Raw genomic sequence first — 56,805 nt, forward strand, 5'->3', positions numbered from 1 at the left:
CTCGAGCTTTAACGGGCGGGCTTGGCTCACCATATCTGCGAAAGCTTGATATGAGATGCGTGTGGGTTGCAAGCCACTTCGGAGACATGGATTCGTTGACGCTCACCGAGGAGTTCTCAGCTAGCGGTCATCTATGGGGAGCAGAGGTCGAGACGCAATCCTATGGTCAGGGGCAATTATGGGAATAGTGTTAGTAAAGCTCTGGGCTACAGGCCCAAACCTGCCGGATGCCGAGGTCAATTTTGATTCTAAGCGGCAACTGATACTTGGTCCCAGCGACACAGGTAAGTCTTATATTCGTGAGTGTTTGTGGTACATGGTGGGCGGCGACAAACCGCCGAAGTGGTTCCCGCTTGCACAGGGCTATGACGAGCTCCACCTAAGGTTTGCCTCTGATGGTCAGGATTACGAGATACTCCGTGGCATCAAAGGAGGCTTGCCGACCATATTTCGTCGCAACCAGGATGCTGAGGGCGATGATTCGCTTGAGCCCGTTGACCAAAAGTTGGGGGAATTTCTGGTTGAGTTAGCCGGTGCTAGCGGACGGGTGATCCTACATTCGGCAAGTAAGAAGGGCCGTGTGACTGGCGACGACCTACGCCATTGGGCGCTAGTGTCGCAGACCTCGATTATGGGCGAGGGCCATACCGCGGGGACAAACTATGCTCAAGTACCTCAGCGCATAGCATCATTTAATCTGTTCCTAACAGGACAAGACGATGCTGCCATAACGATCAAAAAGTCAAATTCTGAGGTTGATCGCATCAGAGGTCAGTTGACTTCCGCTGAGGAGTCGCTGAGTCGGGTCAAGGCAGATATTGACTCAGACGTCCTTCGCGAGGACGTCGAGAAGGCACTGGCGAGTGTCGATAAAAATCTAAATGAACTGAATCTTCAGTATGAGGCCAGGGCATCAAAGCTCCGGTCGGTCAGGAAGGAGATCGCGCACGCTGCATCGGAACTAAGGAGTTGGACCGCTCGGCGCGACCAATCGGGCTCGATGATTTCTAGGTTTGAGATCTTAGAGCAGAAGTACAACAATGATTTGGAACGTTTAGGCGCGGCTGGAGAGGGCGTAGAGTTTTTTCTGGAGCTCTCTGAAATTCCATGTCCGCTATGTGGCACTCCCCCTCTTGCACAGGAACACGTTCCTGCACAGTTGGAAAAACCTGATAGCTATCGCAAAGCTATCGCCGCGGAAGCCGGGAAGATCTCCAATCTGCGGGCGGGATTGGTTTCTGCCCTGAAAACTGAGAGGGATCGCTTTCAGAGATTTCATGATCAAGTGATCCTAAAGCGAACCGATCTGGATCGCTTGGAGCAACGGGAGGCTGCGGCCTTGACCGGTGTTCGTATCGAGTTTTCGACCGATCCCAAAACCCTCGCGGAACGAAGAGGCGAATTGTCGGCCCAGCTTGGGACTCTTGATGAAATTGCGCGGCTCGAGGCGGAGATCACTCGTTTGAAGGGGCTAAAGGCCAGACCGAAAGTTACTGTGACTCGAGACGGGGGAACAGATGGAAGAGCTGTGGCCGACCGGTCAAAGGCCATGCTGGAGGCGTGGGGATTCAGTGACATCAAGAATATTGCTCTGGATGCAGCAGCGTGTGATTTAGTACTTAATGATCGGCCCAGGCTTAGCTACGGTGCGGGTAAGCGAGCGCTCTATCTTTCTGCGTTGACTATTGCTCTTATGGAACATGCGCTTCAAGAAGGGCATCCCCACCTAGGTGCCGTGGTAATCGACTCTCCGCTGAGGGCGTACGGCGATCCTAAGCTGGCTGATGAAGGAGAAGTTCCTGCCGCGACTGTGGGTGAGAAGTTCTATGGGTGGTTGGCGGCGTTCCAAGGTAAAGGTCAAATCATCGTGATGGAGAACACTAACGTTCCTGCAATCGTTGCGAAGTCCCTACCCACGGAGGAGTTTGTCGGGCTGGGAGGAGATGGTCGGATAGGGTTTTATCCTTACCGAGACCTCCCTGAAGGAGCGAGCGAGACGACTCCACTGGATTCCAATGATGAGGAGGCTTAGCCAACAGGGTCTCTTCTTATGCTGTGATGTGCGCCCAACAACCATCAGGTGTGGACACCGTTCGGTCGGAATAAGTTCTTCTAATTCAGTCGGTTAGGTCGTGTCCATACCCGTGTGACTTAGGGGTGTCTCGGCAACGTCTGACGGATTTTGCTGGATCTCGGTGGCGCTCAGTAGCGCTTGGTGGATAGGTTGACCCATTTAAAATCAATGGGTTGCGTAAACAATACGGTCTACTGAGCGTTCCTATTGTTCATCGAGGTCTGAAAAATTCGGGGGTAGCGTTGGGGGTACTCGTGTTCAACCGTGGGGGTACTGTTCCCCGCAGTGGAGTCCAACGATGCCCGAAAACCTACTCACCGACCTCAAGGTCAGGTCGGCCAAATCGACTGATCGAGATTGGAAACTTTCAGACGGCAGGGGCCTGTTCCTGCTGGTCAAGCCCACCGGCGGCAAGCTCTGGCGGTGGAAGTACCGCCTGCAAGGCAAGGAGAACCTCTTTGCCATTGGCGGCTTTCCTCAAGTAAGCCTTGCTGAGGCGCGTGCGGTTCGAGAGAAGGCCCGCGCCTTGGTCAAGCAAGGCATTCATCCTGCACATGAACGGCAGCAGGTCAAGCAGCGCAACCTCGAAGCGCTGGAGGAACGCAAGCGCGCCCGTGAAAGCTCGTTCGCCAAGGTGGCGCAGGCGTACCTGGCCGAGATCAAACCAGTCTTTGCGCTCAGTTCCTACCGGACGAAAGAATCGCGGATCAGGAAGTACCTGTCGCCCAAGTTTGATGGGATGCCGATGAGTGACATTGGCGTGAAGCAGATTCGCCCATTGCTGGAGGAGTGCAAGGCCCATGGTGCGTGGGCGGCCATCCATGTCAAAGGCGATCTTTCGGCAATCTTCGAGTTTGCGGTGGTGCGGGGGCTGGTCGAGGCAAATCCAATTCCCAGCCTGCGTGGGCTGCTGCGCGTGCCGTTCAGCGAGAGCAAGGCGGCGATGACGCGAGAGCAAATCCAGAAGTTCTATCAGGAGTTGCGCGGCTACCGGGGCTATCCGGAAACTTCGTTGTGCCTGCGGCTGATTGCGCTGACCGCCTGCCGTCCAGGGGAAGCGGCGGATGCCGAGTGGGATGAGTTCGACTTTGAGGATGCACTGTGGCGTCGGCCTGCGGCGAAGATGAAAGCGCGGCGCGACCATGTAAGCCCGTTGTCTGTGCAAGCCATAGCGGTGCTGAAAGACTTGCAGTACATCACGGGTGGTGGGCGCTATCTGTTTCCACACCGGAGCGGCAAGGGCTTCACCACTCCCAATCGGCTCACCTACGCGATGCGAGACATGAACCTGGGGCGGGGTACGACGCCGCATTGCGGGCGCACGACATTTTCTACCTGGGCCAATGAGAACGGATACCGGCCTGATGCAATTGAGCGGCAGCTTGCCCACGTGGAAAGCAACAAAGTGCGGGCGACGTACAACAAGGCGTTGTTGCTGGATCAGAGAAGGGCTTTGTTGCAGGACTGGGCGGACTATCTGGGTGCGGCGGAGGGCAGCGGCACGGCATAGGGGTGATTTGGCCGGTGGTTGCAGCAGCGACTGGGCAGGGGTGGCCTTTTTCCTTTTTCTGGGTAGGGCTGTTGCCCCTTGAATGCCATTCCTTTGCCATTTGCCTTTGGCCCAAGGCTGAACACTAAAAATGGGGTAAATAATGGAATAAATGGGGTAATTTCGAGCTGATTGCCTATTTTCTTCAGGTTCGAGTCACCCATTTCCCTCCCTGCGGCCATGCTCGATCCTCATGGCCAGCCCTGTGTTCAGGAAATGGGGTAGTCAAACACCATTAATGGGGTATTTTTGTAGAAAATACCCCATTTAAAGGATATGATTACCCCATTTAGATAGCCTGGGCTTACATTTACATGCACTCGCTCACACCCGAGTACCTCGCTGCGCTTCGTTTCGATGGCACCCAGGCAGCCACGTTGCGCTCACTGGGCGAGTATCAGGGCAAACAACAACTCTATGCCGCGCAGTCGCCAGAAACCCTGAAAGGCCTACGTCAGATCGCGGTGATCGAATCTACCGAGTCGTCCAACCGCCTGGAAGGTGTTGTCGTGGCTCCTTCACGGTTGAAGTCTCTGGTCATGCGCAACGCAGCGCCAAAGAGTCGTTCTGAACAGGAGGTGGCCGGCTATCGTGATGCGCTGGCGCTGATCCATGAATCCGCCGCGCACATGCCTTTCAATGAAGGTGTGGTACTGCAATTGCATACCATGTTGTACCGCTACATGCCGCAGGCGGGCGGGCGCTGGAAAGCCACCAACAACGACATCATCGAGCGTCACCCGGACGGCACCTCGCGTCTGCGTTTCCAGCCGGTCGCGGCGCACCTGACGCCGATGGCTATGGCCGATCTGAGCCGGTATTACGCCACCGCGCTGGATCAGCACCTGGCCGACCCCCTGGTACTGGTGCCGCTGGCGATGCTTGATTTCCTATGCATCCACCCATTCCCGGACGGTAACGGCCGCATGTCTCGCTTGCTGACCTTGTTGTTGCTCTACTACTTCGACTATGCCGTGGGCCGCTACATCAGCTTGGAACGCATCTTCGAGGAAACCAAGGAAGGCTATTACGAGACACTCGAAGCCAGCTCGCAGGGATGGCACCAGGGGCAGCACGACGTCAAGCCCTGGCTTGATTATTTCTGGGGTGCCTTGCTGCGAGCCTACCGTGAGTTCGAGGAGCGTGTCGGCACCATCGAGCGGGGACGTGGCAGCAAAGGTGACCGGGTGCGCGCGGAAGTCCTGGGGCGCACTCTGCCGTTTTCGATTTCCGAGATTGAAGAAGCTTGCCCAGGCGTGAGCCGGGACATGGTGCGGCTGGTGCTTCGGGCGATCAAATCAGAAGGTTTGATCGAATCGAACGGTAAAGGGCGTGGTGCGAAATGGCGTCGCACGATTTAAAAAACAAGGGCTTAGCATGAAGTTCAACGAAGACACCCGAGTAAAAATCCCGACCATTCTCCACCTGATGAGGCTGGGCTATCAGTATCTCTCGCTCAAGGGTCAGAGTTGGGATCTGGACACCAACTTATTCCCTGAGCTGTTCTCATCAGCGATCACCCGAATCAACCCCGGCATCGAGGCGGACGATGTTTCTCGACTCCTGGAAGACGTCAAACTGCTGCTCGACAACGAAGACCTGGGGCGCGCCTTCTTTGAACGGCTAAGCGACCGCTCCAACACCAAGCTGATCGACTTCGAAAACTTCGACAACAACAGCTTCCATGTCGTTACCGAACTGACCTGCCAGAATGGCGATGAAGAGTTTCGGCCAGACGTCACCCTGCTGATCAACGGCATGCCGTTGGTCTTTATTGAAGTGAAGAAACCGAACAACCGTGAAGGCATATTGGCGGAGCGGGATCGCATCAACAAGCGCTTCCAGAACCCCAAGTTCAAGCGCTTTGCCAACATCACGCAGTTCATGATTTTCTCTAACAATATGGAGTATGACGACGGCGACCCGGAACCTGTTCAGGGCGCGTTTTACGCCAGCAGCTCCTACCATAAGCCGGCCTTCAATTACTTTCGTGAGGAAGAGATTCTGAACCTTACGGCCCTGCTCAAGCCGCTATCGGATGATGACGAACTCAAGGTGTTGAAGGACAACAACCTGGAAGTCATTCGCAGCAATCCCGAATTCATTGTCAATAAAGACCCGAACCGGCCAACCAATCGTATTTGCACCTCTCTGGTCAACAGAGACCGGCTTGCGTTTATCTTGCGCTATGCGCTCGCCTATGTGTCAGAGACTGACGGGCTGCAAAAGCACATCATGCGCTATCCACAGCTCTTCGCCACCAAGGCTATCGAGAATAAGCTGAATGAAGAGGTAAAGAAAGGCATTATCTGGCATACCCAGGGCAGTGGCAAAACCGCGCTGACTTTCTACAACGTCCGCTTTCTGACTGACTACTTCCAGAGACAGCAGATCATTCCCAAGTTCTACTTTATTGTCGACCGGCTGGACTTGCTGGATCAGGCAAAACGGGAGTTCACCGCTCGCGGTCTGACGGTCCACATCATCAACTCCCGTGAAGCCTTTACCCGCAACATCAAGTTAACGCAAGTCATCCATAACCACTCCGGCAAGGCTGAAATTACTGTCGTCAATATTCAAAAGTTCAAGGATGACCCGGATGTCGTTTCGACCCGAGACTATAACGTGGATATTCAGCGCATCTACTTCCTGGATGAAGTGCACCGTAGCTACAACCCCAAAGGCAGCTTCCTGGCCAACCTGAGCCAGTCGGACACCAACGCCATCAAGATTGGCCTGACAGGGACGCCACTATTGGGGGATGACTATAATTCGCGCGCGCTGTTCGGCGATTACATCCACAAATACTATTACAACGCCTCCATTGCCGATGGCTACACCCTGCGCCTGATCCGGGAAGAAATCGCTACCAATTACAAAATGGCGTTGCAACAGGCCCTGGAAGAGGTGGAAGTGAAAATGGGGGGTGTGGACCGCAAACAGATCTACGCGCATCCCAGCTTTGTTGAACCCATGCTCGACTACATCATCACCGACTTTGAAAAAAGTCGAGGTGCGCTGAACGATGCCACCATTGGTGGCATGGTGATCTGCGATAGCTCCGATCAGGCCAAGGCAATGTTTGAGCTATTTGAAAGTAGGGGAGGCAATACTTATCAAATCGAAGAAGCTACCGATATTATCTATGATTTGCCTAAAGTCGCTGAACCTCCAGCTGAATACAAGAAATCAAGAAAAGAGCAGAACAGAGTCAACAGCGCAGCACTGATCCTGCATGACATAGGTACCAAGGAAGAACGCAAAGAGAAAGTAGAAGACTTCAAGTCGGGAAAAATCGATGTCCTGTTTGTCTACAACATGCTGCTGACCGGCTTTGACGCCAAACGTCTGAAAAAACTCTATTTGGGGCGGGTGATCCGCAAACACAACTTGCTTCAGGCGCTAACCCGAGTCAATCGCACCTATAAAGACTTCAGGTACGGCTATGTCGTTGATTTCGCCGATATCCGTAAAGAATTTGATGAAACCAATAAAGCCTATTTTGACGAGCTGCAGTCTGAGCTGGGCGATGAGATGGAGAACTACTCCAACCTGTTCAAATCTCAGGAGGAGATCAGACAGGAAATCGAACACATCAAGGATGTGCTATTCCGCTTCGACATCGAAAATGCCGAGGTCTTCACCGACCAGATAAGCCAGATTCAGGACAGGGAAACCATCCTGGCCCTGAAGAAAGCACTGGGCGATGCGAAAAGCCTCTACAACCTCATCCGCCTGCAAGGTGAGTACAGCATCCTGGGTGAGCTGGACTTCGCCAAACTGAACATCCTCTATCGGGAAACCTGTAGCCACCTGGATATGCTCAATCTTAAGGAGAGTATCGAGCAAGGCACGGATACTGCCAATTTACTGAATGTGGCCCTTGAGGATGTCATCTTTAAATTCATCAAGGTGGGTGAAGAAGAGCTGGTGTTGGCCGACAAGCTGAAAAACACCCTGCGCCAAACCCGCGAAGCCCTGGCTAGTAATTTTGACCAGCAAGATCCCAAGTTCGTCAGCCTGAAGGAAGAGCTGGAAAGGCTCTTCAAGAAAAAGAACCTCAGTGAAGTCACCCAGGATGAAATGGTGGCCAACATCGATGCGCTTAACAAGATCCACGAGCGCGTCAAGGAGCTGAACCGCGAGAACAACCAGCTTCGCCAGAAGTACCATGGAGATGCCAAATACACCCGCATTCACAAGCGCCTGCAAGAACGTGGAGGCATCAGTGAGTCAGAGCGCAAGATCTTTGAAGCCCTCACCGGGGTCAAGCAGGACGCCGATGAGCAGGTATTGAATAACAGCCAGATACTGGACAACGAAAGCTACTTTGAACGCCAGATGATGCCTTTAGTGATCAGGCGCTTCAAAGGAGAGCAAAACATACAACTCAACGCCGACGCCTCACGCTATATCAATCATCTGGTTGTCGCTGAATACCTGAAAGAATTTAATACCGGAGCACGTACGTGGTAGAACTTGAATTTAGAGATAAAACAAAGGCGCTGATCGATAGCCTGAAGAACATATGCGCCCACTATGGCTTGGGTAACGATGGTAATGAATTCAAAATCATCACCCAAACTTTTCTGTACAAGTTCCTGAACGACAAATTCGCCTACGAGGCGAAGAAGATCGACGAGAAGGTCGCCAACGCCGGAAAGTGGGAAGAAGCCCTGGTCGCCATGAGCGAAGGCGAGCTGGAAATGCTCCAGTTGCAAATGGGCGGCGACACCGCACGATTAAAGCCGCACCATTTCATCAGCTACCTGTTTGGTCAGCAGAACGCGCCGGACTTCGCCAAGCTGTTTGACGATACCTTGCGCGATATTGCCCTGACCAATAATGACGTGTTCGCAGTAAAAACCGACGGCGGCGCCAAGGTGGTGCTGTTTGATAGGGTGAGTGAGTACATTGCCGATGAGTCCAAGCGCGATGCTTTCTGCCGCGCCATCATCAACAAGTTGGTGGAGTTCAGCTTCGAGCGAATCTTTACCCAGAAATTCGACTTCTACGCCACCATCTTTGAATACCTGATCAAGGACTATAACAGCAACTCCGGCGGCAAATACGCCGAGTACTACACGCCCCATGCCGTGGCCCGCATTATGGCGGCTATTCTGGTACCGACGGAGCAACAGGGCAAAGTCAAGAATGTTAGTTGCTACGACCCTTCCGCAGGATCAGGCACCCTGCTAATGAACGTAGCCCATGCCATTGGTGAGAACCGTTGCAGCATCTACACCCAGGACATCTCGCAAAAGTCCTCGAACCTGCTGCGCCTTAACCTGATCCTGAATAACCTGGTGCACTCCATCCCCAATGTGATCCAGGGCAATACCGTGCTGCACCCCTATCACCGGGACGGAAAAGACCTGAAGCGTTTTGACTATATCGTTTCCAATCCACCGTTCAAAATGGACTTCAGCGATTTCCGCGATGAGCTGGACAGCAAAGAAAATAAAGAGCGTTTCTTTGTGGGCATTCCCAAGATCAAGGCCAAAGCCAAGGACAAGATGGAAATCTACCAGTTGTTCTTGCAGCACATCATCCACTCACTCAAACCCGGCGGCAAAGCGGCCGTGGTGGTGCCTACCGGCTTTATCACCGCACAATCGGGCATCGACAAAGGCATACGCGAATACCTGGTGAAGCATAAAATGCTGGCAGGCGTGGTTTCCATGCCATCGAATATTTTTGCCACCACCGGCACCAACGTCTCCATCCTGTTTATGGATGGCAGCAATAAGGACAAAGTGGTACTGATTGACGCTTCCAATCTTGGCGAAAAAATCAAGGATGGCAAAAATCAGAAGACGGTGCTCACTCAAGAAGAAGAGCAACGCATTATTGATACCTTTAATGCCAAAGAGGCGGCGGAAGACTTTTCCGTTGCGGTCAGCTATGACGAAATCGAGGCGAAGAACTATAGCCTGAGTGCAGGCCAGTATTTTGATGTCAAAATCCAGTATGTGGATATTACCCCGGAGCAGTTTGCTGGGAAGATGCAAGATTTTACCAGTAACCTTGATAATCTTTTTAATCAATCCCGAGAACTGGAAGCTAAGATTAAAAAGCAATTGGCAGGGATTAAATTGTCATGAGTAACAAGGCTTCATTTATAAAATATAGCGACATTGCTGACTTCAGAAATGGACTAAATTTCAGTAACGAAAGCCATGGAAAAGGCTGCCTTTTAATCGGTGTATCTGATTTTAAGGACAACTTCGCCCCGCAATGGAAAGAGCTTGAGGAAATAAACCCTGAAGGGATTGCAAAAGACGATGACTATTTACAAAAAGGCGATATAATTTTTGTTCGATCAAACGGAAATAAAGCACTAGTAGGAAGAAGCCTTTATATAGACAGAGAAGTTCCTTCTCTCTATTCAGGATTTTGTATCCGAGCAAGACCTATTTCTGAAAAGATAGATCCGTTATTTATCGCGTATTTCTCCAAGACAGACTTCTTCAAAACCTCTATATCCTCTGCGGCTGGCACAAATATAAATAATTTAAATCAAGGAATCCTTGGTGAGGTAAGGATTCCCAATTACTCGAAAAATGTTCAGAGTGCAATAATTCGTGTTTTATCAGCTATCGACAAAAAAATCGAACTCAACAACCGCATCAACGCCGAGCTGGAAGCCATGGCCAAAATCCTGTACGACTACTGGTTTGTACAGTTCGACTTCCCCGACGCCAACGGCAAACCCTACAAAACTTCCGGCGGCAAAATGGTTTACAACCCAACATTGAAGCGGGAAATACCGGAGGAGTGGAGCGACAAAACGCTATCCCAAATCGCCAACATTACTATGGGTCAATCTCCAGAGGGGAGCTCCTATAACGAAGAAGGTGTTGGAACTATTTTTTATCAAGGTTCCACAGACTTTGGATGGTTGTTTCCCTCCACCCGTCAATACACAACAGTACCAAGCCGCATGGCAAAGAAAGGCGACATTCTTTTGAGTGTCCGCGCTCCTGTTGGTGACATGAATATTGCTAACACTGATTGTTGTATTGGCCGAGGGCTGGCTGCATTGAATAGCAAAACCGGATCGGATGGATTTCTGTTTTATGTGATGAAGTACTTCAAGAAAATTTTTGATCGTCGAAATTCTGAAGGAACAACATTCGGCTCCATCACAAAAAACGATCTTCACTCTCTCACATTGGCATACCCGACAGCGGATCTTCTGAAAAAATATGATTATGTGGTCACGAACTACAACAAGATGATCTTTGAAAGAAGCCTTGAAAATCGTGAGCTTATAAATCTTCGAGATTGGCTCCTCCCCATGCTAATGAACGGACAGGTCACAGTAAGATGATCAATATCGCGTTCCGGCTGCTGCTGACCTTTAATGCCACATCGCTGCTGGTCATTATTTTTCTGGTGCAGAAAGGCTATACCCTGGGCCATTTTTTGGCGGATGTGGGTTGCCTGGGCTGGCTGAATACCTTGCCGAACGCGGTCTCGTATGTGCTGTATCTGCTCGTTCCATTGCTCTCCACTGGCCTGAGCATTCTATTAAGCTCACGACTTGGCCGGGATGCCTTTAAGCAGGGGGAAGTCGCCAGCATAGAGCATGCAAACAATAGCTTCTTGCCCAGTTATTTGGGCTACTTCTTTGTTGCACTCAGCATCGGCAACTGGGAAACCTTGACCTTTGTGTATGCCGTACTGTTTGCGTTTACTTTCTTGTCGCAAGCACTGTATTTCAACCCGCTGTTCCTACTCTTTGGCTACGAGTTCTACAACATTACCACCAAAAACGGCACAGCGATCTTTCTGATCAGTCGCCATAAATATAAAAACCCGGACGAAGTACTCATTTCTACGGCTTTCCGAATCAACAACTATACATTTATTGAACGGGGATAATGGTATGGACCATGTGCTGGCCAGGGTAAAACGGCTCACCAAGAAACCTTTCTTTAAGCTGGTGTCAGATCACACCTTGTATGAGAACACAAATGTCAACCTGACCACCTGTGTTCCTTACTCACCTGGTCATAATCTGGATGAAGACTCATGGTTTAAGGTCGAGCAGTTTAGCCAGCAATCATTTTGCATCGGTTTGCTGAAAAATGATTTTGACTCAAAAGACTACAGCGACTTAAAAAAAGAGCAATTCCCTAACATCGCTTACATCTTTGCTGTCCAGGGCGAGGATTTTTATTTTCAGAAAATAACCTCATCTCTTTTCATCAAGAAGAAAATCATCGGTTTCGGAGAAGCGGTAGAAATCGAGGGGAGCAGTAATCGCCTAGTGATAAATGATCAACCCGATGCCATTTATTTCAAGCAATCAGATGCACTGGTATTTCGCAATCTGGCCGCCATTTCCGGGATTTTTAAGGGTATTGATGCTCTTTACCGAGAAGCCACTCAGCAGGAAGCAGAAACCTTCTTACAGGCGGAGTTTGTTGATTTAAAAAATAATTACGACGCAAGCAAGGTTTCAAAACCAAACCGGAGGCGCATTGCTCTGGCCATGGATTCTTTGGGAAAACTGTCAGATCAGGAACGGGTGGATATTCTTGCTTATATAGGTGACTATTGCGACCAAAAAATCAAGTTCGATCAGACAATCAAAAAATTTGAAATATCAACGGATGAGGAGCTGAAGCTTCTGCTTTACGGAATTGAGCAGCGTTTCTACACCACACTATTTGGGCAGGAAAGACGGCTCGCAAACTCTGTGCAGCCAGTAGGTTAAAGGCCTCACTCGATTCGTCTGTGAAAGTTGACAGCCGATGGCTCGGTACCTGCCACTGGACAAGACGAATGAAAGAGTCAGGCACCAAGGTATATCGCCGTTACTTGCGCCCGCTCATGTCCGAGCTCACGGCTGATCTGCTGTCGAGCTCGCTGGTCAATTGCACGTTGAGTTGCGTCAAGCAGAGATTTGCTAGATCCACCAGCCGTCGGGGCTTTCCAACCCGTCAGAGCTTCATAGCGGCTTTGTGCATACTGATGCCGCAGCCCATGCATATTGCTCAGACCCGCCGCCTTACACTGTCCATCGTAGACGTGCCGCTGCTGGATGTAGGTCTTGTTTGCTGGGATCAATGATCCTGTGCCTGCCAGGTGGTGTGCTGCCTGGAGCACGTCGCGTTGCTCTGTCGTGGTGATGGGCACAGTTCGCTCCCGACCGCCCTTCGTCCATGATCCCTTGAGAGCGACGTGGTCACCCCGATCCGCGTAACTGGGCTGGAACTTGATTGCTTCCTCCCGACGCAATCCGAAGGCGGCCTGTAACTGAAGGCTCATGCGCACGTGGACATCGGTGATCTGTTCAAGACCTGTGCTTAGTTCCTGGGCCTTGCTGATATTGGTCACATAGCGGCGCTCTGCCACGCCAAGCTGCGTGTTGTCCGCCGGCAAGATGCCAGACTTGCCGATTTTCTCAGCCCACCAGCGCAGATGAGAGAGCCGATTCTTGATGGTGCCAGACGACAAGCCTTCGCCTTGCCAGCGTTCCAGCAGCGCCTGGACATGCCTGCCCTTGAGCGACGATGCCTTCATCTGCCGGAAACCGGCCTCGCGCAGTTGCCGCGCGGCCAGCGACAGCGAACGCATCCGGTCGGCTTGCGTGGTGTAGCTACCGTCACGGTTGCGCTGGCAAAGCTGCCGCAGGGTGTAGGTCAAGTCGTCCATATTCCGGCCTCCAAGCAAAGCGCCGTACTGCGTTGCCCTAAAACTCAATGGTTAGTGTTGGTGCCAACTCGCTGGGGCGAGATCCCGTCAGGGCAAGGGCATGGTGTTCAGGAGACACCAGAGCCTCGAATGAGGCGTCCGTCTTGCTCCCTGCTGGAAGCCCGGACGGAGGTACTACAAGACGAAAGTGATGCGAACGTGGACGAGTCCTCCTATGAAGTGAGTGGGATGAGAAATGCAGCGGCAGCCCTGTGCGTTGCGCACAGGCAATTGCCGCAAGGGGCAGTGCGCCAGGCGGTGCGATAGGGATGACTTCAAACAGACGAAGAAGGCTCCGCCCTGGGTAGGGCCGGTATGCGGTCGGAGCCTGGGCATACCTGGGGTGGCTCCACCCTGTCGGGCCAGCGCTTGCAGGAATCTGCGCTGTTGGGGTTGCCGATGTACGAAGCCCATCGGTCTTGGCAACTGCCCGGTCAGTGTAGGGCGGCCATCATCATGTCTGCCGCACGCAATAGGATTTGGCATTCGCCCGCATTGTTGCTGGCGTGGGCGGGGTCGTCACTGCGGCGTGCAGTGACGACCGCGTTTTGCGGCAGCATTTACTACGCAGGATGCGGCTGCCATCCCCTGGCCTGCATTGCCTGCGCTGCGATGTCCCCAGCGTTCGTCGAGGTGTTCATGATCTTGCGGATGTTGGCGATGTGCGCCAGGGCGGTTTCACGCGATGCCGGTTGCGCCGTCGGTTCAGGGCGGTTTTCGGTACGCGGCGGAGCTGCGGGCCGATTCTCGGCAGTCCTTGGGCTGGCAGACATCTCCTTACGTCCTGCCCACAGACCGAACTCGCCAGCAAAAACGCGCTTCACCAAGGCGAAGAAGTAGGCCACGACATTGCGCACGGTGCCGCTCTGGCTGCGTGCCTGCAACTCGTCGAGTACTTCCTGGCGATGCTGCGGCGGCAGCCGCCGCAAGGCGGCCTGCACGTCCTTTTGCTGATCTGCCTGGGCATTGCTCAGGCAAGGCGGCAAGCTCACCCACTGCGATGCCGAATGGCCGTCGCCTTCGCGCGCGCGGTACGTACGTTCTTTTTTATACATATACGTCTTATACGTACCGCCCTGCTCAGCCGTCATGTGGGGAGCGTGTCCAGTCTGTTGCGGAACAGCCGTACTGCCAGCGGAATCGCCAGACGAAGACAGTTGGCCTGCCGCCTGGTTCACTTGTGGCGGTGGAGTGGGGGGCGAATCATCGTCATCGTGATGCTGATCTTGGGCCGCGATGGAAGAGGCTTCAGGCGCCTGCGCCAGCGTTGCCTGGATGTGGATGGCAACACGATCCACCTGGTTGTTCTCATGCCCGATGGAGGCTTGCAGAAGCGCAGGCAGAGTGGCATCGAGCGCGCAGGCCTGCTGGAAGTCCAAGGCGCTTTCGTGAACCTGATACAGCTCGCTGAGCACATGGCCAGTCAGAGGATCGCGCTGCTGGCCCACCAGACTGATCCACCCCGTCAGCCGAAGCACGACGAGAACGCGCCGGGCCGTCTCGTACCCGGCCCGCTGCCCCAGCGGTGTAGTGGTGAGATAGCGGCGCAACTGCCCCAGATTCGCCAGCGGGCTGATGCCCTCGGCACAGCGCAGCATGCGCAGAACCTGCCAGCCATTGCGCTCCAATGGCGTGAGGCGGGCATCGAGCATGAGCGAGGCAGGCGTAGCGAACAGGGCGTCTTGCCCCAGCGGATTGTGGTGGATGTGGTGGTCTGCCATGAGAGTTCTCCGAGGTCTGGGCCACAGCGGCCCGTTCCCCTGCATCTCATCGCGTACCGTCCCAGGCGTCAGCCAACAATGCGGTCCGCGCCACCCCCGTTTTATCCGGCAGGTGCAACGCTGGCACCCGCATCCAGACTGATCTATCATCCCGACACCCCCCTTGGGGGTACAACTGGGGGTACTTCCAGCGATTCCCGCAAAGGCCGTGGCCCGATTTCCCCGCGAAACCTAGCATTCACGGCCCTTTGCCGACCGATCAACGTTTAAACGTGTGATCAACGTCTTTTTCATCCAGCGCCGAGTTCGCCGTAACTCAACGCCGGCATGATGCGAGGCCCCGAAAAGGAATCTCCTTTCCGGGGCCTCGTGTTATCTGCCGCGCGGCTCAGCCGGCCTGCACGTACCCCGTCACGCGGATCATCTCCTTGTACTTCGCAATCTCGCGGGCATAGGCCGCGGCCGCGTCCTCCAGGCTCATGCGCGCGGAGACGTTGCGGCCGTCCGCTTCCAGTTTGGCGATGACGGCCTTGTCTTCCAGGGCGTGGCCGATCGCCTTGTTCAACGCTTCCTTGACCGCGGCGGGCGTGCCTTTCTTCACGTAGTAGCCGGCGTAGCTGGCGTACTCGAAATCGGCCAGCGCGGGCGTGTCCGCGATGCTGGGCACGTGCGCCAGCACGGCGGGCTTGTTCTTGGACAGCACGGCGATCGCCTTGAATCGTCCGCCTTTGATCATCTCCAGCATGGATGCCTGGAAGGGCATGATGCTGAAATCGATCTGGCCGCCGGCCAGGTCCTGGATGACCGGCGCGGTGCCGCTGTAAGGCACGTGCGTGAACGGCACCTGCACGACCTTGCCCAGGTATTCCGTGATCAGGTGATAGAGCGATCCGACTCCCACCGTTCCGTAGGTCAAGGACGCGGACGCGTCGCGCTGGCCGGCCAGTTTCAGGAAGTCGTCTGTCGTGTTGACCGGCAAGCCGGCGCGCACCAGCAGCACCAGGTGCGTGACGGTAATGGGCTGGACGCTTTCGAAGGCGTCGGGCTGATAGCGCACGGCGCGGTTGGTCAGCGGCGGCAGGATCAATTCGTTCTGCGTGCCCTGGAAGAACACGCCGCCGTCCGCCTTGGCATTGAGCACCTTCGAGGCCGCGATCGTGCCCGTGGCGCCGCCCAGGTTTTCAACCACGACCTTCGCGCCGAGGCCGTCGCCGATGGGGCCGCTGAGGATGCGCGCGCTGAGGTCGCTGGGGCCGCCGGCGGGGTACGGAACCATCATGCTGACCGGCCCCGAGGGATAGGCCTGCGCCTGCGCGGCTTTCATCCAGAAGGCGGCGGGCGCGAACGCCAGCGCCGCGCTGGCTTTGAGTAGGGAACGGCGTGTCTGCAATGCGTGTGATGTCATGAAAATCACCTGGTGGGAATGCAGGGCGGGTGGTCGGCGTGCGGGACGCCGGCTACCACTGGGTGTGGGAAAGCCGCAGTATCGTGTTCAGCACCGCCTGTCCGCGGGGGACGATGGTGCCGACTTCGCAATATTCGTCCAGCGTGTGGAACTTTCCGCCGACGGGGCCAGTGCCGCACAGCGTGATGGCGCCCAGGCTGGACGTGACGCCCGAGTCCGCGCAGCCGCCGCTGAATTCCGCTTCCGCCTTGTGGCCGATCGCGCCCAGTTCGGCCTGGTAAAGCTCGAACAGCTTGCGCGATTGGGCGGTGGGCACGAAGGGTTTGAATTCGCCGGTGATGTCCAGCTTGGACAAGGTGCCTGTGATGAAGGATTTGTTGCAGATGCAGCGGATGCTGCCGACCAGGGACTCGCGCTGCTCCAGGTTGAAAATGCGCAGGTCGATCGCCGCGCTGGCCGACGGGGCGGAGGTGTTGACGGACAGCCCGCCGTTCACCAGGCCGACGTTGACGGTGACGCCCGCGTCGATGTCGGTCAGCGCGTCCAGCGCGACGACCTTGTGCGCCAGTTCGGAGATTGCGCTGATGCCTTCGGCGAAGTTCGCGCCGGAGTGCGCGGCCTTGCCTTCGATTTCCATGTTGAAGAACACGCCGCCCTTGCGGCCGGTGACGACGTTGCCGGACGGGCGCCCGGGTTCGGCGTTGAAGACGAAGCCCGCCTGCTTGCCGAACGCGGTGATCGCGTCCTTGCTGAGCGGGGAGCCGATCTCTTCATCGCAGGTGAACAGGCCGGTGACTTCGGGGGCGGCGTCGCCGCTGCGGGCGATGGCGGCCAGCAGGAAGGCGTTCATGACGATGCCCGATTTCATGTCGGCCACGCCCGGGCCGTAGGCCCGGCCGGCCTCGATGCGGAACGGCCGCCTGGCGGCTTCGCCGGCGGGGAAGACGGTGTCACAATGCCCCATCAGCAATACCGGCTTGCCCACGGCGCTGCCGCGATTCGCGGTGACGGAAATCGCGGCTTCGACGTTTCCCGCGTAGTGGGACGCGACAGTCAGCCCATGGGAAGAGAAGAATGATTCCAGCCGCCGGAAGACGCGCGCCACGCCAGGCTTGTCATAGCTGTTGGAATCGATATTGACGATATCGGCCAGCAGGGCAAGCATGTCCGGTTGTTGGCTTTCGAGCCATTGCGCCGCCGTGAGTCCGGTGTCGAGAGTCATTGTCTGTTCCTCAGGTATTGTTATTTAATACTTAGTATTATTATGCGCTACCAGGGCGCGGCTCCACCATTAGGTAAAACGATGACGACAAATGCGCTGTATGTAGGATCCGTGGGCAAGGCGTTCCGGGTGCTGGACTGTTTCAAGGGCGCCGCGGGCGACCTCAGCCTGACGGAGATCATGGACCGCAGCGGGCTGGACAAGAGCGCCGCCCAGCGCTACGCCTACACGCTGTGCGCCGAGGGATACCTGGAACAGAATCCGCAGACGCGGCGCTATCGGCTGGGCACCGGCATGCTCAACCTGACCTTCCATTTCCTGCGCACGCACGCGCTGGTGGAAGCGCTGAACCCGATCATGCTGGACCTGTCGAAAGCCACGGGCGAGAAGATCAGCCTGTCGCTGCGGGACGGCAATGAGCTTGTCCATGTCATGCGGCACCAGACTCACACCGAGCACTACCACGCGTCGCTGGTCGGTCGGCGGGTGCCGCTGTATTGCACGGCCGGCGGACGCGCGGTGCTGTCGAGGCTCGGCGAGGCTGAGCTGTCGGCGCAACTGGCCGGCATGGAACTGTCAGCCTATACGCCCAAGACCTTGACGACCGCCAAGGCGGTCAAGGCCGAGGTCAGGAAGGCGCGCGACCAGGGCTACGCGCTGGTCGTGGACGAGTTCATCGTGGGCGAGGTCAGCCTGGGCGCGGCGGTGACGAATGCGCAGGGCGAGGCCTATGGGGCGCTGCATGTGTCGGGCTCGTCCAGCGCATGGAGCGGCGAGGCCTATGCGGCGAAATTCGCGCCTTTTCTGCTGCAGGCCATTGCCCAGTTCCAGCGCCGCAATCCAGCGGATTGACGGGGAGGGCTCAGGCTGCCTTTTGTCCTTCGCCCGCCGTGCGCAGGAAATTCTCTTCCAGCACGCTCAGCACGCGGTTCAGCGTGTCGATGTCGGCGGCCGACAGGCCCTTGAGCGATTCTTCGAAGAAGGCTGCGCGCTTGGGCAGGGCCTGGTTGACCACGGCCTGTCCGGCCGGCGTCAGGCTGGCGTTGGTCAGCCGGTTATCCTGCGCGTCCACCGCCCGCGCGATCCACCCCAGTTTCTGCATCGCCTGCAACTGGCGCGTGAGCGATGCGGGATCGAGCCGGCAGCGTTCGGCCAGGTGTTTCTGCGAGCACTGCCCGCATTCATGCAGCGCCAGCAGGATGCGCCAGCGCGGCAGCGCGTGGCCGACCTTGCTGCTGAAGGCGCTTTGCATGACCCGATAGGTCTGGCCCATGTGCTGGATGACTTGCAGGCCTTGTTGTTGTTTGGGCAAAAGCTACTCTCCGACGCCGGCGGGCTCCGGCTTGGAAGGCCGGACCAATTGCACCAGGGGCACGCGCCGTACGCACCAGAGCGCGAAGACGGCGACGGCCAGGGCGATGAGCTGCCCTTCATGGATGGCGCCAACGAGCGCGACGCGCGCGATCTCGATCAGCGACGTTCCATCCTGGCCTTGATGCGCCAATTGTGCCAGGAACTCCGTCTGGGCCGCCGGATTGACCAGCATTTGCGGATCGTTCAGTTCCGGCAGCCATTGCGCGGACGCGCCCCGCAGGGTGGATTCCATGCCGCTGAAATAGCTGTGGCTGACCATGGTGCCGACGACGGCGGTGCCCAGCATGCCGCCGATCATGCGCAGGGACTGCAGCAGGGCGGTGGCGATGCCCAGGTGGCTGCGCCCCGCGGTCTGCTGCGCGAAGACCGTCAGGTTGGGCATGATGAAACCCATGCCCAGGCCGGCCATCAGCATGTAGGCGGCGATGAGCGCATGTGACGTATAGCTATGGGTCGTAACAATGCCAAGACAGGAGAACGCCATCAGGATGAAGCCGGCGTACAGCATGCGGTTGGGATTGCGGATGCGGGTGATGATGCGTCCGTTGAGAATGCTGCCCACCGTGATGAAGACAACCATGGGGGTGATCAGCAGCCCCGCGTCCTGGGGCGACAGGCCAAAGCCGCCCTGCAGCAGCAGCGGCGCGTAGAACAGCAGCGAATACATCGTCACGCCCACCAGCAGGGCCAGCGTGAAGAGCATGGCCAGCCCGCGGTTGCGGAACATGTCCAGCGGCAGGAGCGGATGCGGGCAGCGCTTTTCCCACCAGATCAGGGCGGCAAAGGCGGCGATGCTGCCCGCGCCCAGCAGCACGATGGGCGGGGTGAAGCCTTCCTTGGGCAGCAGTTCCACCAGCAGTTGCAGGCCGCCCAGCCCCAGGGCGATCAGCAGGGCGCCCTGCCAGTCCAGCCGCACCTTGCCCGAGGTGTGGTTGCGCAGGTGCGGCAGGTAGCGCGCCACGAACCAGAGGCCCAGGATGCCGATGGGCAGGTTGACGTAGAACACCGTGCGCCAGCCGTAATGCTCCGTCAGCGCGCCGCCCAGCGTGGGGCCCACGGCGTTGGCGATGCCGAAGGCGGAGCTGAGCATGACCTGCCAGCGCAGCCGCACGTGGGGGTCGGGGAACAGGTCGGGGATGGAGGCGAAGGCGGTGCCCACCAGCATTCCGCCGCCGATCCCCTGCAGGGCCCGCGCCAGCACCAGCCCGAGCATGGTGTCGGCCGCGCCGCACAGCGCCGAGGCCAGGGTGAACAGCACGATGGCCGCCACCACGAACGGCTTGCGCCCGTAGTAGTCGCCCAGCCGGCCGAAGATCGGCACCGTGATGACGGAGGTCAGCAAGTAAGACGTCGCTACCCATGCATACAGTTCGAAGCCCTTGAGTTCCGCCACAATGGTCGGCAGCGCGGTGCCCACCACCGTCTGGTCGATGGCGACCATCATCATCACGAAGCACATGCCCAGCATGGCAAGCAGGGTCTGTCGGAAAGGAAGCACCTGGCCGGGCGAGTGCTGAGTGGGGGAAGCGGGGGCGGGCATTGTTGGACACATCAATGATTGATAGATCAATCATTCTAGTCCTACAATCCGCCAGACAGAAAGTCGTCAGCTTCATGTGGCCGCCCGGCGGCATTCCCGCTGGACGGCCCGATTTGTTACGATAGCGATATCTGCGCGCCGGCTTGCCGGCGACTTCAGCAGGCCTTCCTCGTAGATCCTCCCCCTTGGCGCCATTGCCGCAGGTCCGGCAGGAGCGAGGACACCCCCTGAAGGCAGACCGCTATATGGCCAGGTGATTTCCGCCGGCAACGCACCATCCCCGCGCCTGGCGCGGCGGGCGGCATTCAAGGATTACCAGTCGAGGTACCGACGGGGCAGCAATGAAAACGTGGTTCAAGCGCATTTTGATAGGCCTGGTTGTGTTGGTTGTCGTGGCCGTCGTTGGCCTGGCCATCTTCTTGCTGACGTTCGACCCCAACGCGTACAAGTACAAGCTCGAAGAGCTTGTCCAGGAACGCTATCACCGCACGCTCACGATCGACGGCGAAATCGAGCTTTCGCTCTTCCCGCGGATCGGCCTGTCGGTGCAGGGCGTCTCGCTGTCGGAGCCCAATAGCACGGACACCTTCGCATCCATCGAGAGCACCCGCCTGGCGGTTGCGGTGTGGCCCCTGCTGTCCAACAGCTTCGTGGTGGACCACGTCGCCATCAGCGGCCTGAAGGCCCGCGTTGTCCGGGACAAGCAAGGCCAGTTCAATTTCAGCAATCTCGTGGGCGGCACGCAGCCGGTTACCGAGACGCCCTCCAATCCCGCCGAGGCGCTGGTGGGCGCGGCGCAGACCGCGGCGCAGGCCATCACCAGCGGCACCATGCCGCCGTCGCGCAACAATATGCAGATCGACATCGCCGGCCTGGACCTGAAGGACGGCGAAGTGCAGTTGCAGGACGCCATCACGGGGATGGCGGTGGCCGTGACCCGCATCAACGCCAACACCGGCCGCGTCACGTTCAACCAGCCGTTCGACGTGCGCCTGACGGCGCGCGTCGAGGGCGGCGATCCGCGCGTGGACGCCAACCTGACCGGCCAGGCCCTGCTGACGCTGGACCCTTCGGCCAAGCGCTACGCGGCGCAAAAGCTGGACCTGCGCATGGACGGCAAGCTGCCGGGTGCCGAGGCCAAGAGCCTGGCGGTGCGCGGCAACCTGGCCTTCAATGGCCAGAAGTCGTCGCTGGACGTGGCTGGCCTGGAAGTCGTGTTCCAGGGAGACATCACCGATCCCGCCGTCCGCGCCACGAATGTGGACGCCAGCGTGGCGATTCCCAAGCTGGCGATCGATCCGCACAAGAGCCAGTTGCAGATCGAGAAGCTCGCCGTGCGCGCCAAGGGCGGCGTCGCCGACGGCCCGTTCGAACTCGCGGTGGATGCGCCGGCGCTCAATATTTCTCCGGCCTCCGCCACCGGCGAGGCCCTGACCGGCCGCGTGCGCATCAGCGGCCTGGACGCCAGCTTCGGCCTGAACGGCATCAGCGGCAACGCCGGTGAACTGGACATCAAGGAAGCCAAGCTGGACAGCACGTCCAAGAATGGCGAGCGCGTGGTGAAGCTGAACTTCGCCTCGCCCCTGACGCTGAACCTCCTGCAGCGCAGTGGCGGCCTGTCCGGCCTGCGCGGCGACGTGAACATCACGGACCCTGGCCTGCCCAAGGGCAGCCTGCAGATTCCCGTCATCGGCAGCCTGGCGGTGGACCTGCTGAAAGACCAGGCCACCAGCAAGATCAACGCCGTGCTGGAAGGCGGCAAGTTCGATCTGAGCGCCGACATCACCAGGCTCTCCGATTCGCCGCTGGTGAAGTTTGCGCTGGCCGTGGACACGCTGGACCTGGACAAGCTCGTGCCGCCCGTGGCGGCCGCGCCGGCCAAGCCGCCCGCCGAAGGCAAGAAAGACGAGAGCAAGCCCGCGCAGCCCGCGCCGGCCGCGCCCCCGGACGATTCGATCAACCTGTCGGCGCTGGTCGGCCCCAGCGTCAACGGCACGCTGAAGGTCGGCAAGCTGGTCGTGCGCGGCCTGAAGGCCGACGATGTCGCCGCCGTGGTGAAGCTGGACAAGGGCAAGCTGGAAATCTCCAGCCTGACGGCGGGCCTCTACGGCGGCAAGCTGGCGGGCGCCCTGACCGTGGACGCCGCGCAAGGCAACCAGCTGGCCACCAAGATGTCGCTGGCCGGCATTGCGATCGAGCCGCTGCTGGTGGACCTGGCGCAAAAGAACGTGCTGAGCGGCACGGGCAGCCTGGCGCTGGACCTGAAGACCGCCGGCGCCAATGTCTATGCCATGAAGAGCGGCCTGGGCGGCACCCTGCAGTTGCGCCTGCGCGATGGCGCGGTCAAGGGTATCAACCTGACCCAGACGCTGCGCGATCTGAAGGCCGCGTTCACGCCGGAGTCTCAGAACCACACCGTGCCCGCCGACACCAGCAAGCAGACGGAATTCTCCGAGATGGACGCGGACCTGGCGTTCGCCAAGGGCGTGGCCACCGTCAAGCGCCTGAACGTCGTGTCGCCCCTGCTGCGCGTGACGCAGGGCGAGCCGGCCATCATCGACTTCGTCAAGAGCGAGCTGGACCTGGTGGCGCGCGCGCGCGTCGTCAATCCGGCCGCCGATCCCGAAGGCAAGGAACTGATAGACCTGAAGGACGTGACCATCCCCGTCCACGTCAAGGGGCCGTTCGACAAGCCCACCTACACGCTGCTCTGGAAGGACGCCATCGGCGCCATCCTCAAGCGCAGCCTGGAGAACAAGCTGCGCGAAGCGGTCTCCGGCAAGGGCAAGAACGGCGCCGCCGTGGACAAGGCCTTGAAAGGATTGCTGGGCAAATGAGCACTGACCAATTCCAGCCCATCGCGGAATGCGGCCTCACGCCGCAAGCCCATGCCGCCGGCTATCACCGCCAATGGCTGATCGCCAACGACTCCGGGCAATGGCTGAACCGCGGCCTGTGCCCCAAGCTTGCCGACGTGTCGGTCGAGCTGCGCCTGGGCTACCTGGTGCTGAAGGCGCCGGGCATGCTGCGCATGGATATCCCGCTGGACGTCATCGAAGACGACGACAGCGTGCGCTACAGCATGAAGGTGGGCGAACAGGTCATCGACGTGATCGACGAAGGAGAGCTGGCCGCGGCCTGGATCTCCAATTTCGTGCAGGTGCCTTGCCGCATCATGAAGGTGCACCCGGATACGCCCGTGGCCGCCTGGCCCGCGTGAACGCTGTCCGGGCGTGAGCCGGCCCGCCTGTCAGGCGCCGGCGCGGGCCCGCTTGTATTCGAATGCGGCGTGGGCCAGCAGGCCCGCCGCCAGGCCCCAGAAAGCCGATCCGATTCCCCAGAAACTGAATCCCGACGCCGTCGCCAGCAGCGTGATGAGCGCGGCTTCGCGCCGTTGCGGGTTGGCCATGGCGGCCGCCATGCCGCCCATGATGGTGCCCAGCAGCGCCAGGCCCGCCAGCGCGGCGAGCAGGGCGGCCGGCAGCGCCTGGAAGAAGACGGCGACCGCGCCCGCGACGATGCTGAGCGCGAAGTAGCCGATGCCGTAGGTGGCGGCGGCGATGTAGCGCTTGCCCGGATCGGGATGCGCTTCGGGGCCGGTGCAGATGGCCGCGCTGATGGCGCCCATCGTGACGCTGTGCGCGCCGAACGGGGCTGCCAAAAGGCCCAGGAAGCCCGTGGCGGCGACCAGGCGCGAGGCCGGGGGGCGATAGCCGGCGGCCTGCAGGATCGCCAGGCCGGGCAGGTTCTGGGACGCCATGGCCACGACGAACAGCGGGATGCCCAGGCTGACCGCCGCCTGCGCGCTGAAGGCGGGCGTGGTCCAGACGAATTCGGTCAGGCGCCAGTCCAACTGGTCCACCTGCATCAGGCCCAGCCCGGCCGCCATGGCGACGGCCACGGCCATCACCACCAGCACCGCATAGCGCGGCGCCCAGCGGCGGCACAGCAGGTAGGCGGCGCACATGGTCAGCACCAGCGCGGGCTGTTTGCTGATGTGGGTGAAGATGCCCATGCCGAAATTGAGCAGCACGCCGGCCAGCATGGCGGCGGCGATCTCGCCGGGAATGCGGCGCAGGATCGGGTCGATCCAGCCGAACAGGCCGCAGGCCAGGGTCAGCCCGGCCGCCAGCACAAAGGCGCCGATGGCTTCATTGAAGGGGACGCCGGCCAGCGCGGTGACCAGCAGCGCCGCGCCGGGGGTCGACCAGGCCATGACGATGGGCAGGCCGGTGCGCAGGCTGTAGAACGCGCCGCCCGCGCCCAGCACCAGGCTGAGCGATCCGATCCAGGAGCCGATGCGCGCGGCGTCCAGCCCCGCGGCATGGCCCGCCTGCACCATCAGCACGGCGGTGCCGCCAAAGCTGACCAGGACGGCGACAAGGCCCGCCGCGATCGCCGACGCGGAAATATCGCGGCGGGCTTGGCGGGGAGAGGGGGGAAGGTCGATGCTGGATTGCGCCGTGTCGCTCATGCGGCACCGGTCAGGCGGCGGTACTTGGCCATGAGTTGTTCCTGGCCTTCATTCCACTGAGGGTGCAGTTCGATGCACTCCACCGGACAGACTACCTTGCATTGCGGCTCGTCGTGATGGCCGACGCATTCCGTGCAGCGGTCGGGATCGATGACGTAGTAGTCCGCGCCCATGGAAATCGCGTCGTTCGGGCACTGGGGCTCGCAAACGTCGCAATTGATGCATTCTTCGGTGATGGTCAGGGCCATGATGGGCAGCGGAGTAAAGCCGGGGGCGCTGTCATTGTAGCGCCGGGCGCGCGCACCGGCCGGAAAGCGCAAGAAGGGCGCTATGCGCGCCCTTTGGGGATGATGCCATGGGAGGGGTTCAGCCCGGCCAGGATTGCTCGCGGCGTTCCTTGGCTTTTTCCTGGAGCCAGCGTTCGACCGACGGGAACACGAACTTGCTCACGTCGCCGCCAAGCTGGGCGATTTCGCGCACGATGGTGCCCGAGATGAACTGGTATTGGTCCGATGGCGTCATGAACAGGGTTTCGACGTCGGGCAGCAGATGGCGGTTCATGCCGGCCATCTGGAATTCATACTCGAAATCGGACACGGCGCGCAGACCGCGCACGATGACGCGGCCGCCCTGGTCGCGCACAAAGTCCTTCAACAGGCCGCCAAAGCTCTGCACTTCCACGTTGGGATAGTGGCCCAGCACTTCGCGCGCGATTTCCACGCGCTCGTCGATGCTGAAGAAGGGCTTTTTGTTGCGGCTAAGGGCGATCCCCACCACGACTTTGTCGAAAAGCGTGGCTGCACGGCGAACCAGGTCTTCGTGGCCCCTGGTCAGCGGGTCGAAAGTGCCGGGATATACAGCGATGATCATGCGAGCTCCGTACCGTTATTAGTGGTGTACACCATCCTCCGAAGCCCGGATTATTGATCTATTTCCGCAATGCAGCAAATTCCAGCAGGTGGTAGTGGACCGCGCCTGCCTTGTCCTGCCGCAATATCCGGAATCCTTCGGGCGCTTCGATGGCGGTTTCCGCCTCGACATAGACTAGCCCATGATCGGTCAAAATGCCCGGCAGAATCGGCCAGAGGCGCGGCAGCCAACCCTGTCCGAAGGGCGGGTCCAGCATGATCAGGTCAAACCGGGACGCATCCATGCGTTCGGCCACCTGCATGGCGTCGCCCACATGGATGCGTATCATGTCGGCTTTGAGCTTGTCGCGCAGTGTCCGCAGGGCGGACGCGGCGGTCTTGTCCCGCTCGACCATCTGCACATGCGCCACGCCGCGCGAGGCCGCCTCGAATCCCAGGGCGCCGCTGCCGGCAAACAGATCCAGCACCTGCTTGTCGGCGAACTCGCCGCCCCACAGGTGATTCAGCCAGTTGAACAGCGTCTCGCGAACCCGGTCGGGCGTGGGCCGCAGCGTCTCCACGTCGGGCACGGCAATGGGGGTGCGTCTGTATTGGCCCCCGACGATACGAATATACTTGTTACCCATGTTTAGCCGCTTCTTCAAGAAAAAATCCCCTCCGCCCGCCGCACCGGCCCAGCCCGCGCCGCCGCCGGAGGCCGTTGACGCCGCCGTCGCGCCCGCGGAGCCCGCCGTTGCGCCGGTTCCCGCGCCCGCGCCCGAGCTTCGCCAAGAGCCGTCGTTTACGCCGGCCCCGGCCCCGGCGCCTGTGGCCCCGCCTGCGGCGCCGCCGGTCCCCGCGCCCGTTGCCGCGCCGGCGCCAGAACCTGCGCCTGCCGCCGCGCCGGAGCCCGCTTCGATTCCGCCGGCAGCGCCCGTTGTCGAGCCGGTCCGCGAACCGGAGCCCGCGCCGGTTCCTACGCCTGCTCCGATCCCCGCGCCGGTTGCGGCGCCCGCCGCAATCGCCGCGCCTGCGCCCGCCCTGGAGCAGGCCGCCGCCGAGGCGCCCAGGAAGGCGTCGTGGCTGTCCCGCCTGAAGCAGGGCCTGTCGCGCACCGGCCAAAGCATTGGCGGCATCTTCATCGGCGTCAAGGTCGACGAGAACCTCTTCGAGGAGCTCGAATCGGCGCTCATTATGGCCGATGCGGGCCTGGAGGCCACCGAGCAGCTGCTGACCGCGCTGCGCGCGCGGGTCAAGAAAGAGCGCATCGAAGACCCGGCCAAGGTGAAGGTGGCCCTGCGCCAGCTGCTGGCCGATCACCTGCGGCCGCTGGAGCGCGCGTTCGACCTGAAGCGCACCCAGCCCCTGGTCGTCATGATCGCCGGCGTCAACGGCGCCGGCAAGACCACCTCCATCGGCAAGCTGGCGCATACCTTCCAGCGCCAGGGCGCCAGCGTGTTGCTGGCCGCCGGCGACACCTTCCGCGCCGCCGCCCGCGAGCAGCTCGTGGAATGGGGCAGCCGCAACAACGTCAGCGTGATCTCGCAGGATGGCGGAGATCCGGCTGCGGTGGCGTTTGACGCCGTCAATGCCGGCCGCGCGCGCGGCATGGGCGTGGTCATGGTGGATACCGCCGGACGCCTGCCCACGCAGCTGCACCTGATGGAAGAACTGAAGAAGATCCGCCGCGTCATCGGCAAGGCCGATGCCGCCGCGCCGCATGAAGTGCTGCTGGTGGTGGACGGCAACACCGGCCAGAACGCGCTGGCGCAGATCCGCGCCTTCGATGCGGCCATCAACCTGACCGGCCTGGTCGTGACCAAGCTGGACGGCACCGCCAAGGGCGGCACGCTGGCCGCCGTGGCCGCGGGCAGCCAGGGCGTGCGGCCGATCCCGGTGTACTGGATCGGCGTGGGCGAAAGCCTGGAGGATCTGCAGCCGTTCGTGGCGGATGAGTTCGCCGCGGCCCTGCTGGCCGACTGACGCCTGCGCCTCGGCGGTTCAATGCGGGACGGTGCGCAAGCCCCGTCCCGCAGTCGTTTCCGCGGCCCGAACCCGGCCGCAGGCGCTTACTTGACCTGGCCCATCGCAGGATCGCTGATCAGGTCCTTGCCCGTTTCCATGCGGCCCGCATAGCGGCGCTGGAACGCCGCGTAGCCTTCGCAGGCCACGGCAAAGTCATACCAGTGGCCGCTGTCGGTCACCGGCCAGCTCAGTTCGCCCACCTGGCCGGGCTCGACCGTTGCCGTCCAGGGACCGTCGCCCCGGTATGCCATCGCCTTGACCGCGAACGTGCACGCCTTGCCGCCGTTGTTATGCAGCTTGACCTGCACCTGCGGATCGTCGCAGGGCACGTAGCAGACCTGGATCTCCGGCCGCGCATCGGCGGCCTGCAGCAGGTCGCCCGAGAACGCGCGGTGAAAGCCGTTCGGCCCCAGCAGCCACAGGTCGTACTTGCCGGCGTCGCCGGACACGTCCCAGGCGTCCTCCAGCGACTTGCCGGCCTCGACCACATAACGGCGCGGAATGCGGTCCAGGTGCAGCTTGTCGTATACGTGGAAGACCGCGGCCGCCTGCCCGGCGCTCGCGTTGGCGAACAGCAGCCTGACCCGATTCTCGCGCACGTCTTCGCGGGCGCTGGCGTGCAGCTCATAGGGCAGGGCGCGCGACGGGCGCGTGCCCTGCGCCTGCCTGGCCAGGGTCTGCTGCGTGGGGATGGCGATGGCCGGCTGCGCTTCCTGCCAGCTCGTCAGGCCGTCGGCGTCCGTCCTGGTCGTGCGTCCGGACAGGGTGGGCAGGCCGGCGCCGTTGGGCGACACGAAATTCAGCGTGGACGTGAGGTCGCCGCATACGGCGCGGCGAAACGCGCTGATGTTGGGCTCGGCGACGCCGAAGCGCTGCTCCAGAAAGCGCAGCGCCGAGGTGTGGTCGAACACTTGCGAATTGACCCAGCCGCCGCGGCTCCAGGGCGAGATCACCCACATGGGCACCCGCATGCCCGGGCCATAGGGCTTGCCGTCCGCCGTCAGCTGCTTGGGCGTGGCCGGCGGGTAGGTGTAGTACTCGAATGCCATCTCGGCGTCCGTCAGCGTGGACTTGCCCGCCAGGGTGCCGTCGTCGTTGCGCGACGGCGCCGAGGGCGTGGGCATGTGGTCGAAGAAGCCGTCGTTCTCGTCATAGGTGACGAGGAACACGGTCTTGCTCCAGACCTCGGGCGACTGCGTCAGCGCGTCCAGCGCCGCCTGGATGTACCACGCGCCCTTGGCCGGGCTGGAGGGGCCGGGGTGTTCGCTGTAGGCGGCGGGCGGGATGATCCACGACACTTCGGGCAGCGTGCCGTTCATGACGTCGTCGCGCAGGCTTTGCAGAAATCCGCCGTCCGGCATGGTGTTGCCGAAGCCCTTGGCCAAGGGGCTGTACAGGTCGTCGATGGCAGGGTTGTAGGCGGGGCCGCCCTGGTTGGTGACCTGGCGGTCCGCCGGCATCTTCTCGATCTCGGCGCGCCAGTGCCGAAAGCTCATCATCTCGTTGCAGCCGAAGTTGTCGGGGATGTTCTGGTAGACCTTCCAGCTCACGCCGGCCTGCTGCAGGCGGTCGGCATAGGTGGTCCAGGTCCAGCCCTCGGTGGACGGGCCCACGTCGGCGCCGTCGTTCATCTCGTTCATCACGACCGACACGTTGTCGCCCGAGGGGCCGTTGGTGCCGGTCCAGAAGAACAGGCGGTTGGGGATCGTGCCCGCGTGCATGGCGCAGTGGTAGTTGTCGCACAGCGTGAAGGCATCGGCCAGGGCGCGGTGGAACGGGACTTCGGCGGTCTCGTAGTAGCCCATCGACAAGGGCTGCTTGGCGCTGGGCCACTGGTTCATGCGGCCGTGGTCCCACGCCGCCTGGCAGTTGGGCCAGGAGTGCGGCGTGCTGCCCGCGCGCTGCGCGTTGCCCAGCCTCGCGTCCAGGTGATAGGGCAACTCTTCGGCGCCGTCGCTGCGCGTCTGGTGGAACACGGACTTGCCGTTGGCCAGCGGGATCGGGAAGCGGTCGCCAAAGCCGCGCACGCCGGGGAAGGTGCCGAAGTAGCCGTCGAACGAGCGGTTCTCCAGCATCAGCATCACGACGTGCTTGACGTCCTGGATGGTGCCGGTGGGGCTGCTGGCTTCGATCGCGAGGGCGCGGCGGATGCTGGGCGGGAACATCGACAAGGCGCTCATGGCCGCCGTGGTTCCCAACGTGGTCTTGAAGAATTTTCTCTTGGATGCGTCGATCGTCATTGGCTTGTCTGTCGTGGGTTGCGGGGGAGGACCGGAGTGCCGCGGCTCAAGGCGCGCAGTGGGCCGCGCATGTCGCGGGCGCGGGCGTCGTGGGGGGAGGGGGCGGGGCGGGGTCGTCCTTATCGTCGTCGCCGCCGCAGGCGGACAGCGAGAACGCCAGCGATAGCGCGCAGAAGGCCATGAGGCCTCGCTTTGCAAGGACCAGCAAGTCGGGAGTGGTTGCCATGAGTCTGTGTGTGGAGGTGGCTGACGGCCCGCGCAGGGCCGTTGCGCCGTCACACAGGACGAATGTCGGGCGGTTGCTGCGGGCCACGAAAGCATCGGGACCATGAGGTCCGGACGACAGCCACCCAGTATTCGCACGCCGGATGTCGGCGAATTGACAGAGGCCTGACGTATAGCTGTCAGCGCGGCCTTTTTTGAAACGCCGTGCTAGATGCGTGTCGAGGTGAAAACGAATTCACTCGCTGACGCGTGGCTGCGGTAAACGCGCGCGGATGCGCGGTGCAACGCGGAACCGCGCGTTCCGCGTTGCGCGTCGAGAGTGGGGGAGGCTCGCCATGACCGGGGCCGGCCATGGCGCATGGAATTGCCGGACGGCTACTTCCAGAACGGCTTGCTGCGGGCCAGGTCGTCGAACGCCTTCTGCGCTTCAACCGCCAGCTCTTCGAGGCGGGCGCTGATCCAGCCCAGCGCGAACCAGGCTTGCGGATGCGTGGCCGTGCAGGACTCGTAGTAGTCCTTGGCGACCGCCAGGTCATTGATCTCGCCCAGCACGTCCTGCACCTTGGACAGCAGCTTGCGATAGCTTCGCAGCTTGCTGGCGGGCAGCAGCGATTCCGCAAACGCCAGGCTGTAGCGCAGCCGCTTGCCGCGCTTGCGCAGCTCGTGCCGGGTGGGGATGTCCAGCGTGGCGAATTGCGTGCCCTGGCCGGCCACCTTGCTGTGCCAGCGATGCAGGCGCCGCGCCAACTGCTTGTGCAGGCGCTGCGGGTCGGGTTCCGGCGCCAGCATGGGGATGATGGTGGGCTTCACGCTGGGGCCCGCCACGCCGCCTTCCAGCCTGATGGCGGGCTCGGGCGCGGCGTCGGTGGGCGTGCCGTTGGCGATCGTCTGGCCTTCCGCGGCGGGCTGGGCGGCCGGCACATCCAGGCTCCATTCCAGCAGCTCCAGCAGCCAGGCCTGGAAGGCCTTGCCGCCGGCGATGGTTTGCGCGTCCTGTTCCGGCGGGGCGGCTTCCATGGGAATGACCGGCATGCCGGCGCGCATCAGCGCCGGCGCCACGGTTTCGTTCAGCACGTCCTGGTCGCGGTTGGCGCCGAAGGCGGCGAAGTGCGTGCGCACGCCTTGCAGCAGCGAGTCGGGAACCGGCGCGATCCAGCCTTCGAAGAGCTTCCAGCCCGAGCGCAGCCGGCGCACGCCCACGCGCAGCTGGTGCACGTGTTCGGAGTTGCCGGCGCGGTACACGCCTTCGGTATCGACTTCGGCCAGCACCGCGGCGTTGCGGCAGATCTGGTCCAGGCATTCGGCGGCGATGCGTCCCATGGCCTGGGGCGCCGTCATGTCGTCGCGCAGCTTGACCGGGGATGCGCCGCGCGGCGCCCAGAATTGGGCAATGGCCTGCGCCCGCCGGGCTTCCAGGTCGTCGCCCGGGACGGCGTCCACGTCGGCAAGGCGTTGCGCCAGCTGGGCCAACGCGTCGCCGCGTTCGGACTTGCTGCGCGGATCCAGCACCAGGCTGTGGCGTTGCTGCCAGCCGCGCGCGGTGGCGAAGATGGCGGCGGGGCGGCCCGACACCAGTTCGAATTCCAGTTCGGAGATAGGCAGTTCCAGCGCGCCCGCGCGCAGGATGCCGGTGTCGTAGGCCAGCTCGACGGTGCCGTAGCGCGTGCGGACCTTGCGCAGCAGGCGCTGCACGTCCGTTTCATAGCGCAGGCCCAGTTCGCCCTTGACGGCCGCCAGCGCGGCTTCGACTTCGGTGCCGGCATACACCGACAGGTCCAGCACCGGGCCGGGCCGCGGGTGGTTCATTTCGATGCGGGTGATGGCATTGATGCCGGGCATCTTGAGCGTCTGGACCCAGTCGCGGCCTTCCTGGCGCAGCCGGATGGCGATGCGCGCCCGCGCCAGTTCGCGTTCGGGCGTGTCGAAATACATGGCATGCAAGCGGATGCGCGTGGCTTCGCGTTGCTTGATCTCTCGAAGCACGGCCTGGCGCGAAGCCGTGGGCACGTGCAGTTTCAATTCCTGTTCCGACATGGCGGTGGGTGTCCAACGGCAAAAGCCGAGATCTTAATCAACCAGGGGGCTCGATTTGATGACGGTTCATATTTTGTTCACATTGAGCATAGACGCGTTTGCGGTGCGTCAACAAGCCTGGGGCCAACGGCGAATGGGGGCGCCGCAGCCGGCGTCATGCACCGGAAATAAAAAACGCCGCCCGTTTCGGGGCGGCGCAAGGAGCGCTGGTCAGGGGAAACCGACAAGCGTAAAACGGGGACGCTTTTCTACAGGATGCGTTTGCGCGCCTGCGTGATGATGACCTCGGCCAGCACGACCACCACGAAGATGGCGGCCAGCACCAGCGCCACGCGGTCCCACTGGAACAGGTTCAGCGCCGTGTCCAGCGCCATGCCGATGCCGCCGGCGCCGACCAGGCCCAGCACGGCGGATTCGCGCACATTGATGTCCCAGCGCAGCAGCACGATGGACCAGAATGCCGGGCGGATCTGCGGCCAGTAGGCGTACCAGATCACCGAGGCTTTGCTTGCGCCGGTGGCGGCGACGGCCTCGATGGGGCCGCGCTGCGCTTCCTCGAGGGCCTCGCCGACGAGCTTGCCGACAAAGCCGATGGAGCGGAACGCGATGGCCAGCGTGCCGGCCAGCGCCCCGGGGCCGAAGATGGCGATGAACAGCAGGGCCCACACCAGCGAGTTGACCGAACGGCTGGACACCAGGATCAGCCGGGCCAGCATGTTGATCGTCTTGCTGGGCGTGAGGTTGTTGGCCGCAAGCAGGCCCACGGGCACGGCCATCACCACGGACAGGATGGTTCCCAGCGTGGCGATGTGCAGCGTTTCGATCAGCGCGCTGTGCACGCCGTCCGGGTAGTAGGCCCAGTCGATCGGCCACATGCGGCGGAACAGGTCGGCCATCTGCTCGGGGGCGTCATACAGGAATTCCGGTATGACCTCCACGCCGCGGATCGCCTGCACGATGGCGGCCACCACCAGCAGGTACAGCGCAAAGCGCAGCAGGCGCTGGCCCATGCTGTAGCGCTGCCAGACACGCGGCTGGCCCGCCGGGTTCAGGGGGGAGACGTGGGCGTTCATTCGTCGACCTCCGCCTTGCGCGCCGCCGTGGGCTTGCCGGCGCTGATTCCGCGCGCCCCGGAGAAGCGGCCTTGCAGGATGCGGTCAAAGCCCAGGTTGTCCAGGAAGACCGCCCGCACGAAGCCCGCAAGGATCTCGCCCAGCATGATGATGGCGATCAGGGTCAGCAGGATGGCGCTGACAAAGTCGTAGTCAAAGCGCTGGAAGGCCGAGAACAGCGTGCCGCCCACCCCGCCCGCGCCCACGATGCCCACCATGGTGGAGTTGCGCAGGTTGGAGTCGAACTGGTAGGTCGCGAAGCCGATGAAGCGGGCGAAAACCTGCGGCAGCACGCCGAACACGATCACGTTGGCGAAGGACGCGCCGGTGGCCCGGACCGCTTCCACCTGCTTGAGCGAAATCTCTTCGATGGCTTCGGTGAACAGCTTGCCGATAAAGCCGATGGACGCGACGGTCAGCGCCAGGATGCCGGCCAGCGCGCCAAAGCCCACGGCCTTGACGAACAGGATGGCGACGATGACCGGGTGCAGGGCGCGGCACAGCGCGACCAGCGAGCGCGCGGGCCAGGATACCCAGGCGGGCATCATGTTGCGCGCGCCGAGCAGGCCGACGGGCAGGGCGAAGACAATGCCCAGCACCGAGGCCAGCACCGCGATCTCCAGGCTTTCGGCGATGCCCTTCCACAGGGTGGCGGGCTTTTCGAAGTTGGGCGGGAACATGCGCGCAAGAAACGTGGACGCGTGTCCCATGCCGGTTTCAAAGCGCGCCCAGCTGAAGTCCAGCTGCGCGCCGGCGTAGATCGTGTAGGCCACGAGCAGGAGCAGGCCCGCCTTGGCGCGCCCCGACATGGCGAAGGGGCGGTTGCCCCGGGGTTGCATCATTCCAGCCAAGACTCGCCTCCGTAGATGGTCTTGAGCATGGTCGCGTCCAGGCCATTGCCATCGCCGTCATAGACCACGTGCCCGCCCGACATGCCGACGATGCGGGTGGCGTACCGGCGGGCCAGCTCCACGTCGTGGATGTTCACGATGACGGGGATGCCCGTGGCGCTGCCCTGCGCGGACAGCAGCTCCATGATCTCCACGGAAGTCTTGGGGTCGAGCGAAGACGTGGGTTCGTCGGCCAGCAGCAGCTGCGGACGCTGCATCAGCGCGCGGGCGATGCCCACGCGCTGGCGCTGGCCGCCGGACAGCGCGTCGGCGCGCTGGTCGGCGAATCCCGCCAGGCCGACGGTGTCGAGCAGCTTGTAGGCGTGCTCGATATCCTCGGGCTCGAAGCGGCGCATCCACGCCTTCACGGCGGAGGTGTAGCCCAGCCGTCCGGTCAGCAGGTTTTCCATCACCGTCAGGCGTTCGACCAGGTTGTATTCCTGGAACACCATGCCGATGCGCCGGCGCGCGCGGCGCAGCGACGCGCCGCGCACGCGGGCCAGGTCCACGGCGCCGTCCTGCGACTGCAGCACGATCTCGCCCTTGGTGGGTTCGATCAGCCGGTTGATGCAGCGCAGGAGCGTGCTCTTGCCGGTGCCCGAAGGCCCGATGATGGCGGTAAGCCCCTGGCCGGCGATGTGCAGGTCGATGCCATTGAGAACCGGCCGGCCGGCCCGGTATTCCTTGACCAGGCCGGAAATGCGTAGCGACGTCGTCATGCTGGATTACTTCTTGCTCTTGGCGGATTCGCGGTCGTAGGCGGCGCGGTTGAAGCTCTCGCCGCCGGATTCGGCGACCTGGCGGACGATGGCCCAGTCTTTCTCGTAGGTCACCGGATAGAAGCGGTCGGCGCCGTCGAAGGCCTTCGACATTTCCGCGGGGAAGCGGTAGTCGTAGAAGCACTTCAACATCTGGTCCCGGAACTTCGGCTCCAGGTCATGCGCGTAGGCGAACGACGAGGTGGGGAATTTCTCGCTGCGGTAGATCACGCGGAAATCGGCTTCCTTGACCTGGCCGCGTTCGACCATGCGCTTGAACACGTCGGAGGCCACGGCGGCGGCGTCGTAGTCGCCGGAGTTCACGCCCATGACGGACTGGTCGTGCTTGCCCGAGAAAACGATCTTGTAGTCCTTGTCGGGCGTCAGGCCTTCCTTGGGGAACAGCGCCACGGGCGCCATGTGGCCCGAGTTGGACGAAGGCGCGGTGTGCGCGAGCTTCTTGCCCTTCAGGTCGGTCAGCTTCTGGTAGGGGCTGTCTTTCTTGACGATGACGATCAGGTTGTAGCCCTGGAAGCCGTCGGCGTAGCCCTTGACCGCGAACGGCACGGCGCCGGCGATGTTCACGGCGAACGCGGTGGGGCCGGTCGAGAAGCCGCCCACGTGCAGCCGGCCCGAGCGCATGGCTTCGATTTCAGCGGCGTTGCTTTGCACCTGGTAGAACACGACGCGCTTGCCCGTGCATTCGGACAGGTGCTTGGTGAAGGGCTTGAAGATGTCTTCGTAGACCGCCGGGTCTTCCACCGGCGTGTAGGTGAACACCAGCGTGGACGGCGTCTTGACCTTGGACGCGTCGGTGGGCGTGTCGGCCACCAGGTCCTTGTTGGCGTCGCAGTACATCTGGTCCAGATCGCCGCGGTTGGAGCACGTGTCGGCAGCCTGGGCGGCGGACGCTCCGAAAGCGAACGCGGCCAAGGCGGCCGCTTGCAATAGACGCAAGGCTTGCATCGTATGTCTCCTTTTGTAAGTTTGAATAGAATATTTACTAAATTCAAACATACAAGCGGGGACGGCACACTCGGGAATGTCCCTGTCTTTCTTTTCGTCTTTTGTTCGAATTTTTCGCTTTATGTTCGTTTGTGCGCGAAGTTGGATCAGCCGTGGTAGCCCAGCTTGCGGGAGATTTCCTGGGCGCAGGCTTGCAGCGGACGCGCGATCGCGCCGTCCCAGGACACGTCGAACAGCCCCGTGGGGCCCAGGCTGGTCAAGGCCAGGACGATGCCGCCGGTGTTGTCGAAGACCGGCACCGACAAGGCGTCCACGCCGGGCAGCGGGTTGCCCAGCGCCCGGGCCATGCCGTGGACGCGGATGTCGGCGAGCTGCGCCTCGATATTGGCGCGCGACGCCTTGCGCGGGGGCGGCACGCTGGCGATGACCGCCGTGTCGCCTTCCTCGCGGGCAATGTAGTGCTCGCTGACCTTGGGCGGCAGCCAGGCCGCGAACACCAGCCCCGTGGCGGTATGCAGCATCGACATCACCGTGCCCTTGCGCATGTTCACGTGGACCGGGTAGCTGGCTTCGGTCATGTGGATCATGGTGGGGCCGTGCGAGCCCAGCACCGCGATGCCCAGCGTGTGGCCGATCTCCGACTGCAGCTTGGCGATCTCGGGCATGGCGACCCGCACCGGATCCAGCCGCTGCAGGCTGACCAGCCCCATCTGCAGGGCGAAGGGGCCCAGTTCGTACTGGCCGGTGGTGGCGTCTTGCTGCACCAGGCCCACCCGGATGAAGCTCACCAGATAGGGGTGCGCCTTGGCGGAGGTCATGCCGGCGCCGGCGGCCAGGTCGCGCAGGGTCAGCGGCTTGGCGGCATCGACCAGGGCGGCCAGCAGCGGCACGCCCACCTCGATGGACTGGATGCTGCGGCGGCCGTCGTTGGCGGGGGCAGCGGTCTTGGAAGTAGCCACGTTGTGCGGACCTCAGGCCGGCTGAACTTCGGAGGACGGGCGCGCCGCGCGGGCGGCCAGCAGCCGGTCGGCCATTTCGACGAAGCCCCCGCCGCCATGGAAGGCGGCGACAAAGGCGGGGCGGTGCGTCAGGCGGTGGATCTGCGCCTGGATGTTGGCCACGCCGACCGAGATCGGGAAGTAGGCGAACATCGGCTCGTCGTTGGGCGAGTCGCCGATGAAGAGCGTGCTGTCCAGGGCGCCCGCCACGTCGGCGCCGAATTCGCGCTGGAACATGGTCCGGGTCATGGTGAGCTTGTCGTAGTCGCCGAACCAGCCGTTGACGTGGATGGAGCTGACCTTGGCCTGGGCGCCGGCCTCCTGGAAGATCTGGACGATCCGGGTGATGGCGGCGTCGGGCAGGGCGGGCACGTCCTCGCAGAAGTCGATGGCCAGGTCGGCCACGCGGTAGTCCTGGTCGCTGGCGACGGCGCTGCCCGGCACTTCGGCCAGGACCCGGTCGCGGATGGCGTCCAGGCGCTTGCGGCTGGCCTGGCGGGAAGCGGCGTCCGTCCAGTAGTGCGTCGTCATGCGGCGGGCCTGGCGGTCGTAGGCGTAGTAGAACGCGCCGTTTTCCCCGACCACGGCGCGCACCGGCCACATGCGGGCGATATGGTCGCACCAGCCGGCCGGGCGGCCGGTGATCGGCACGACCTGGATGCCGGCCTGTTCCAGGCGTTCCAGCGCCGCGTACGCGTCGGCCGGCAGGCGGCCTTCGGTGGTCAGCGTGTCGTCGATGTCGGTCAGGACGACGCGGACGGCCGCGGCGACGTTCAAAGGCATGGCCGCAAGGGCTTGCATGAGCTTGTTCCTTGGTTTTTTCAGGGGGGTCTCCGGGCGAAAGTTTAACCGGATGCCCCTGTTCGGACGGGTCCGGCGGGGCCCGATAGGGGTTCTTGCCCCAGGGGCGGTAAAATCCGGGCTTTCCCGCCTGGTTTACGTGTCACGCCATGTCCGTCCAGTTGTCCTCCTTGCCCGGCTCCGAGCCGGAATCCTTCGGCATCGCATCGGTTGCCGAGATCATCGCCGAGCTGCGCGCCGGCCGCATCGTCATCCTGGTCGATGAAGAAGACCGCGAAAACGAAGGCGACCTGGTCATGGCCGCCGAATTCGTCACGCCCGAAGCCATCAACTTCATGGTCACGCACGGCCGCGGCCTGGTGTGCCTGACCCTGACCGAAGACCGCTGCCGCCAGCTGGACCTGCCCTTGATGGCGGCCCGCAACGGCACGCGCTACGGCACGAATTTCACGCAGTCCATCGAGGCCGCCGAAGGCGTGGAAACGGGCATTTCGGCCGCCGACCGCGCCCGCACCATCCAGGTGGCGGTGGCGCGCGACGCCAAGCCTTCCGACCTGGTCCAGCCCGGCCACATCTTCCCGGTGCGCGCGGTGCCCGGCGGCGTGCTGGTGCGCGCGGGCCACACCGAAGCCGGCTGCGACCTGACCGCCATGGCCGGCCTGACGCCGGCCGCCGTGATCTGCGAAATCCTCAAGCCCGACGGCACCATGGCCCGCTTGCCGGACCTGGTGGAGTTCGCCCGCCAGCACAACCTGAAGATCGGCACCATCGCCGACCTGATCCAATACCGCAGCGAGCACGAATCCATCGTCAAGCGCGTGGGCAAGCGGCCCATGCAGACGGCCTGGGGCACCTTCGAGGCCGTGGCCTATGAAGACGCCGCCACCGGCTCCGCCCATTTGGCGCTGGTGCATGGTAATGTGACTCCCGACGCCGAGACGCTGGTGCGCGTGCACGAGCCGGCGTCCGTGCTGGACGTGCTTGATACCGGCTCAAGCCCGCACAGCTGGGGCGTGGCCCAGGCGCTGCAGGCCATTGCCGCCGCGCCGGCCGGCGTGCTGGTGCTGATGAACTGCCAGTCGTCCACGGAACACCTGTTTGGCCAGATTGCCGGTTGGAATGATCCGAAGGCCCAGGCCACCGCCGCCGCCGATCGTTTCGGCCTGCGCACCTACGGCATCGGCGCCCAGATTCTGCGCGACCTGAACGTGGGCCAGATGAAGCTGCTGGCCCGGCCGCGCAAGATGCCCAGCATGGCGGGCTTCTCGCTCACCATTACGGGTTACGATTGCGACCCGCTGAATACTCCCGCAACACACTGAAGGCCGACACATGAACCCTTACATCCTTACCCCCGACCTGAACGGCGAAGGGCTGCACATCGGCATCGTACGAGCCCGCTTCAATGAAGAAATCGGCCAGGCCGAACTCGAAGCGTGCCTGAAGGAACTGGCCGAGCTCGGCGTGGACGAACGCGACGTCATGGTCGCCACCGTTCCCGGCGCGCTGGAACTGGGCGTGGCCCTGTCCCACATGGCCGAAACGTTTGAATTCGACGCCTTGATCGCGCTGGGCGCCGTCATCCGCGGCGAAACCTATCACTTTGAAGTGGTCAGCAATGAAACGGCCACGGCAATCACCCGTATCTCCCTGGAAACCGGCGTCCCCGTCGCAAACGGCGTACTGACCGTCGACACCGACGAGCAGGCGCAAGCCCGCGCCGCCGGCAAGGGCCGCGATTGCGCTCAGGTGGCCGTTGAAATGGCCAACCTGGTGGCGGCGCTGGAACCCGAGGAAGAAGACGAAGACGACGAAGACGACGAGGACGAAGATTTTGACGACGAAGAAGACGACGACCAGCGCTGATAGCGCGGCGCAAGCCCGCGCCAGCGCGCGCAGCGCCCGGCGCCGCGCGCGCGAATTCGCGCTGCAAGGCGTGTACGCGTGGCTGCTGCGCGGTGGCGAAGGCACGCAGGACGCCGGCGAGATCGACGCCCATCTGCGCGACACCGAGGATTTCTCCGAGGCTGACGCGCAGTGGTTCAAGACCTTGCTGCACGGCGTCCTGCGCGAAGCGCCCGCGCTGCGCGAGCGTTTCACGCCTTACGTCGACCGCCCGCTGGCCGAGCTGTCGCCCGTTGAACACGGCATCCTGCTGATCGGCAGCTTCGAACTGATTCATCACGTCGAAGTGCCGTACAAGGTTGCCATCAACGAAGCCGTGGAACTGGCCAAGTCGTTTGGCGGCACCGATGGCTTCAAGTTCGTCAACGGCGTGCTCGACAAGCTGGCTGCCGACGTGCGCGCGAACGAAGTTCAGGCCGCGGCGCAGCAACGGCGTTAAGGTGGGGCCCTCCCCCGAAGCGCTGCGCGCTTCCCCCTCAAGAGGGCGCCGCTGCGGATCGGCGGAGCCGGCTCCGCGCGGCCTCGGCTGCGCGGAGTCCGCCACACGCGATTGCGCACAGGCGGCTCCGCGCTGGAGTCAACGCCGGCCAGCGAGGGCTGGATAGCGGAGTTGCCGTGGCATCCGAATTTGATCTGATCGCGCGCTATTTCACCCGGACCGCGCCTGCCGGCCTGCTGGGCGTGGGGGACGACTGCGCCCTGTTTCCCGTCCCGCCTGGCGAGCAGGTGGCCACCAGCACGGACCTGCTGCTGGAAGGCCGGCATTTCTTTCCCGACGTCGACCCGAAGTCCTTGGGCCACAAGGCCCTGGCCGTCAACCTGTCGGACCTGGCCGCCATGGGCGCGCGGCCCATCGGTTGCGTGCTGGGCCTGGCCCTGCCGCGCCTGGACGAACCGTGGCTGGCGGCATTCGCCGAAGGCTTCCACGCGCTGGGGGCCGCCCACGGCTGCCCGCTGATCGGCGGCGACACCACGCGCAGCGCCCATGACCTGGCGATCAGCGTGACCGTGTTCGGCGCGGTTCCGCCGGGCCAGGCGCTGCGCCGCGACGGCGCGCAAGCCGGCGACGACATCTGGGTGTCCGGCGAGCTGGGCGCGGCCGACGTGGCCTACCGCCTGCTGGACGGGCAGTATCCCGCCGATGCCGCGCGCCTGGCCGCCACCCGCGGCGCGCTGGAATGGCCGCAGCCGCAAGTGGCGCTGGGCCTGGCGCTGCGCGGCATTGCCCATGCCGCGATCGACCTGTCCGACGGCCTGTTGCAGGACCTGGGCCACATCCTGGCCGCCAGCCGCCTGGGCGCCTGCCTGCGTTTCGCGGACCTGCCCATGGCGCCCGCCCTGGCCGGACTGGACGCGGCGCCGCTGCGCCGCGCCCTGCTGGGCGGGGGCGACGTCTACCAACTGTGCTTTACCGCGCCGGCGTCCCGGCGCAATGAGGTGCTGGCGGCTGGCCAGGCGGCCGGCGCGCGCGTAACCCGCGTGGGCCAGACCCAGCCGCGGGCCGGCCTGTCCGTGCTGGACGAGCAGGACCAGCCGCTGACCGGGCTGCCAGCCGGTTTCGATCACTTTCCCGCGGCCTGATGCGCCGCGTCCCGTCCCATCCCGACTCAGCAACCCCAACCATGTCTTCCACCGACAACCGCTCTTCCTCCATGCGCGATCGCGCGCGGGCCGCATACCCTGCGCTGTCCTGGGTGTGCCGGGACCCGGGCCGCCTGGTCGCCTTCGGCTTCGGCAGCGGGCTGATCCGGCCGGCCTCGGGGACCTGGGGCACGCTGCTGGCCTGGGCCATCTGGGCGGCGGCCGCGCCCGCGGCGTCCGATCTGGCCATCGGCGTATTCCTGGCGCTGGCGTTTCTGTACGGTTGCTGGGCCTGCCATCGCGTCGGCCGCGAACTCCAGCAGCCGGATCATGTCGGAATGGTCTGGGACGAGATGGTGGCGTTCTGGCTGGTGCTGTGGCTGACGCCCGCCGGCTTGCTGTGGCAGGCGCTGGCGTTCGTGCTGTTCCGCGCCTTCGACATCGTCAAGCCGCCTCCCATCAAGTTCTTCGACGCCCATGTCAAGGGCGGCTTTGGCGTTATGTGGGACGATATCGTGGCGGCCGGATATGCCTTGCTGGTCTTGGCGCTGGTAGCCCGCACAGGAGTCTTGGGATGAACGAGCAACAACAAGAAAGTACGCGGTTCAATCTGTCGGCCGCGCAGTTGTCGGAAGCCACCACGTTCGGGCTGGCCGAACAGCTGGGCGACGCGCTGCGGCGCCATGGCTGGATGCTCGGCACCGCGGAATCCTGCACGGGCGGCCTGTTGGCCGGCGCAGTCACCGCCGTGGCGGGGTCCAGCGACTGGTTCGAGCGGGGCTTTGTCACCTACAGCAACGAGGCCAAGGTGGCGGAGCTGGAGGTATCTCCGGACGCCCTGCATCACTTTGGCGCGGTCAGCGAACCCGTGGCGCTGGAGATGGCCAACGGCGTGCTGCTGGGCGTGCCGGCCGCGCATGTGGCCGTGTCGACGACCGGCATCGCCGGGCCGGGCGGCGCCACGCCGGGCAAGCCCGTGGGCATGGTGTGCTTCGGCTTTGCCAAGCGGGTGGGCGACGGCATCAGCAGCCGCGCGGTGACGCACGTGTTTCCGGGCGACCGCGCGCACGTGCGCCAGGCCGCGGTGGAATTCGCGTTGCGCAATCTCTTGGAATTCGTCGGGGCGCCGGTCAACCGGCGCTAAACGCCGGCCGATGGCGCGAGCGAGGTGTCTGACACCATTGGCGGGCGAGGTGTCTGACACCATTGCGGGCGCGGGCGAGGTGTCTGACACCATTGAGCCGGCGGCTCGATGCACAGGGGTATTGCCAGGTGTCAGACACCGGGGCATGCCTCGCCCCGGCACGAAACACTGGCCGGTCAGCGCACCGCGTTGATCGCGTCGCGCAGGCCCTTGGCGGCCGCGCCGGCGGCTTCGCGCCAGTCGTCGCCGCCGCTGGCGTAGATGATGGCGCGCGACGAGTTGATCATCATGCCGCTGCGCGCGGCGTTGGCGCCCGCGTTCACGGTGGCGGTGATGTCGCCGCCCTGGGCGCCGATGCCCGGCACCAGCAGGGGCAGCGCGTCGCCGATGCGCTGGCGCACGGCGGCCAGCTCATTCGGGAACGTGGCGCCCACCACCAGGCCGCACTGGCCGTTGGCGTTCCACTTGTCGGCCACCAGGCCCGCCACGTGCAGGTACAGCGGCTCGCCGTTATCCATCTTCAGGAATTGCAGGTCCGAACCGCCCGGGTTGGACGTGCGGCACAGCACGATCACGCCGCGGTCGCGCCAGGCCAGGTAGGGCTCGACCGAATCCAGGCCCATATAGGGGCTGACGGTGAGCGCGTGCGCCTGGTAGCGCTCGTAGGCTTCGCGGGCGTAGTTCTCGGCCGTCGAGCCGATGTCGCCGCGCTTGGCGTCCAGCACGATGGGCAGGTCCGGGTGCTTGTCGCGGATGTGCTGGCACAGCGCTTCGAGCTGGTCTTCGGCGCGGTGGGCGGCGAAGTAGGCGATCTGCGGCTTGAAGCTGCAGGCGTAGGGCGCGGTGGCGTCCACGATGTCGCGGCAGAATTGGAAGATCGCATCCGGCTTGTCCTGCAATTCGCGCGGGAAGCGCTGCGGGTCGGGATCCAGCCCGACTTGCAGGAGCGAGTTGCTGGTGGTCCAGGCGTGTTCGAGTTTTTGCAGGAAATTCATGGGGAGTTCAGTGCAGTTTGACCCGCGGGCGCGTGCGCCGCATGAGCAGGCGGGCCAGGGCAAGGGAGACGGTGCGTGAGGCGCCCAGCACCGCTCTGTGGTGCATCAGGTGCAGGCTCATGTACATCAAGCGCGCCAGTGTACCGCTTACGAACAGTCCCCGTCCGGCCAGCTTGCCCATCAGGCTGCCGACCCCGGCGTCCTGGCCCAGGGACACCAGCGAGCCGTGGTCCTGGTAGACGTAGGGCCCGGCGGGTTCGGCCGCGTGGCGCAGCCGGGCGGTGAGCTTCTTCGCCAGGTAGTCGGCCTGCTGGTGCGCGGCCTGGGCTCGCGCCGGCACGCTGCGGCCGTCGCGCCACGGCGCGGAGCAGCAGTCGCCCAGCGCCAGGATGTGCGGATCGGGGGTTTCCAGCCGTTCGTTGACTTCCAGCTGGCCCAGCTTGTTCAACGGCAGGTCCAGGCCGGCCAGGACGGCGGGGCCCTTGATGCCGGCCGCCCACATGCACAGCTGGGCGGGGAATTCGCGGCCGTCGGCGGTGCGCACGGTGCCGGCGGTGACTTCTGACACCCGGCAGGAGGTCTCCACGCGGATGCCCAGCTCGGTCAGCCGCTTGGTCGCCGCGATCGAGATTTTCTCGGGCAGCGCCGACAGGATGCGCGGGGCGCCCTCGACCAGGGTGATGGCCAGGTCGCGCTCGGCGCGGAAATTCGGCAGGCCGTAGGCGCTGACGACATGGCTGGCTTCGGTCAGCTCCACCGCCAGCTCGACGCCGGTGGCGCCGCCGCCCACGATCACCAGATCCAGCCGGGCCGACGGGTCGCGCACCTTGTCCAGGTCCACCTGCACCATGGCTTTCAGCATGGTCAGGCGGAACTGCTCGGCGTTTTCGGTGGTGTCCAGCGTGACGGCGTGCTCGGCCGCGCCGGGGGTGTTGAAGAAGTTGGACGTGCTGCCCACGGCCAGCACCAGCGTGTCGTAGTCGAGTTCGCGGCGCGGCAGCACTTCCTGGCCCTGGGCGTCGTTGACGGCGTCCAGCGTGATCTTGCGGCGCGCGCGGTCGACGCTTTCCAGGCGGCCCTGCGCGAACGAAAAGCCGTCCATATGGGCCAGCATCAGGTAGGAAAGGCCTTCCTGGTGGATGTCCAGCGTTCCCGCCGCCGCTTCGTGCAGCGAAGGCTTCCAGATATGGAAGGGGCGGCTGTCCACCAGGGTGACGTGTTGGCGGCCGTGGATACGGCCCAGTTTGGCGGCCAGTTCCAGGCCGCCTGCGCCGCCGCCGACAATGACGACGCGCTCGGAGGGTGCTGACGTCGATTTAGGCATCATGGCTCTCAGTATAAATAGAGTCGCATCCCCCATGGGATGCGACCCGTGTCAATGCATGACGAAACGGCTGATGGCCACGCCTACCCAGACCGTTCCGGCGAAGATCAGCAGCAGCATCACCGCCGCGCTGCCCAGGTCCTTGGCCCGCCCCAGGAGGGGATGGCGTTCGACCGACAGCGCATCGGCCAGCGCTTCGATGGCGGAATTCAGCAGTTCCGCCGCCAGCACCATGACCACCGTGCCGACCAGGAAAAAGACCTCGACCGTGGTCCGGCCCAGGAAGAACGCCGCCGGGATCATCAGCACGGCCAGCGCCAGTTCCTGGCGGAAGGCCGCCTCGTACTTGACGGCCGCCTTCAGGCCCTGCCAGGAGTAGCGCAGCGCATTCAGGATGCGGCGCGCGCCGCCGGAGCTTTTGAAGGGCGAGTGTTGCGGGTCGTAGGTCATGGGGGTCGGAAGAAAGCCGTGTGTGGCGGCTTTTTAACAGATATGGGTTGCCCCGCGTGACGCGGCGTGTCCCTATGGGCAAACCCTAATTGTGACCCAACGGCGGCAGGCGCAGGATTCTGGTCAATTGGTAAGGCCACTTTACCTTTTCACCCTTTCATCCCGCTGTACTCCCATGCCGATCCAGACCATCGAGCCGCGCCGCCTGTACCGCCAGATCGCCGACCAGCTCCGTTTGCTGATCGAGGCCGGCGAATTCCCGGTCGGCGCGCGCCTGCCGCCCGAGCGCGACCTGGCCCTGAAGCTGGGCGTGTCCCGTCCGTCGGTGCGCGAGGCGCTGATCGCGCTGGAAGTCGAAGGCTGGGTGGAAGTCCGCATGGGCTCGGGCGTGTATGTGCAGAGCCTGGCCGGCGCCCCGCGCGCCAGCCTGACCGCCGAAAGCCCGCTGGAGACCATCCGCGCGCGCCGGACCATCGAAAGCGAGCTGGCCGCCGAGGCGGCGCGCAATCCGGTGCCCGCCCTGGTGGACGGCCTGCGGGAGGCGGTGAGCGCCATGGAAGACGAGGCGCGGGCCGGCAGCGTGCCTATCCGCGGCGACCGCCTGTTCCACCTGCGGGTGGCGGAAATGGCCAACAACGCCGTGCTGGTGCGCGTGGTGGGCGAACTGTTCGACGAACGCCACAACCCCCTGTCGGTGAAGCTGGGCGACTACTTCGAGAATCCCGAAAGCTGGGCCGTCGCCATCACCGAACACCGGCGCGTCATCGACGCCATCGCGGCCGGCGACGAACAGGGCGCGCGCGACGCCATGCATCGGCATCTCTCCTGCTCGTACGACCGCTTGACCGCCAGTTGGCCGGGCGCGGCCGATGCGTTGCGCACGGAATAGCAAGCAGCCGGCGGCGCTTCATGCCGCCGGCGGACCGCAGTCGCAGTACGAAGGTGCAGCCTGTATGTGAAATCCCTATGTAAAACATGACGCGGGCCGGCCTGCAGCGCAGCCGCCGCACCCGCCACCTCAGAGAGAGGAGACAACATGAACCGAGGCAACGCTATCAAAGTGCTGTTTGCCGCCGTCGCGCTGGCCGTCAGCGGCAGCGCGCTGGCGCAAACCAAGCTGAAATGGGCGCATGTGTACGAGACCTCCGAGCCCTTCCATACCTCGTCGGTGTGGGCGGCCCAGGAGATCGGCAAACGCACCAACGGCCGCTATCACATCGATGTCTATCCCGCCTCTCAGCTGGGCAAGGAAAACGATATCAACCAGGGCCTGACCCTAGGCACGGTGGACATGATCATTTCCGGGTCCAGCTTCGCCGCCAAGAGCTTTCCCCGCATCGGCGTCACCTATTACCCCTACATCTTCCGCAGCCCCGAGCATCTGATCGCCTACACCAAGAGCGACATCTACAAGGAGCTCACGCGCGGCTACGACGAAAAGAGCGGCAATCACATCGTCGCGACCACCTACTACGGCACGCGCCAGACCACCTCCAACCGCGCCTTCACCAAATGCTCCGAAATGAAGGGCATGAAGATCCGCGTGCCGGACGTGGCCGCCTACCTGGCCATGCCGCGCGCCTGTGGCGCCAACACCGCGCCCATCGCGTTCGCCGAGGTCTACCTGGCCCTGCAGAACGGCACGGTGGAGGCGCAGGAAAACCCGCTGACCACCATCGAGGCCAAGAAGTTCTACGAGGTGCAGAAGAACATCATCCTCACCGGCCACATCGTCGATCACCTGAACACCGTGATCTCCGGCAAGCTCTGGAAGAGCCTGTCTGACGAGGACAAGAAGATCTTCTCCGAGGTGGCGCAGCAGGCGGCCGAAAAGGCGTCGGCGGAAGTGGCCGATTCCGAGAAGAAGATGGTCGAGGTGTTCAAGAAGCGCGGGCTGACGGTGGCCGAAGTCAACATCGAAGACTTCCGCAACACCGTGCTGGAGAAAGTGCCGTTCAAGCAGTACGGCTACGAAAAGTCGGACTGGGAAAAGATCCAGGCGGTGAAGTAGGCCGCGGGCGGGCCGCCGCCGCGGCCCGCCGTCTTTCACCCGATCCCGGACGAGGGGAATTGCATGCATTCCAACGCGAAGGCCGCCCCGATGGCGGCCGTCAGCCACACGCCGGCGCAGGCGCCCGGCCCGCACCAGGCGGCCTCCGTCGAAGAGATAGTCCAGACCTTCGAAGAGGCCGACCATCACGAAGTCAGCCTGGCCGGCTACCAGCCAGAAGACTGGATCTGCCTGGCCATGTTCTGGACGATGGCGCTGCTGGTCTTCCTGCAGTTCTTTTCGCGCTACGTGATGAACGACTCGTACGCCTGGACCGAAGAGCTGGCGGTGTACTGCCTGATCGGCGTGGTGTTCCTGGGGTCGGCCATGTGCGTGCGCGCCTGCCGCCACATCCAGGTGGACTTCCTGTACCGCTACCTGCCCAAGCCGGCCGGGCGGGCGCTGTCCACGGCGATCGACATCCTGCGCACGGCGTTCTTCGGCTATGCCGTGTGGCTGACCTACCGCTACATCGTGCTGGTGGGCGACGAGCCCATGACCACGCTGTTCTGGAACAAATCCTATGTGTACTGGGTGGCGCTGGCGGGGTTTGCCATGATGTTCCTGCGCTCGCTGCAGGTGTCCCTGCAGAACTGGCGGCAGGGCTATTCGATCCTGGAGAATCCCGCGGCCTACGAGTCGCTGGACTGATCCGCGCGCCAGAAGCCCCTACGAATCCGCAGTGCCTTTCCAGGAGCGAGACATGGGCACACTGATTGGAACCTTCCTGCTGTTGATGATCATGGGCGTGCCGGTGGCGGTCGCCATGGCGGGCGCGTCCCTGCTGTTCATATTGATATCCGGCAGCGTGCCGGACGTGGTGATCGCGCAGCGCATGATCGCGGGCGTCGAGTCCTTTCCGCTGCTGGCCGTGCCGTTCTTCATCCTGGCGGGCAACCTGATGAACATCGCCGGCATCACCGGCCGCATCTACAACTTCGCCGTGGCGCTGGTGGGATGGATGCGCGGCGGCCTGGGGCAGGTGAACATCATCGGCTCGGTGGTGTTCGCGGGCATGTCCGGCACCGCCATCGCCGATGCCGCCGGCCTGGGTACGATCGAGATCAAGGCCATGAAGGACCACGGCTACGAGACCGAATTCGCCGTGGGCGTCACCGCCGCGTCGGCCACGCTGGGGCCGATCATCCCGCCGTCCTTGCCCTTCGTCATCTACGGCATGATGGCCAACGTGTCGATCGGATCGCTGTTCCTGGCGGGGCTGCTGCCCGGCGCCGTGCTCACGGTGCTGATGATGCTGACCGTGGCCTACTACGCCCGCCGCAACAACTGGGGCGGCGATGTGGCCTTCGACTGGAGGCGGCTGGCCGGGGCGGGCCTGGAAGTGCTGATCGTGCTGGCCTTCCCGATGTCGATCTGGCTCATGACGCTGTCGGGGATCTCGCCCAACGTGGCCACCGGCATCGCCTTCGTGGCGCTGCTGGCGCTGGACTGGAAGTTCAACTTCTCGGCCGTCATGGCCTTGATGGCGCCGGTGATCCTGATCGGGGGCATGACGCTGGGCTGGTTCACGCCCACCGAGGCCGCGGTGGCCGCCGTGATCTGGGCGCTGTTCCTGGGCCTGGTGCGCTACCGCTCCATGACGTTCAAGACCCTGGCCAAGGCTTCCTTCGACACCATCGAGACCACGGCGTCCGTGCTGTTCATCGTGACGGCGGCTTCGGTGTTCGCCTGGCTGCTGACCACCACGCAAGCGGCGCAGACCTTGACGGACGCCATCCTGAGCGTGACGCAGAACAAGTGGGTGTTCCTGCTGATGGCCAACGTGCTGATCCTGATCGTGGGCTGCTTCATCGACACCATCGCCGCTATCACCATCCTGGTGCCGATCCTCCTGCCCATCGTGCTGAAGCTGGGCATCGATCCGATCCACTTCGGCCTGATCATGACCCTGAACCTGATGATCGGCCTGCTGCATCCACCAATGGGAATGGTGCTGTTCGTCCTGGCGCGGGTGTCCAGGCTGTCGGTCGAGCGCACCACGATGGCGATCCTGCCGTGGCTGGTGCCGCTGTTCGCGGCGCTGATCGCCATCACCTACATCCCCCAGATCACGCTGTGGCTGCCCACCGCGATGGGCATGGCCGGAAAATAACGGGAGCACGCATATGTCTGGAAGACTGCAAGGAAAGGCCGCCATCGTCACCGCCGCGGGACAAGGCATCGGCCGCGCGGTGGCGCTGGCCTACGCGCGCGAAGGCGCGGACGTGCTGGCCGTGGACCTGAACGGCGCGGCGCTGCAGACGCTGTCGGGCTGCCGCAGCCAGGTGCTGGACGTGACCGACGGCCGCGCGGTGCGCGCGCTGGCGGACGCCGCCGGCCCGGTGGACGTGCTGTTCAACGGCGCGGGCTTCGTGCATGCGGGCGCCATCCTGGATTGCGACGAAGACGCCTGGGATTTTTCCTTCAACCTGAACGTGCGGTCCATGTACCTGCTGATCCGGGCCTGCCTGCCGGGCATGCTGGCGCGCGGCTCGGGCGCCATCGTCAACATGGCCTCGGTGGCCGGCAGCATCAAGGGCGCGCCGAACCGCTGCGCCTACGGGGCCACCAAGGCGGCCGTCATCGGCCTGACCAAGGCGGTGGCCGCGGACTACGTCGCCCAGGGCATACGCTGCAATGCGATCTGCCCCGGCACGGTGGAGTCCCCCTCGCTGCGCCAGCGCATCGAGGCGCAGGCGCAGGCCAGCGGCCAGTCCGTCGCCGCGGTGGAGGCGGCCTTCACCGCGCGCCAGCCCATGGGGCGCATCGGCCGCACGGAAGAGATCGCCGCGCTGGCGGTGTATCTTGCCGGCGACGAGTCCGCCTTCACCACCGGCACCGCGCAGGTGATCGACGGCGGCTGGTCCAACTGAATTCGTCATTTCCCCAAGCAACAAGGAACCCGCTATGAAACTGATGCGCTATGGCCCCAAGGGCTTTGAGAAGCCCGGCCTGATCGATGCCCAGGGCCAGGTACGCGACCTGTCGTCCGTCGTGGCCGACATCACCGCGCAGACGCTGGGCGCCGCCAGTCTGGCGGAGCTGCGCGCGCTGGACCCGTCCACGTTGCCGCTGGTGGCGCAGCCGGGCCGGACCGCGCCGCCCTGGAGCGGCATGGGCAAGTTCATCTGCATCGGCCTGAACTATGCCGACCACGCCGCCGAATCGGGCCTGCCGGTGCCGGCCGAACCCGTCATCTTCATGAAGCCGACCTCGGCCGTGGTCGGCTGCAACGATCCGGTGGTGCTGCCCCAGGATTCGGTGAAGACCGACTGGGAGGTGGAACTGGGCGTGGTGATCGGCGAGAAGGCGCGCTACGTCAGCGAGGCCGACGCGATGAAGCACGTGGCCGGCTATTGCGTGGTGAACGACGTGTCCGAACGCGAATACCAGATCGAACGCGGCGGCACCTGGGACAAGGGCAAGGGCTGCGACACCTTCGGCCCCATCGGCCCGTGGCTGGCCACCGCCGACGAGGTCCCCCATCCGCAAGACCTGGAGATGTGGCTGGAGGTCAACGGCAAGCGCTACCAGAACGGCAGCACGCGCACCATGGTGTTCGGCGTGGCGCAGCTCGTGGCCTACGTGAGCCGCTTCATGACGCTGTATCCGGGCGACCTGATCAGCACGGGCACGCCGCCCGGCGTGGGCATGGGGCAAAAGCCCGCGCCCATCTACCTGAAGGCGGGCGACGAGATCAAGCTGGGCATCGCCGGCCTGGGCGAACAGCGCCAGCGCGTGCATGCCTGGGACCCCGCCCTGATCGACGGCTGATCGCCCGCGCCCCTACTCTTTCCGGAGTTCTCATGTCCCAGACCGATACGGCAGTCATACGCATCCACCCGGCGGACAACGTGGTGATCGCAAGACGGCAGCTTGTCAGCGGCACGCGGCTGGAGAGCGATGGGGTGACGATCCTGGGTCTGGTGCCGCCCGGCCACAAGGTGGCCGTGCGCGCCATCGCGGCGGGCGAGCCGGTGCGCCGCTACAACCAGATCATCGGCGTGGCGCGGCAGGACATCGCGCCCGGCCAGCACGTCCATACCCAGAACCTGGAGTTCTCGGACTTTCAGCGCGACTACGCGGTCGGGCAGGGCGCGCATGCCACCGACTACGTGGCCGAGCCCGCCATGTTCGACGGCATCGTGCGCGCCGATGGCCGCATCGCCACGCGCAACTACATCGGCATCCTCACCAGCGTGAACTGCTCGGCCACGGTGGCTCGCGCCATCGCCGACCATTTCCGGCGAGACATACGTCCCGAGGCGCTGGCGTCCTGTCCGAACGTGGACGGCGTGGTGGCGCTGACGCACGGCGCGGGCTGCGCCACCGGCAGCGAAGGCGAACCGCTGCGCGTGCTGCGGCGCACCCTGGGGGGCTATGCCCGGCATGCCAACTTCGGCGGCCTGATGGTCGTGGGCCTGGGCTGCGAGACCAACCAGATCGGCGGGCTGATGGAGCAGGAGAGCCTGCGCGAAAGCGGCATGCTGCATACCTTCAATATCCAGGACACCGGCGGCACCCGCAAGACGGTGGCGCGCGGCATCGAGCTGGTGGAGCGCATGCTGGACCAGGCCAACCAGGCGCGCCGCCAGGCCGTGCCGGCCAGCCACCTGACCGTGGGCCTGCAGTGCGGCGGGTCGGACGGCTATTCGGGCATCAGCGCCAACCCGGCGCTGGGCGCGGCGGTGGACCTGTTGGTTCGCCATGGCGGCACCGCCATCCTTTCCGAGACGCCCGAGATCTATGGCGGCGAGCATCTGCTGACGCGCCGCGCCGAAACGCCCGCCGTCGCCGACAAGCTGCTGGCGCGGGTGCGCTGGTGGGAGGACTACTGCGCCCGCAACGACGCCGAGATGGACAACAATCCTTCGGCCGGCAACAAGGCGGGAGGCTTGACGACCATCCTGGAGAAGTCGCTGGGCGCCATCGCCAAGAGCGGCACCACCAACCTTACCGACGTCTATGAATACGCCGAGCCGGTGCGCACGCGCGGGCTGGTGTTCATGGATACCCCGGGCTATGACCCCGTGTCCGCCACCGGCCAGGTGGCGGGCGGCGCCAACCTGATCTGTTTCACCACCGGCCGCGGGTCCGCCTATGGCTGCGCGCCCGCGCCGTCCTTGAAGCTGTCGACCAACACCGCGCTCTGGCTGCGCCAGTCCGACGACATCGACATCAATTGCGGCGAGGTGGTTGACGGCGCGCAAAGCGTGGCGCAGATGGGCGAGCGCATTTTCCAGCTGATGCTGCAGACGGCGTCCGGCCGGCGCACCCGCAGCGAAACGCACGGCTACGGCCAGAACGAGTTTGTCCCGTGGCAACTGGGCGCGGTGATGTAGCGAGACAAGGCCGGGCATGCTATACCCTCGCGTTACGCCCCTTTTTGCACTGCTCATCCATGCGTGAACGTTTGAATACGGAGTCGTTGCCGCGTCTGCCCGCAGACGTGGAGAAACCCAGCTACGACCGGAGCCGGCTTACTCCCGGCATCGTGCATTTGGGGCTGGGGGCCTTTCACCGCGCCCATCAGGCGCTGGTGACGGATATGGCCATGCAGGCCAGCGGAGACCTGAGCTGGGGAATCCTGGGCGTGTCCCTGCGCCGCCCCGACGTGCGCGACGCCCTGACGCCGCAGGACGGCCTGTACACGCTGGCCGTGCGCGACGCCGGGCCCGACGGCCATGAGCGCGAGCAGCTGCGCGTCGTGGGCTCGGTGCTGCGGGTGATGGTGGCCGAGGAAGATCCAAACGCCGTTCTGGAACGCATCGCATATCCGCATACGCGCATCGTCAGCATGACGGTCACGGAAAAGGGCTACAGCCACGAGCCCGCCACCGGCCACCTGCGCTGGGACGACCCGGACATCCTGCATGACCTGGAAAACCCGCATCGGCCCCGCAGCGCCATCGGCATGCTGGTCCATGGCCTGGCATTGCGCCGCGAACGCGGCCTGCCGCCGGTCACGCTGCTGTCCTGCGACAACCTGCGCGCCAATGGAGACACGCTGCGCAGCCTGGTGCTGGCCTTTGCCTTGCGCGTGGACGTGGGATTGACCGACTGGATCGACAGGCACTGCACCTTTCCGAATTCCATGGTGGACCGCATCGTGCCGCGCACCCTCGACCAGGACCGCGAGCGGATCGCCGGGCGGCTGGGCGTGGAGGACGCCTGGCCGGTGCTGGGCGAACCCTATCTGAACTGGGTGATCGAGGACAAGTTCGCGGCGGGCCGTCCCGCCTGGGACCTCCAGGGCGGGGCAACCTTCGTGCGCAACGCCGCGCCCTACGAGCGCCTGAAGCTGCGCATGGTGAACGGACCGCACTCCACGCTGGCCTATCTGGGCGCGGTGCTGGGCGCAAAAACCATGCGCGAGGCCGTGAACACACCGGCGCTGCGCGGCTTTGTCGAGGCCATGATGCGGCTGGAGATCGCGCCCACGCTGCGGGGCATCCCGGACGTGGGGCTGGAGGAATACCGCCAGCGATTCCTTGCGCGGGTCTCCAATCCGGCGCTGCCGCATCCGCTGCGGCAGGTCGCCATGGACGGCTCGCAGAAGATGCCGCAGCGCATCCTGGACACCATCCGCGAACGCCTGCGCTCGGGCGACGACATCCATCGCCTGTGCCTGGCGGTGGCGGCCTGGCTGCACTATTTGCGCGGCGAGGACGAGCTGGGCGGCCGCCACGCCATCGAGGATCCGCTGGCCGCGCGCCTGGCCAGGCTGTTGTCGCGGGCCGAAGTCGCGGCCCGCGCCGCCGCGCCGTCGCAGGCGGCGCATCGGCGGGCGATGGTGCTGTCGGGGTTCAAGCCGGTGTTTGGCGGGCTGGGCGAATCGCCCGAGTTCGTTGCAAGCCTGGCCACGCATCTGGAAACGCTGCGCCAGCACGGCGTGATTCGCGCCGTGGAGGCGGCCACCTAGGAGCAGGACATGACTGCCGAAAGACGAGTGGATGCCGCCGAATGGGAGCGCTGGGGCGTGGACTGCCTGCGCGCCCAGGACTTCTCCGAGGAAGACGCGCATTGCCTGGCGGCCAGCCTGGCGCAGACCAGCTTGTGGGGCATCGATTCGCACGGCATCGCCCGGCTGCCGCACTACTTGAACCGCGTCGCCCACGGGTCCATCCTGGCCAGGCCCGTCATCGATATCGAGCGCACCGGCCCGGGCACCGCCCAGCTGCACGGCGGCCAGGGGCAGGGCATCGTCGTGGCGCATCGCGCCAACGCGCTGGCGATCGATCTGGCCAGAAGCGCGGGCGTGTCCGCCGTGGGGGTCGGCAACTCCTCGCACTGCGGGGCGATCGGCCTGTACAGCCGGGCGGCGGCGCGGCAGGGATTCATCGGCATTGCCTTCACCCATTCGGACTCGATTGCCGCGCCCTTCGGCGGGCAGGAGCCGTTCTTCGGCACCAACCCCATCTCGCTGGCCTTTCCCCGGGCGGACGCCGACCCGCTCTGCCTGGACATGGCCACCACGGCCATTCCATGGAACCGCGTCATGAACGCCCGGCGCGACGGCGCCCCGCTGCCGTCCGGCGTGGCGCTGGACGTCCAGGGCAGGGACTGCGCCGACGCGGACCAGGTGCGCGCCCTGCGCCCCTTGGGCGGCGAGGAATACGGCTACAAGGGCTACGGCCTGGCGATGATGGTCGAGCTGCTTTGCGGGCCGCTGAACGGGAACCCCTTCGGTCCGCACATCTCGCCCATGTACGAGGCGCTGGCCCGTCCGCGCGAGCTCGGCGCGTTTTTCATCGTCATCGATCCCGCCCGTTTTGCCGGCGGCGCGGCGCTGGCCGCGGTGGTGGCCGGCATGGCGATGGAGTTGTCGCAGGCGCCCGGGGCGCCGCGCCTGCCGGGCGACCCGGAGGCCGCCGCGCAGGCCGAGCGCCGGCGGCTGGGCCTGCCGGTGCCGCCGGCCTTGTGGGCGGAGATGCAGGGGTGGAGCGACCGGCTGGGCGTGGAGCCGCCCGCCAGGATGGCCCGGGACCTGCGCCAGGCTCCGTCCGCGGCGGGCAGGTCCTAGACGCCCAGGTACTGCAAGAGCCGGGATTCGTCGTCCAGGAACGCCTGCGACGATCCCGTCCACGCCACGCGTCCCTTCTCCACGATGGCGTGGTGGTCGGCGGTGGCCAGCAGCGGTTCCAGGTTCTTGTCGATGCACAGCACGGCCAGCCCGGTCTGCTTCAGGGTCTCCAGCGCCGCCCAGATTTCTTCGCGCACCACGGGCGCGAGCCCTTCGGTGGCCTCGTCCAGGATCAGCAGGCGCGGATTGGTCAGAAGCGCCCGGCCGATAGCCAGCATCTGCTGCTCGCCGCCCGACAGGTGGCTGCCCAGGTGCCGGGCGCGTTCCGACAGGCGGGGAAACAGCGCATACACCCGTTCCAGTGTCCAGGGATGGGCCGCGCCTTGCCGGTTGTGGGCGGTGGCCACGAGGTTCTCCCGCACCGACAGGTTGGGGAAAACATGGCGGCCTTCGGGAACCAGGCCGATGCCGCATTGCGCCACCTTGTAGGAGGGCAGCCTGCCGATGTCGCGGCCGTCGAACGTGATGGCGCCCTGGGTCGCGGGGTTCAGTCCCATCACCGCCTTCACGGTGGTGGACTTGCCCATGCCGTTGCGTCCCAGCAGGGTGACGAATTCGCCCGGCCGGATGTCCAGGTCGATGCCGAACAGGGCCTGGCTGGCGCCATAGTGCGCGGTGACGCCGCGCAAGGAAAGCAGGGCGCTCATGCGCGGGCCTCCCTGGCGCGGCCGCGCTCGCTGCCCAGGTAGCATTCGCGCACCTGCGGATCGTTGCGGATCTGATCCGCGGTGCCGCAGGCCAGGGCGCGGCCATAGACCAGCACGGTGATGCGGTCGGACAAGGCGAAGACGGCTTGCATGTCGTGTTCCACCAGCAGGATGGTGTAGCGGCCGCGCAGCTGCAGCAGCAGCCGGGTCATGGCCTCGGATTCGTGCTGGCTCATGCCCGCCATGGGCTCGTCCAGCAGCAGCAGCGATGGCCGGCAGGCCAGCACCATGGCCAGCTCCAATTGCCGCAGCTCGCCGTGCGCGAGTTCGCCGGCGGGCGTGCGCGCGCGGGCCGACAGGCCGGCCAGCGCCAGCGCCTCATGGGCCGGGTCCGTCAGCGCGGGCGTCGACAGCACCGGCCGCCAGAAGCGGAAGCTGTGGCCGCGCCGCGCCTGCACCGCCATCGCCACGTTCTCAAGGGCCGTGAAGGGCTTGAAGACGGAGGTGATCTGGTAGGACCGCGCCAGGCCGTGGCGCACGCGCTTTTCGACCGGCATGCGGGTGATGTCGCGCCCGTCGAGCAGCACGCGTCCGGCGTCGGGCCTCAGCTCTCCGCTGAGCTGGCCGATCAGCGTCGTCTTGCCGGCGCCGTTGGGCCCGATGAC

General features: G+C 63.7%; 51 protein-coding genes (2 of these 51 only partly in view). 28 read left to right on the forward strand and 23 right to left on the reverse strand.

The window, feature by feature from the left end; all coding sequences use genetic code 11:
* The 9 genes from ACFWP0_RS07280 to ACFWP0_RS07320 form a co-directional block, all read left to right on the forward strand.
* Positions 1-188: the 3' portion of an ABC-three component system middle component 2 gene (locus ACFWP0_RS07280; RefSeq protein ID WP_377840823.1), read on the forward strand. 307 nt of this gene lie to the left of the window's left edge; the window shows 188 of its 495 coding nt (coding positions 308-495); its start codon lies off the left edge, out of view; the stop codon is at positions 186-188.
* Positions 179-2,032: a hypothetical protein gene (locus tag ACFWP0_RS07285; protein ID WP_377840824.1), complete on the forward strand. Its 1,854-nt coding sequence runs from the start codon at positions 179-181 to the stop codon at positions 2,030-2,032. Before ACFWP0_RS07280 ends, ACFWP0_RS07285 begins: the two co-directional genes overlap by 10 nt.
* 340 nt (positions 2,033-2,372) lie before the next feature.
* Positions 2,373-3,584: a tyrosine-type recombinase/integrase gene (locus tag ACFWP0_RS07290; RefSeq protein ID WP_377840825.1), complete on the forward strand. Its 1,212-nt coding sequence runs from the start codon at positions 2,373-2,375 to the stop codon at positions 3,582-3,584.
* A gap of 353 nt (positions 3,585-3,937) precedes the next feature.
* Positions 3,938-4,984 carry a Fic family protein gene (locus tag ACFWP0_RS07295; RefSeq protein ID WP_377840827.1) on the forward strand — a complete coding sequence of 349 codons (1,047 nt, stop codon included), beginning with the start codon at positions 3,938-3,940 and terminating at the stop codon, positions 4,982-4,984.
* Between the two features lie 16 nt (positions 4,985-5,000).
* Positions 5,001-8,099, forward strand: coding sequence for a type I restriction endonuclease subunit R (locus tag ACFWP0_RS07300; RefSeq protein ID WP_377840829.1), 3,099 nt, complete (start codon positions 5,001-5,003; stop codon positions 8,097-8,099).
* Positions 8,093-9,727 (forward strand): class I SAM-dependent DNA methyltransferase, encoded by a 1,635-nt coding sequence (locus ACFWP0_RS07305; RefSeq protein WP_377840830.1) that lies wholly within the window; start codon positions 8,093-8,095, stop codon positions 9,725-9,727. The genes ACFWP0_RS07300 and ACFWP0_RS07305 overlap by 7 nt, the downstream gene beginning before the upstream one ends.
* Positions 9,724-10,956: a restriction endonuclease subunit S gene (locus ACFWP0_RS07310; protein ID WP_377840831.1), complete on the forward strand. Its 1,233-nt coding sequence runs from the start codon at positions 9,724-9,726 to the stop codon at positions 10,954-10,956. Before ACFWP0_RS07305 ends, ACFWP0_RS07310 begins: the two co-directional genes overlap by 4 nt.
* Complete coding sequence (locus ACFWP0_RS07315; protein ID WP_377840832.1) at positions 10,953-11,510, forward strand: hypothetical protein; 558 nt, start codon at positions 10,953-10,955, stop codon at positions 11,508-11,510. The genes ACFWP0_RS07310 and ACFWP0_RS07315 overlap by 4 nt, the downstream gene beginning before the upstream one ends.
* Positions 11,511-11,514: 4 nt before the next feature.
* Positions 11,515-12,348 carry an ATP F0F1 synthase synthase gene (locus ACFWP0_RS07320; RefSeq protein ID WP_377840834.1) on the forward strand — a complete coding sequence of 278 codons (834 nt, stop codon included), beginning with the start codon at positions 11,515-11,517 and terminating at the stop codon, positions 12,346-12,348.
* Between the two features lie 77 nt (positions 12,349-12,425).
* Here ACFWP0_RS07320 and ACFWP0_RS07325 read toward each other — a convergent pair whose 3' ends face one another.
* The 4 genes from ACFWP0_RS07325 to ACFWP0_RS07340 all read right to left on the reverse strand — a co-directional run bounded on the left by ACFWP0_RS07325 (position 12,426) and on the right by ACFWP0_RS07340 (position 17,676).
* A complete protein-coding gene (locus ACFWP0_RS07325; RefSeq protein ID WP_377840835.1) occupies positions 12,426-13,289 on the reverse strand; it encodes a phage integrase N-terminal domain-containing protein in 864 nt (287 codons plus the stop codon).
* Positions 13,290-13,891: 602 nt separating this feature from the next.
* Positions 13,892-15,049: an STY4528 family pathogenicity island replication protein gene (locus ACFWP0_RS07330; RefSeq protein WP_377840836.1), complete on the reverse strand. Its 1,158-nt coding sequence runs from the start codon at positions 15,047-15,049 to the stop codon at positions 13,892-13,894.
* 388 nt (positions 15,050-15,437) lie between these two features.
* Positions 15,438-16,454, reverse strand: a complete 1,017-nt coding sequence (locus ACFWP0_RS07335; protein ID WP_377840838.1) for a Bug family tripartite tricarboxylate transporter substrate binding protein — start codon at positions 16,452-16,454, stop codon at positions 15,438-15,440.
* A gap of 52 nt (positions 16,455-16,506) precedes the next feature.
* Positions 16,507-17,676: a M20 family metallopeptidase gene (locus ACFWP0_RS07340; RefSeq protein ID WP_377840839.1), complete on the reverse strand. Its 1,170-nt coding sequence runs from the start codon at positions 17,674-17,676 to the stop codon at positions 16,507-16,509.
* Between the two features lie 81 nt (positions 17,677-17,757).
* On the opposite strand from ACFWP0_RS07340, the gene ACFWP0_RS07345 reads away from it, so the two are divergent.
* Complete coding sequence (locus tag ACFWP0_RS07345; RefSeq protein WP_377840841.1) at positions 17,758-18,528, forward strand: IclR family transcriptional regulator; 771 nt, start codon at positions 17,758-17,760, stop codon at positions 18,526-18,528.
* A 10-nt stretch (positions 18,529-18,538) separates the two neighbouring features.
* Here the strand turns inward: ACFWP0_RS07345 and ACFWP0_RS07350 are convergent, their stop codons facing one another.
* Positions 18,539-18,988, reverse strand: a complete 450-nt coding sequence (locus tag ACFWP0_RS07350) for a MarR family winged helix-turn-helix transcriptional regulator (RefSeq protein ID WP_377840843.1) — start codon at positions 18,986-18,988, stop codon at positions 18,539-18,541.
* A 3-nt stretch (positions 18,989-18,991) separates the two neighbouring features.
* Complete coding sequence (locus tag ACFWP0_RS07355; protein WP_377840844.1) at positions 18,992-20,590, reverse strand: MDR family MFS transporter; 1,599 nt, start codon at positions 20,588-20,590, stop codon at positions 18,992-18,994.
* Positions 20,591-20,931: 341 nt separating this feature from the next.
* On the opposite strand from ACFWP0_RS07355, the gene ACFWP0_RS07360 reads away from it, so the two are divergent.
* On the forward strand, positions 20,932-23,427 hold the full coding sequence (locus ACFWP0_RS07360) for an AsmA family protein (protein ID WP_377840845.1): 2,496 nt from the start codon (positions 20,932-20,934) through the stop codon (positions 23,425-23,427).
* Positions 23,424-23,810: an MOSC N-terminal beta barrel domain-containing protein gene (locus ACFWP0_RS07365; protein WP_377840846.1), complete on the forward strand. Its 387-nt coding sequence runs from the start codon at positions 23,424-23,426 to the stop codon at positions 23,808-23,810. Before ACFWP0_RS07360 ends, ACFWP0_RS07365 begins: the two co-directional genes overlap by 4 nt.
* 30 nt (positions 23,811-23,840) lie before the next feature.
* Here the strand turns inward: ACFWP0_RS07365 and ACFWP0_RS07370 are convergent, their stop codons facing one another.
* From ACFWP0_RS07370 to rsmD, 4 genes are all read right to left on the reverse strand, one after another.
* Positions 23,841-25,064, reverse strand: a complete 1,224-nt coding sequence (locus ACFWP0_RS07370) for a benzoate/H(+) symporter BenE family transporter (protein WP_377840847.1) — start codon at positions 25,062-25,064, stop codon at positions 23,841-23,843.
* Positions 25,061-25,312 carry a YfhL family 4Fe-4S dicluster ferredoxin gene (locus ACFWP0_RS07375; RefSeq protein ID WP_377840849.1) on the reverse strand — a complete coding sequence of 84 codons (252 nt, stop codon included), beginning with the start codon at positions 25,310-25,312 and terminating at the stop codon, positions 25,061-25,063. Before ACFWP0_RS07375 ends, ACFWP0_RS07370 begins: the two co-directional genes overlap by 4 nt.
* A 118-nt stretch (positions 25,313-25,430) precedes the next feature.
* On the reverse strand, positions 25,431-25,934 hold the full coding sequence (gene coaD, locus ACFWP0_RS07380) for a pantetheine-phosphate adenylyltransferase (protein ID WP_006227601.1): 504 nt from the start codon (positions 25,932-25,934) through the stop codon (positions 25,431-25,433).
* A gap of 58 nt (positions 25,935-25,992) precedes the next feature.
* Positions 25,993-26,559, reverse strand: a complete 567-nt coding sequence (gene rsmD / locus ACFWP0_RS07385) for a 16S rRNA (guanine(966)-N(2))-methyltransferase RsmD (RefSeq protein ID WP_377840850.1) — start codon at positions 26,557-26,559, stop codon at positions 25,993-25,995.
* Here rsmD and ftsY point away from each other — a divergent pair.
* A complete protein-coding gene (gene ftsY, locus ACFWP0_RS07390) occupies positions 26,558-27,895 on the forward strand; it encodes a signal recognition particle-docking protein FtsY (RefSeq protein WP_377840852.1) in 1,338 nt (445 codons plus the stop codon). The two genes, rsmD and ftsY, sit on opposite strands and share 2 nt — an antisense overlap.
* Positions 27,896-27,981: 86 nt before the next feature.
* Here the strand turns inward: ftsY and ACFWP0_RS07395 are convergent, their stop codons facing one another.
* The 8 genes from ACFWP0_RS07395 to ACFWP0_RS07430 all read right to left on the reverse strand — a co-directional run bounded on the left by ACFWP0_RS07395 (position 27,982) and on the right by ACFWP0_RS07430 (position 37,961).
* Positions 27,982-30,177 carry a phosphocholine-specific phospholipase C gene (locus ACFWP0_RS07395; protein WP_377840854.1) on the reverse strand — a complete coding sequence of 732 codons (2,196 nt, stop codon included), beginning with the start codon at positions 30,175-30,177 and terminating at the stop codon, positions 27,982-27,984.
* Positions 30,178-30,777: 600 nt separating this feature from the next.
* On the reverse strand, positions 30,778-32,436 hold the full coding sequence (locus tag ACFWP0_RS07400; RefSeq protein WP_377840855.1) for a CHAD domain-containing protein: 1,659 nt from the start codon (positions 32,434-32,436) through the stop codon (positions 30,778-30,780).
* 248 nt (positions 32,437-32,684) lie between these two features.
* Complete coding sequence (gene phnE / locus ACFWP0_RS07405; protein WP_377840857.1) at positions 32,685-33,509, reverse strand: phosphonate ABC transporter, permease protein PhnE; 825 nt, start codon at positions 33,507-33,509, stop codon at positions 32,685-32,687.
* Entirely contained in the window at positions 33,506-34,390 is an 885-nt protein-coding gene (phnE, locus tag ACFWP0_RS07410; protein WP_377840858.1) for a phosphonate ABC transporter, permease protein PhnE, read from the reverse strand. The genes phnE (ACFWP0_RS07405) and phnE (ACFWP0_RS07410) overlap by 4 nt, the downstream gene beginning before the upstream one ends.
* The gene (gene phnC, locus ACFWP0_RS07415) at positions 34,387-35,157 is read right to left on the reverse strand and encodes a phosphonate ABC transporter ATP-binding protein (RefSeq protein WP_377840859.1); all 771 of its coding nucleotides are present in this window, start codon (positions 35,155-35,157) and stop codon (positions 34,387-34,389) included. Before phnC ends, phnE (ACFWP0_RS07410) begins: the two co-directional genes overlap by 4 nt.
* A gap of 6 nt (positions 35,158-35,163) precedes the next feature.
* On the reverse strand, positions 35,164-36,162 hold the full coding sequence (phnD, locus tag ACFWP0_RS07420; RefSeq protein ID WP_377840861.1) for a phosphate/phosphite/phosphonate ABC transporter substrate-binding protein: 999 nt from the start codon (positions 36,160-36,162) through the stop codon (positions 35,164-35,166).
* Positions 36,163-36,308: 146 nt separating this feature from the next.
* A complete protein-coding gene (locus tag ACFWP0_RS07425; protein ID WP_377840862.1) occupies positions 36,309-37,121 on the reverse strand; it encodes an IclR family transcriptional regulator in 813 nt (270 codons plus the stop codon).
* Positions 37,122-37,133: 12 nt separating this feature from the next.
* Complete coding sequence (locus tag ACFWP0_RS07430; RefSeq protein ID WP_377840863.1) at positions 37,134-37,961, reverse strand: HAD-IIB family hydrolase; 828 nt, start codon at positions 37,959-37,961, stop codon at positions 37,134-37,136.
* A gap of 149 nt (positions 37,962-38,110) precedes the next feature.
* On the opposite strand from ACFWP0_RS07430, the gene ribBA reads away from it, so the two are divergent.
* From ribBA to ACFWP0_RS07460, 6 genes are all read left to right on the forward strand, one after another.
* Positions 38,111-39,283 carry a bifunctional 3,4-dihydroxy-2-butanone-4-phosphate synthase/GTP cyclohydrolase II gene (ribBA, locus tag ACFWP0_RS07435; RefSeq protein ID WP_377840865.1) on the forward strand — a complete coding sequence of 391 codons (1,173 nt, stop codon included), beginning with the start codon at positions 38,111-38,113 and terminating at the stop codon, positions 39,281-39,283.
* 10 nt (positions 39,284-39,293) lie between these two features.
* Entirely contained in the window at positions 39,294-39,827 is a 534-nt protein-coding gene (gene ribH, locus ACFWP0_RS07440) for a 6,7-dimethyl-8-ribityllumazine synthase (protein ID WP_171664887.1), read from the forward strand.
* Positions 39,796-40,305: a transcription antitermination factor NusB gene (gene nusB, locus ACFWP0_RS07445; protein ID WP_377840866.1), complete on the forward strand. Its 510-nt coding sequence runs from the start codon at positions 39,796-39,798 to the stop codon at positions 40,303-40,305. Before ribH ends, nusB begins: the two co-directional genes overlap by 32 nt.
* 176 nt (positions 40,306-40,481) lie before the next feature.
* Positions 40,482-41,447, forward strand: a complete 966-nt coding sequence (thiL, locus tag ACFWP0_RS07450; protein WP_377840867.1) for a thiamine-phosphate kinase — start codon at positions 40,482-40,484, stop codon at positions 41,445-41,447.
* A gap of 71 nt (positions 41,448-41,518) precedes the next feature.
* Positions 41,519-42,025, forward strand: a complete 507-nt coding sequence (locus tag ACFWP0_RS07455) for a phosphatidylglycerophosphatase A (protein ID WP_377841184.1) — start codon at positions 41,519-41,521, stop codon at positions 42,023-42,025.
* Entirely contained in the window at positions 42,022-42,591 is a 570-nt protein-coding gene (locus ACFWP0_RS07460; protein WP_377840869.1) for a CinA family protein, read from the forward strand. Before ACFWP0_RS07455 ends, ACFWP0_RS07460 begins: the two co-directional genes overlap by 4 nt.
* Positions 42,592-42,767: 176 nt before the next feature.
* On the opposite strand, the gene pyrF is transcribed toward ACFWP0_RS07460, so the two are convergent.
* Genes pyrF through ACFWP0_RS07475 form a run of 3 tightly spaced genes read right to left on the reverse strand, consistent with a single transcriptional unit; the run spans position 42,768 to position 45,360 of the window.
* On the reverse strand, positions 42,768-43,586 hold the full coding sequence (gene pyrF, locus ACFWP0_RS07465) for an orotidine-5'-phosphate decarboxylase (RefSeq protein ID WP_377840870.1): 819 nt from the start codon (positions 43,584-43,586) through the stop codon (positions 42,768-42,770).
* 7 nt (positions 43,587-43,593) lie between these two features.
* Positions 43,594-44,913: an NAD(P)/FAD-dependent oxidoreductase gene (locus tag ACFWP0_RS07470; protein WP_377840871.1), complete on the reverse strand. Its 1,320-nt coding sequence runs from the start codon at positions 44,911-44,913 to the stop codon at positions 43,594-43,596.
* Positions 44,914-44,961: 48 nt separating this feature from the next.
* Positions 44,962-45,360: a diacylglycerol kinase gene (locus ACFWP0_RS07475; RefSeq protein WP_377840872.1), complete on the reverse strand. Its 399-nt coding sequence runs from the start codon at positions 45,358-45,360 to the stop codon at positions 44,962-44,964.
* 175 nt (positions 45,361-45,535) lie between these two features.
* On the opposite strand from ACFWP0_RS07475, the gene ACFWP0_RS07480 reads away from it, so the two are divergent.
* From ACFWP0_RS07480 to ACFWP0_RS07520, 9 genes are all read left to right on the forward strand, one after another.
* Positions 45,536-46,249 carry a FadR/GntR family transcriptional regulator gene (locus ACFWP0_RS07480; RefSeq protein ID WP_377840873.1) on the forward strand — a complete coding sequence of 238 codons (714 nt, stop codon included), beginning with the start codon at positions 45,536-45,538 and terminating at the stop codon, positions 46,247-46,249.
* Positions 46,250-46,396: 147 nt separating this feature from the next.
* A complete protein-coding gene (locus ACFWP0_RS07485) occupies positions 46,397-47,371 on the forward strand; it encodes a sialic acid TRAP transporter substrate-binding protein SiaP (protein ID WP_377840875.1) in 975 nt (324 codons plus the stop codon).
* A gap of 63 nt (positions 47,372-47,434) precedes the next feature.
* Positions 47,435-48,061, forward strand: a complete 627-nt coding sequence (locus tag ACFWP0_RS07490; protein WP_377840876.1) for a TRAP transporter small permease — start codon at positions 47,435-47,437, stop codon at positions 48,059-48,061.
* A gap of 52 nt (positions 48,062-48,113) precedes the next feature.
* A complete protein-coding gene (locus ACFWP0_RS07495; protein ID WP_377840877.1) occupies positions 48,114-49,523 on the forward strand; it encodes a TRAP transporter large permease in 1,410 nt (469 codons plus the stop codon).
* A gap of 13 nt (positions 49,524-49,536) precedes the next feature.
* Positions 49,537-50,283, forward strand: a complete 747-nt coding sequence (locus ACFWP0_RS07500) for an SDR family oxidoreductase (RefSeq protein WP_377840879.1) — start codon at positions 49,537-49,539, stop codon at positions 50,281-50,283.
* A 34-nt stretch (positions 50,284-50,317) separates the two neighbouring features.
* Positions 50,318-51,184 carry a fumarylacetoacetate hydrolase family protein gene (locus ACFWP0_RS07505; protein ID WP_377840880.1) on the forward strand — a complete coding sequence of 289 codons (867 nt, stop codon included), beginning with the start codon at positions 50,318-50,320 and terminating at the stop codon, positions 51,182-51,184.
* Between the two features lie 32 nt (positions 51,185-51,216).
* Positions 51,217-52,752, forward strand: coding sequence for a UxaA family hydrolase (locus ACFWP0_RS07510; protein ID WP_377840881.1), 1,536 nt, complete (start codon positions 51,217-51,219; stop codon positions 52,750-52,752).
* 59 nt (positions 52,753-52,811) lie between these two features.
* A complete protein-coding gene (locus ACFWP0_RS07515; protein WP_377840883.1) occupies positions 52,812-54,332 on the forward strand; it encodes a mannitol dehydrogenase family protein in 1,521 nt (506 codons plus the stop codon).
* A gap of 9 nt (positions 54,333-54,341) precedes the next feature.
* Complete coding sequence (locus ACFWP0_RS07520; RefSeq protein ID WP_377840885.1) at positions 54,342-55,433, forward strand: Ldh family oxidoreductase; 1,092 nt, start codon at positions 54,342-54,344, stop codon at positions 55,431-55,433.
* Here ACFWP0_RS07520 and ACFWP0_RS07525 read toward each other — a convergent pair.
* The gene (locus tag ACFWP0_RS07525; RefSeq protein ID WP_377840886.1) at positions 55,430-56,140 is read right to left on the reverse strand and encodes an ABC transporter ATP-binding protein; all 711 of its coding nucleotides are present in this window, start codon (positions 56,138-56,140) and stop codon (positions 55,430-55,432) included. The genes ACFWP0_RS07520 and ACFWP0_RS07525 overlap by 4 nt on opposite strands.
* Positions 56,137-56,805, reverse strand: the 3' portion of a protein-coding gene (locus tag ACFWP0_RS07530; RefSeq protein WP_377840888.1) for an ABC transporter ATP-binding protein. It continues 99 nt past the right edge of the window; only the last 669 of its 768 coding nucleotides appear in the window; its start codon lies beyond the right edge, outside the window; it ends in the stop codon at positions 56,137-56,139. Before ACFWP0_RS07530 ends, ACFWP0_RS07525 begins: the two co-directional genes overlap by 4 nt.

The organism is Achromobacter sp. NPDC058515, assembly GCF_042721735.1.
Lineage (GTDB): Bacteria > Pseudomonadota > Gammaproteobacteria > Burkholderiales > Burkholderiaceae_B > Achromobacter.

Coding starts and splice junctions, on each gene's coding strand:
- ACFWP0_RS07285 (WP_377840824.1), top strand. CDS start 179: ATGGGAATAGTGTTAGTAAAGCTCTGGGCTACAGGCCCAAACCTGCCG.
- ACFWP0_RS07290 (WP_377840825.1), top strand. CDS start 2,373: ATGCCCGAAAACCTACTCACCGACCTCAAGGTCAGGTCGGCCAAATCG.
- ACFWP0_RS07295 (WP_377840827.1), top strand. CDS start 3,938: ATGCACTCGCTCACACCCGAGTACCTCGCTGCGCTTCGTTTCGATGGC.
- ACFWP0_RS07300 (WP_377840829.1), top strand. CDS start 5,001: ATGAAGTTCAACGAAGACACCCGAGTAAAAATCCCGACCATTCTCCAC.
- ACFWP0_RS07310 (WP_377840831.1), top strand. CDS start 9,724: ATGAGTAACAAGGCTTCATTTATAAAATATAGCGACATTGCTGACTTC.
- ACFWP0_RS07315 (WP_377840832.1), top strand. CDS start 10,953: ATGATCAATATCGCGTTCCGGCTGCTGCTGACCTTTAATGCCACATCG.
- ACFWP0_RS07320 (WP_377840834.1), top strand. CDS start 11,515: ATGGACCATGTGCTGGCCAGGGTAAAACGGCTCACCAAGAAACCTTTC.
- ACFWP0_RS07325 (WP_377840835.1), bottom strand. CDS start 13,289: ATGGACGACTTGACCTACACCCTGCGGCAGCTTTGCCAGCGCAACCGT.
- ACFWP0_RS07330 (WP_377840836.1), bottom strand. CDS start 15,049: ATGGCAGACCACCACATCCACCACAATCCGCTGGGGCAAGACGCCCTG.
- ACFWP0_RS07335 (WP_377840838.1), bottom strand. CDS start 16,454: ATGACATCACACGCATTGCAGACACGCCGTTCCCTACTCAAAGCCAGC.
- ACFWP0_RS07340 (WP_377840839.1), bottom strand. CDS start 17,676: ATGACTCTCGACACCGGACTCACGGCGGCGCAATGGCTCGAAAGCCAA.
- ACFWP0_RS07345 (WP_377840841.1), top strand. CDS start 17,758: ATGACGACAAATGCGCTGTATGTAGGATCCGTGGGCAAGGCGTTCCGG.
- ACFWP0_RS07355 (WP_377840844.1), bottom strand. CDS start 20,590: ATGCCCGCCCCCGCTTCCCCCACTCAGCACTCGCCCGGCCAGGTGCTT.
- ACFWP0_RS07360 (WP_377840845.1), top strand. CDS start 20,932: ATGAAAACGTGGTTCAAGCGCATTTTGATAGGCCTGGTTGTGTTGGTT.
- ACFWP0_RS07365 (WP_377840846.1), top strand. CDS start 23,424: ATGAGCACTGACCAATTCCAGCCCATCGCGGAATGCGGCCTCACGCCG.
- ACFWP0_RS07370 (WP_377840847.1), bottom strand. CDS start 25,064: ATGAGCGACACGGCGCAATCCAGCATCGACCTTCCCCCCTCTCCCCGC.
- ACFWP0_RS07375 (WP_377840849.1), bottom strand. CDS start 25,312: ATGGCCCTGACCATCACCGAAGAATGCATCAATTGCGACGTTTGCGAG.
- coaD (WP_006227601.1), bottom strand. CDS start 25,934: ATGATCATCGCTGTATATCCCGGCACTTTCGACCCGCTGACCAGGGGC.
- ftsY (WP_377840852.1), top strand. CDS start 26,558: ATGTTTAGCCGCTTCTTCAAGAAAAAATCCCCTCCGCCCGCCGCACCG.
- rsmD (WP_377840850.1), bottom strand. CDS start 26,559: ATGGGTAACAAGTATATTCGTATCGTCGGGGGCCAATACAGACGCACC.
- ACFWP0_RS07395 (WP_377840854.1), bottom strand. CDS start 30,177: ATGACGATCGACGCATCCAAGAGAAAATTCTTCAAGACCACGTTGGGA.
- ACFWP0_RS07400 (WP_377840855.1), bottom strand. CDS start 32,436: ATGTCGGAACAGGAATTGAAACTGCACGTGCCCACGGCTTCGCGCCAG.
- phnE (WP_377840857.1), bottom strand. CDS start 33,509: ATGAACGCCCACGTCTCCCCCCTGAACCCGGCGGGCCAGCCGCGTGTC.
- phnE (WP_377840858.1), bottom strand. CDS start 34,390: ATGATGCAACCCCGGGGCAACCGCCCCTTCGCCATGTCGGGGCGCGCC.
- phnC (WP_377840859.1), bottom strand. CDS start 35,157: ATGACGACGTCGCTACGCATTTCCGGCCTGGTCAAGGAATACCGGGCC.
- phnD (WP_377840861.1), bottom strand. CDS start 36,162: ATGCAAGCCTTGCGTCTATTGCAAGCGGCCGCCTTGGCCGCGTTCGCT.
- ACFWP0_RS07430 (WP_377840863.1), bottom strand. CDS start 37,961: ATGCAAGCCCTTGCGGCCATGCCTTTGAACGTCGCCGCGGCCGTCCGC.
- ribBA (WP_377840865.1), top strand. CDS start 38,111: ATGTCCGTCCAGTTGTCCTCCTTGCCCGGCTCCGAGCCGGAATCCTTC.
- ribH (WP_171664887.1), top strand. CDS start 39,294: ATGAACCCTTACATCCTTACCCCCGACCTGAACGGCGAAGGGCTGCAC.
- ACFWP0_RS07455 (WP_377841184.1), top strand. CDS start 41,519: ATGCGCGATCGCGCGCGGGCCGCATACCCTGCGCTGTCCTGGGTGTGC.
- ACFWP0_RS07460 (WP_377840869.1), top strand. CDS start 42,022: ATGAACGAGCAACAACAAGAAAGTACGCGGTTCAATCTGTCGGCCGCG.
- pyrF (WP_377840870.1), bottom strand. CDS start 43,586: ATGAATTTCCTGCAAAAACTCGAACACGCCTGGACCACCAGCAACTCG.
- ACFWP0_RS07470 (WP_377840871.1), bottom strand. CDS start 44,913: ATGATGCCTAAATCGACGTCAGCACCCTCCGAGCGCGTCGTCATTGTC.
- ACFWP0_RS07475 (WP_377840872.1), bottom strand. CDS start 45,360: ATGACCTACGACCCGCAACACTCGCCCTTCAAAAGCTCCGGCGGCGCG.
- ACFWP0_RS07480 (WP_377840873.1), top strand. CDS start 45,536: ATGCCGATCCAGACCATCGAGCCGCGCCGCCTGTACCGCCAGATCGCC.
- ACFWP0_RS07485 (WP_377840875.1), top strand. CDS start 46,397: ATGAACCGAGGCAACGCTATCAAAGTGCTGTTTGCCGCCGTCGCGCTG.
- ACFWP0_RS07490 (WP_377840876.1), top strand. CDS start 47,435: ATGCATTCCAACGCGAAGGCCGCCCCGATGGCGGCCGTCAGCCACACG.
- ACFWP0_RS07495 (WP_377840877.1), top strand. CDS start 48,114: ATGGGCACACTGATTGGAACCTTCCTGCTGTTGATGATCATGGGCGTG.
- ACFWP0_RS07500 (WP_377840879.1), top strand. CDS start 49,537: ATGTCTGGAAGACTGCAAGGAAAGGCCGCCATCGTCACCGCCGCGGGA.
- ACFWP0_RS07505 (WP_377840880.1), top strand. CDS start 50,318: ATGAAACTGATGCGCTATGGCCCCAAGGGCTTTGAGAAGCCCGGCCTG.
- ACFWP0_RS07510 (WP_377840881.1), top strand. CDS start 51,217: ATGTCCCAGACCGATACGGCAGTCATACGCATCCACCCGGCGGACAAC.
- ACFWP0_RS07515 (WP_377840883.1), top strand. CDS start 52,812: ATGCGTGAACGTTTGAATACGGAGTCGTTGCCGCGTCTGCCCGCAGAC.
- ACFWP0_RS07520 (WP_377840885.1), top strand. CDS start 54,342: ATGACTGCCGAAAGACGAGTGGATGCCGCCGAATGGGAGCGCTGGGGC.
- ACFWP0_RS07525 (WP_377840886.1), bottom strand. CDS start 56,140: ATGAGCGCCCTGCTTTCCTTGCGCGGCGTCACCGCGCACTATGGCGCC.